The sequence below is a fragment of the Bifidobacterium catulorum genome (genome assembly GCF_003129925.1).
In the GTDB taxonomy this organism is placed as follows: Bacteria; Actinomycetota; Actinomycetes; order Actinomycetales; family Bifidobacteriaceae; genus Galliscardovia; species Galliscardovia catulorum.
In genome coordinates this window covers 1-57,671 of the sequence record NZ_QFFN01000002.1, presented here as the reverse complement: position 1 = coordinate 57,671, position 57,671 = coordinate 1, and the positions used below count along the sequence as shown (strand labels likewise).

General features: G+C 63.4%; 41 protein-coding genes (1 of these 41 running past the window's edge). 12 read left to right on the top strand and 29 right to left on the bottom strand.

Annotated features, from left to right (window positions below):
* On the bottom strand, nt 1-132 hold the beginning of the coding sequence (locus tag DF200_RS01415; RefSeq protein ID WP_241520079.1) for a polyprenol monophosphomannose synthase. 606 nt of this gene lie to the left of the window's left edge; 132 of the gene's 738 nt are visible here — the first part of the coding sequence; it begins with the start codon at nt 130-132; its stop codon lies beyond the left edge, outside the window.
* Nucleotides 133-458: 326 nt separating this feature from the next.
* On the opposite strand from DF200_RS01415, the gene DF200_RS01405 reads away from it, so the two are divergent.
* The 3 genes from DF200_RS01405 to DF200_RS01395 all read left to right on the top strand — a co-directional run bounded on the left by DF200_RS01405 (nt 459) and on the right by DF200_RS01395 (nt 4,866).
* Complete coding sequence (locus DF200_RS01405) at nt 459-1,154, top strand: Crp/Fnr family transcriptional regulator (protein WP_109136602.1); 696 nt, start codon at nt 459-461, stop codon at nt 1,152-1,154.
* A gap of 174 nt (nt 1,155-1,328) precedes the next feature.
* Nucleotides 1,329-3,602 carry a transglycosylase domain-containing protein gene (locus DF200_RS01400; protein WP_193903103.1) on the top strand — a complete coding sequence of 758 codons (2,274 nt, stop codon included), beginning with the start codon at nt 1,329-1,331 and terminating at the stop codon, nt 3,600-3,602.
* A 163-nt stretch (nt 3,603-3,765) separates the two neighbouring features.
* Entirely contained in the window at nt 3,766-4,866 is a 1,101-nt protein-coding gene (locus DF200_RS01395; RefSeq protein WP_109136517.1) for an NADH:flavin oxidoreductase/NADH oxidase, read from the top strand.
* A gap of 10 nt (nt 4,867-4,876) precedes the next feature.
* On the opposite strand, the gene DF200_RS01390 is transcribed toward DF200_RS01395, so the two are convergent.
* The 11 genes from DF200_RS01390 to DF200_RS01340 form a co-directional block, all read right to left on the bottom strand.
* Nucleotides 4,877-6,028: a quinone-dependent dihydroorotate dehydrogenase gene (locus DF200_RS01390; RefSeq protein WP_109136516.1), complete on the bottom strand. Its 1,152-nt coding sequence runs from the start codon at nt 6,026-6,028 to the stop codon at nt 4,877-4,879.
* A 152-nt stretch (nt 6,029-6,180) separates the two neighbouring features.
* Nucleotides 6,181-7,551 carry a lipoate--protein ligase family protein gene (locus DF200_RS01385; RefSeq protein WP_193903092.1) on the bottom strand — a complete coding sequence of 457 codons (1,371 nt, stop codon included), beginning with the start codon at nt 7,549-7,551 and terminating at the stop codon, nt 6,181-6,183.
* A gap of 267 nt (nt 7,552-7,818) precedes the next feature.
* On the bottom strand, nt 7,819-8,859 hold the full coding sequence (locus DF200_RS01380) for a 3-isopropylmalate dehydrogenase (protein ID WP_109136515.1): 1,041 nt from the start codon (nt 8,857-8,859) through the stop codon (nt 7,819-7,821).
* Between the two features lie 440 nt (nt 8,860-9,299).
* Nucleotides 9,300-10,451 (bottom strand): hypothetical protein, encoded by a 1,152-nt coding sequence (locus DF200_RS01375; RefSeq protein WP_109136514.1) that lies wholly within the window; start codon nt 10,449-10,451, stop codon nt 9,300-9,302.
* Between the two features lie 315 nt (nt 10,452-10,766).
* Nucleotides 10,767-13,211 (bottom strand): S9 family peptidase, encoded by a 2,445-nt coding sequence (locus DF200_RS01370; protein ID WP_109136513.1) that lies wholly within the window; start codon nt 13,209-13,211, stop codon nt 10,767-10,769.
* 74 nt (nt 13,212-13,285) lie between these two features.
* Nucleotides 13,286-14,515, bottom strand: coding sequence for an App1 family protein phosphatidate phosphatase (locus DF200_RS01365; protein ID WP_109136512.1), 1,230 nt, complete (start codon nt 14,513-14,515; stop codon nt 13,286-13,288).
* A gap of 17 nt (nt 14,516-14,532) precedes the next feature.
* Nucleotides 14,533-14,934: a glycine cleavage system protein GcvH gene (gene gcvH / locus DF200_RS01360; RefSeq protein ID WP_109136511.1), complete on the bottom strand. Its 402-nt coding sequence runs from the start codon at nt 14,932-14,934 to the stop codon at nt 14,533-14,535.
* Between the two features lie 54 nt (nt 14,935-14,988).
* Nucleotides 14,989-16,575 carry a L,D-transpeptidase gene (locus DF200_RS01355; RefSeq protein ID WP_109136510.1) on the bottom strand — a complete coding sequence of 529 codons (1,587 nt, stop codon included), beginning with the start codon at nt 16,573-16,575 and terminating at the stop codon, nt 14,989-14,991.
* A 401-nt stretch (nt 16,576-16,976) separates the two neighbouring features.
* Nucleotides 16,977-18,047 (bottom strand): NAD(+) diphosphatase, encoded by a 1,071-nt coding sequence (gene nudC, locus DF200_RS01350; protein ID WP_109136509.1) that lies wholly within the window; start codon nt 18,045-18,047, stop codon nt 16,977-16,979.
* A gap of 23 nt (nt 18,048-18,070) precedes the next feature.
* Nucleotides 18,071-18,931 (bottom strand): alpha/beta fold hydrolase, encoded by an 861-nt coding sequence (locus DF200_RS01345; protein ID WP_241520078.1) that lies wholly within the window; start codon nt 18,929-18,931, stop codon nt 18,071-18,073.
* 44 nt (nt 18,932-18,975) lie between these two features.
* Nucleotides 18,976-19,599, bottom strand: coding sequence for an NUDIX hydrolase family protein (locus DF200_RS01340; RefSeq protein ID WP_109136508.1), 624 nt, complete (start codon nt 19,597-19,599; stop codon nt 18,976-18,978).
* A 218-nt stretch (nt 19,600-19,817) separates the two neighbouring features.
* Here DF200_RS01340 and trxA point away from each other — a divergent pair, with 218 nt between their 5' ends.
* The 3 genes from trxA to DF200_RS01325 all read left to right on the top strand — a co-directional run bounded on the left by trxA (nt 19,818) and on the right by DF200_RS01325 (nt 22,207).
* Nucleotides 19,818-20,153: a thioredoxin gene (trxA, locus tag DF200_RS01335; protein WP_109136507.1), complete on the top strand. Its 336-nt coding sequence runs from the start codon at nt 19,818-19,820 to the stop codon at nt 20,151-20,153.
* Between the two features lie 78 nt (nt 20,154-20,231).
* Entirely contained in the window at nt 20,232-21,317 is a 1,086-nt protein-coding gene (locus DF200_RS01330) for a resuscitation-promoting factor (RefSeq protein WP_109136506.1), read from the top strand.
* Nucleotides 21,318-21,946: 629 nt separating this feature from the next.
* Entirely contained in the window at nt 21,947-22,207 is a 261-nt protein-coding gene (locus DF200_RS01325; RefSeq protein ID WP_146191976.1) for a hypothetical protein, read from the top strand.
* Nucleotides 22,208-22,652: 445 nt separating this feature from the next.
* Here the strand turns inward: DF200_RS01325 and pstB are convergent, their stop codons facing one another.
* From pstB to DF200_RS01275, 9 genes are all read right to left on the bottom strand, one after another.
* Nucleotides 22,653-23,432, bottom strand: coding sequence for a phosphate ABC transporter ATP-binding protein PstB (gene pstB, locus DF200_RS01315; protein ID WP_109136503.1), 780 nt, complete (start codon nt 23,430-23,432; stop codon nt 22,653-22,655).
* Between the two features lie 33 nt (nt 23,433-23,465).
* The gene (gene pstA, locus DF200_RS01310; RefSeq protein WP_109136502.1) at nt 23,466-24,458 is read right to left on the bottom strand and encodes a phosphate ABC transporter permease PstA; all 993 of its coding nucleotides are present in this window, start codon (nt 24,456-24,458) and stop codon (nt 23,466-23,468) included.
* The gene (gene pstC / locus DF200_RS01305) at nt 24,458-25,417 is read right to left on the bottom strand and encodes a phosphate ABC transporter permease subunit PstC (protein WP_109136501.1); all 960 of its coding nucleotides are present in this window, start codon (nt 25,415-25,417) and stop codon (nt 24,458-24,460) included. The genes pstA and pstC overlap by 1 nt, the downstream gene beginning before the upstream one ends.
* Before the next feature lie 114 nt (nt 25,418-25,531).
* Nucleotides 25,532-26,668, bottom strand: coding sequence for a phosphate ABC transporter substrate-binding protein PstS (gene pstS / locus DF200_RS01300; RefSeq protein ID WP_109136500.1), 1,137 nt, complete (start codon nt 26,666-26,668; stop codon nt 25,532-25,534).
* 395 nt (nt 26,669-27,063) lie between these two features.
* The gene (locus tag DF200_RS01295) at nt 27,064-27,768 is read right to left on the bottom strand and encodes a response regulator transcription factor (RefSeq protein WP_109136499.1); all 705 of its coding nucleotides are present in this window, start codon (nt 27,766-27,768) and stop codon (nt 27,064-27,066) included.
* Between the two features lie 105 nt (nt 27,769-27,873).
* Entirely contained in the window at nt 27,874-29,211 is a 1,338-nt protein-coding gene (locus tag DF200_RS01290; RefSeq protein WP_439098302.1) for a sensor histidine kinase, read from the bottom strand.
* A 50-nt stretch (nt 29,212-29,261) separates the two neighbouring features.
* A complete protein-coding gene (locus DF200_RS01285; protein ID WP_170112466.1) occupies nt 29,262-30,512 on the bottom strand; it encodes an Nramp family divalent metal transporter in 1,251 nt (416 codons plus the stop codon).
* 384 nt (nt 30,513-30,896) lie between these two features.
* Nucleotides 30,897-31,628, bottom strand: a complete 732-nt coding sequence (locus DF200_RS01280; RefSeq protein ID WP_109136498.1) for an HNH endonuclease family protein — start codon at nt 31,626-31,628, stop codon at nt 30,897-30,899.
* Between the two features lie 2 nt (nt 31,629-31,630).
* Entirely contained in the window at nt 31,631-32,485 is an 855-nt protein-coding gene (locus tag DF200_RS01275; RefSeq protein WP_109136497.1) for an aldo/keto reductase, read from the bottom strand.
* A gap of 476 nt (nt 32,486-32,961) precedes the next feature.
* Here DF200_RS01275 and DF200_RS01270 point away from each other — a divergent pair, with 476 nt between their 5' ends.
* From DF200_RS01270 to DF200_RS01260, 3 genes are all read left to right on the top strand, one after another.
* Nucleotides 32,962-33,966 carry a zinc-dependent alcohol dehydrogenase family protein gene (locus DF200_RS01270; protein ID WP_109136496.1) on the top strand — a complete coding sequence of 335 codons (1,005 nt, stop codon included), beginning with the start codon at nt 32,962-32,964 and terminating at the stop codon, nt 33,964-33,966.
* 648 nt (nt 33,967-34,614) lie between these two features.
* Nucleotides 34,615-35,976 carry an MFS transporter gene (locus DF200_RS01265; RefSeq protein ID WP_109136495.1) on the top strand — a complete coding sequence of 454 codons (1,362 nt, stop codon included), beginning with the start codon at nt 34,615-34,617 and terminating at the stop codon, nt 35,974-35,976.
* A gap of 94 nt (nt 35,977-36,070) precedes the next feature.
* Complete coding sequence (locus DF200_RS01260; RefSeq protein ID WP_241520076.1) at nt 36,071-36,478, top strand: VOC family protein; 408 nt, start codon at nt 36,071-36,073, stop codon at nt 36,476-36,478.
* Between the two features lie 260 nt (nt 36,479-36,738).
* Here DF200_RS01260 and DF200_RS01255 read toward each other — a convergent pair whose 3' ends face one another.
* Nucleotides 36,739-38,052, bottom strand: a complete 1,314-nt coding sequence (locus DF200_RS01255; RefSeq protein ID WP_146191975.1) for a hypothetical protein — start codon at nt 38,050-38,052, stop codon at nt 36,739-36,741.
* 101 nt (nt 38,053-38,153) lie between these two features.
* Between DF200_RS01255 and DF200_RS01250 the strand changes: the two genes are divergently transcribed.
* Nucleotides 38,154-38,879, top strand: a complete 726-nt coding sequence (locus tag DF200_RS01250) for a gamma-glutamyl-gamma-aminobutyrate hydrolase family protein (RefSeq protein ID WP_158275740.1) — start codon at nt 38,154-38,156, stop codon at nt 38,877-38,879.
* Between the two features lie 234 nt (nt 38,880-39,113).
* Entirely contained in the window at nt 39,114-40,931 is a 1,818-nt protein-coding gene (locus DF200_RS01245; protein ID WP_109136492.1) for an AMP-dependent synthetase/ligase, read from the top strand.
* Nucleotides 40,932-41,230: 299 nt separating this feature from the next.
* Here DF200_RS01245 and DF200_RS01240 read toward each other — a convergent pair whose 3' ends face one another.
* The 6 genes from DF200_RS01240 to DF200_RS01215 all read right to left on the bottom strand — a co-directional run bounded on the left by DF200_RS01240 (nt 41,231) and on the right by DF200_RS01215 (nt 53,283).
* Nucleotides 41,231-46,006, bottom strand: a complete 4,776-nt coding sequence (locus DF200_RS01240) for a beta-L-arabinofuranosidase domain-containing protein (RefSeq protein ID WP_109136491.1) — start codon at nt 46,004-46,006, stop codon at nt 41,231-41,233.
* Between the two features lie 250 nt (nt 46,007-46,256).
* A complete protein-coding gene (locus tag DF200_RS01235) occupies nt 46,257-47,207 on the bottom strand; it encodes a 5'-nucleotidase (protein ID WP_109136490.1) in 951 nt (316 codons plus the stop codon).
* A gap of 443 nt (nt 47,208-47,650) precedes the next feature.
* Complete coding sequence (gene araA / locus DF200_RS01230; protein WP_109136489.1) at nt 47,651-49,168, bottom strand: L-arabinose isomerase; 1,518 nt, start codon at nt 49,166-49,168, stop codon at nt 47,651-47,653.
* 357 nt (nt 49,169-49,525) lie between these two features.
* Nucleotides 49,526-50,218, bottom strand: a complete 693-nt coding sequence (locus DF200_RS01225) for an L-ribulose-5-phosphate 4-epimerase (protein WP_109136488.1) — start codon at nt 50,216-50,218, stop codon at nt 49,526-49,528.
* A gap of 89 nt (nt 50,219-50,307) precedes the next feature.
* Entirely contained in the window at nt 50,308-51,939 is a 1,632-nt protein-coding gene (locus tag DF200_RS01220) for a xylulokinase (RefSeq protein WP_109136487.1), read from the bottom strand.
* 249 nt (nt 51,940-52,188) lie between these two features.
* Nucleotides 52,189-53,283 (bottom strand): LacI family DNA-binding transcriptional regulator, encoded by a 1,095-nt coding sequence (locus DF200_RS01215; RefSeq protein WP_158275739.1) that lies wholly within the window; start codon nt 53,281-53,283, stop codon nt 52,189-52,191.
* A 470-nt stretch (nt 53,284-53,753) separates the two neighbouring features.
* On the opposite strand from DF200_RS01215, the gene DF200_RS01210 reads away from it, so the two are divergent.
* Complete coding sequence (locus DF200_RS01210; RefSeq protein ID WP_109136485.1) at nt 53,754-54,695, top strand: AEC family transporter; 942 nt, start codon at nt 53,754-53,756, stop codon at nt 54,693-54,695.
* 79 nt (nt 54,696-54,774) lie between these two features.
* Here DF200_RS01210 and DF200_RS11070 read toward each other — a convergent pair whose 3' ends face one another.
* Nucleotides 54,775-57,306, bottom strand: coding sequence for an acyltransferase family protein (locus tag DF200_RS11070; RefSeq protein ID WP_241520075.1), 2,532 nt, complete (start codon nt 57,304-57,306; stop codon nt 54,775-54,777).
* Nucleotides 57,307-57,671: the final 365 nt, after the last annotated feature.

Here is a 57,671-nt window from a genome sequence, read left to right as displayed (position 1 = left end):
GTCGTCCACCACCAGCACGTGGACGTCGGGACAATGCTCGAACACGCCGCCCAACGTGACGGGGAGGTTCTCGCGCTCGTTGTACGTGGGCATCACCACCACGACCGACATGGAACCGTCGCGCCTCTGCATAGACTCCGCCATCATCACACTCCGTATATATACGTGCACGCATCCGTCCGCGCGCAATCATATGCGCGTTCCCGCCGGAACATACGATCTTCCGATATTCGCCATACCGTATTGTCGCACGACGACGCCGAACGAAACATGGGAGGCGGATGGGAACACGCCGGACGGACGCGCATCCCGCACGATGACGGCGGATGCCGACGAGACCCCGCCCCTCATTTCGCCACCCATCGAGGTAGACTACATATCCTAGGTGTCTATTCTGTCCAGACCAATGAAGCACGGAGGTGAGGACCCTAGTGATCCACGACAACGGCGAAAGTGAGATGGAACATCAACGCGATGCCCTTCTGCACACCGCCCTCTTCAAGCAGGTGAGGCCCGACGAGGCCGATTTGCTGCTCCCCCATCTTCAGCGCCGGTATTACGCCAAAGGCGACGCGGTGTTCCGCGAAGGGGATACGGATCATCGACTGTACCTGCTGGAGAACGGCAGGGTGAAGCTCATCCGCGAGTCAAGCGACCACCGCATCCATCTGCTCAGCATCCACGGACGCGGCGAGGTGCTCGGGGAGATCCCCGTGTTCGACCCTACCGGCGGCCCGCGCACCGCATCCGCCATCGTCATGACCAACGGCACCGTCGTCTCCTCGCTGGAGCGCAGCGCCATCTTCGCGTGGCTGGACGAGCATCCGCGCGTGGCCATCGACATGCTGCAGGTGATGGGCAACCGCGCCCGCCTGAACAACGAACGCATCACCGACCTCGTGTTCGCCGACGTGCCCGGACGCCTCGCCAAGACGCTCATCGACTTGGCCCAGCGATTCGGCGAGCCCAGCGAGGACGGTCTCGTGGTGCCCCACGACCTGACGCAGGAGGAGATGGCGCAGCTGGTCGGCGCCTCGCGCGAGACGGTGAACAAGGCGCTCATGGAGTTCACCCAGCGCGGCTGGATATCGCGCAAGGGCCGCACCATCATCATCTACCAGCCCGGCAAGCTCATCCGCCGCGCGCACCAGTAAGCCTTTCGGGAATCGGAATGCCGCGCATGGCCATCCCGACCGGCCGCACGTCATGGGGACTGCGGCCATCTTCAATCTCCATATCATTCCCGTCCACTCCCATGGAATGGCAGTGATGTGGAGATTGAAGACATGAAAATACCAAGGTAGGGCCGGCATTTTACAATGGGCACCATGCCCGAAAAGAAACCAAAGACAGCACGTCGTGTATTCACGCTGATCCTGGCTTACCTCCTCTTCTGCGTCGCAGGCGGCGTGGTCGCATCAGGATTCATGCTTCCCGCCGTATTCGGCGCCAACACCGTGGCCAAGAGCCTGACCGCGCAGCTCCAGGCCGAGGACATCGACTTCGAGCTCGCCGACCTGCCGCAGCAGTCGCGCATGTACGCGCGCGACGGCAAGACGGTCATCGCCACGTTCTACGAGCAGAACCGCATCATCGTCCCACTGAAGAACATCTCCGACCTCATGCAGAAGGCCGTCGTGGCCCGTGAGGACCACCGATTCTTCGAGCACACGGGCATCGACCCGCAGGGCATCGCACGAGCGTTCGTGCAGACGTACATCAAGAAGGGCGACACACAGGGCGGATCGACACTCACCCAGCAGTACGTCAAGAACATCCTCATCGACCAGGCGCTGGAGAACGACGACCCGATCGCCGCCTACCACGCGCAGGAGGAGACCATCGCACGCAAGCTGCGCGAGATGCTCATCTCCGTCGAGCTGGAGAAGACCTACAGCAAGGCGGAGATCCTGCAGGGCTACCTCAACATCGCACAGTTCGGCAAGAACGTGTACGGCGTGGAGACCGCCGCGCAACGCTACTTCTCCAAGAGCGCCAAGGACCTCAACCTCGTGGAGTCGGCCACGATCGCCGCCATCACGAAGAACCCGACCAGCTACGATCCGCTGGTCAACCCCACCGAGGCCGAGAAGCAACGCAACATCACCCTCGACCTGATGAGCGAATGGGGCTTCGTCTCCAAGGCCAAGACCGACGAGGCCAAGAAGATCCCGCTGTCGAAGACGCTGCACAAGAAGAGCGTGGCGGTGGGCTGCCAGGCCGCGGGCAACGCCGCGTACTTCTGCGACTACACGCTGCACCAGATCGAGAACTCCCCGCTGTACGGCAAGACGCTCAAGGAACGCAAGCGCCTCGTCAAGCAGGGCGGCCTCAATATCTACACCACGATGGACGTCAACGCGCAGAACGCCGCATGGAAGGCCGTGACCAACAACCTCCCGATCGACGACCCCAGCGGATACGAGAACATCATCGCGGCCATCAAGCCCGGCACCGGCGAGGTGCTGGCCCTTTCGCAGAACCGCATCTACGACGTGGCGGGCTCCCCGGGAACCACCAAGACATCGATGAACTACGCGGTGGACCAGAAGGACGGCGGCGGCACTGGCTTCCAGATCGGTTCGACGTGGAAGCCCATCAACTTCGCGGCATGGGTCAAGTCCGGCCACTCGATCAACGAGCCGCTGGCCACGTACACCAGCTATCCGGTCTCCTCGTTCCCAGGCGCGGGACGCGCCACCGACGTGTGGGAGCTGCAGAACTCGGGCGGCGGCACCGTGAGCCCCGAGACCCCTTTGCAGGCACTGAACCAGTCGCATAACACCACGCAGGCGTCCATGGCCCAGATCATCGGCCTCAAGCCCATCGCCGACATGGCGCAGACGCTCGGCTACCATCGTCCCGACGGGCAGGCGATCACGAAGCTCTCGCCGTCCATGGTCATCGGCACCATGCCGGCGTCACCGCTGACCATGGCGAACGTGTACGCCACGATCGCGGCCAACGGCAAGGAGTGCACGCCCATCGCCATCACGAAGATGACGAGCTCTTCCGGCAAGACGTTCAAGGTGCCGAGCGCGAACTGCCATCAGGCCGTCTCCTCGGCCGTGGCTCAGACCACCGCCTACGCGATGAACCTCAACGTCACGCAGGGCATCGCCGGGGCCGCACAGCTCAGCGGAGGACGCAAGACCTACGCCAAGACCGGTACGAGCGAGCAGAACGCACTGGCCACGTCCGGCTTCGTGCCTCAGGTGGCGGCCTTCGCCATCATCACGAACGCCGAGAACTCCGGCACGTCGCTGTACGGCACCATCAACGGCGTCTACCGTTCGTCCTGGTACGGCTCCGACATCGCGTTGCCGACGTGGAAGGAGTTCATGGAGACGTATCTCTCCACGGCCAAGATCCCCGTGGACAACAGCTACGGCAACCCTGACTCGGCCGCGCTCGGCGGCGGATCCAGCTCGGGCTCGTCCTCCGGCGACACCGGCAATACAGGCGGCACAACGGGCAGCGATACCGGTAACACGGGCAACACCACCGGAAACACAGGCAACACCGGCAACACATCGGGCACGACCTCAGGCACCACGTCCGGAACCACCAGCGGCACCACGTCGGGCACGACCAGACAGTAACCGCGAGGCATACGGCCATCGGCCCACCGCCGACGGCATGTGGTAGAACAGGCGTAGGGGAATACTACTACGCCTGTTTTTCATATCCACCGTCGTATGCGAGATACGGCCGACATCATCGGCCGACCCAGGCATACGGCATTCGTCGTGAAGGAGACGATACATGGCCGAGAAGCCAAGGAAACCGCATCTGTTCGACCCGTTGGCATTGCGCGGCGTCGAAATCCGCAACCGCATCTGGCTGCCGCCGATGGACACGTATTCCGTCTACGCGCAGGACGGCAAGCCCACACCGTTCCACTACCAGCATTACGTTTCGCGGGCGCTCGGCGGCTTCGGCATGGTGATCGCCGAAGCCACGGCCGTCAGCCCGGAGGGACGCATCTCCCCCAACGACGTCGGCCTGTGGAACGACGACCAGATCGCCGCATGGAAGTGGATCGTCGACGACATCCGCAACGCCGGCGCCGTCCCCGCCATCCAGCTCAACCATTCCGGACGCAAGGGCTCGACCGGCGCGTTCTCCATCGGATACCAGGGCCAGACCGTGCCAGAGGAGGCCGGCGGCTGGAGCACCGTGGCACCGTCCGCGATTCCGTTCGGCGGCTATGCCACGCCCCGCGAGCTCACCGTCGACGAGATCCACGGCATCGTGGACCAGTTCCGTTCCGCGGCGGAACGCGCGATCCGGGCCGGATTCCAGGCCATCGAGATCCACGCCGCGCACGGCTATCTGCTCAGTGAATTCCTCGACCCGTTGACCAACGAACGCACGGACGAGTACGGCGGCAATCTCGATGGCCGCATGCGTCTGCTGATCGAGGTGACGGATGCGGTACGCAGCGTCATGCCCGACACGCTTCCGCTGCTGGTGCGCGTCTCCGCCACCGACTGGGCGGCCGGCGGATGGGATCTCGACCAGACCGTGGAGACGGCCCGTGTGCTGCGTGGCCACGGCGTCGACCTCATCGACGTCTCGACGGGCGGCATCGTCCCCGGCGTCACCATCCCCGCGGAACCGGGGTACCAGGTGCCGTTCGCCCAGCAGATCCGCAGGCGCGCCGACATACGCACCACGGCCGTGGGGCTGATCACCAAGGCCAAGCAGGCCGATAAGATCGTCCACCGCCGCGACGCCGACGCCGTGGAGATCGGCCGTGCGGCGCTGCGCAACCCGTATTGGCCGCTACGCGCCGCCTACAAGCTCGGCATCGCCACCGAGCAGGCACCCTACCCCGACCAGTACGTCCGCGGCGCATTCTGACGCCGCGTCCCTACCTCACGTCCACGCCGACGGCTTCGGCGACGTTGTCGAAGCCGTCCTCGTGGAGCAGCTCGACCAGTCCGCGCTTCAGGGTCGTGATGTTCTGCGGCCCGACGTACATGAGCGACGAGATGAACATGACCAGCGACGCGCCGGCGCGAATCTTCAGATACGCCTGCCGCGGGGTGAACACGCCGCCGATGCCGGCGATGGCGAATCGGTCGCCGTATTCGCGATAGGTCTGCGCCACCAAAGCATCGCTGCGCCTGCGGCACGGCAGTCCGGACAACCCACCCTTCCAGTCGGCGGGCACATCGTCCATGCCGGTGCGGTCCTTCTGCAGGTTCGCGATGGAGACGCCCTGCACGTTGTGGTCAGCCAGCACGTCGAGCAGCTCCCTGAACTCGGGCCACGGCTTGTTGAGCGGCATCTTGACGAGCACCGGCTGCGGACGGTCCACCTTGTCGAGTTCGGCGAACAACCGGTCGAGGTTGTCAGGATCGTCGGTGAACGGCTCCCCCGCCCGGGTATTCGGGCAGGAGACGTTGATCTCGATCATGTTCGTGCGCCCCACCGCGCGTTCGAACGACGTGCGGTAGTCGGCGATGCCCTCGTCCAGATCACCGACCAGGTCGTCATTGGTCCTGGCGATCGAAACGGACATCCGCATGGTCCTCACGTTCGTATAGGCCTTCTCCGCCCGCGCGATCACCTTCTCCGAACCGTCGTTGGCCAGACCCGCGTGCACGACCATCGAACCGTAGTCGGGCAGACGATGGAACCACGGCCGCGGATTGCCGGCGCAGGGGCGTGCGGTCGTCGATCCGACGGTCTCGAACCCGAATCCGGCCGCGTCCAGCACGGTCGGCAGCTGGCAGTCCTTGTCGAGGCCGGCGGAAAGCCCGAACGGGTTATGGAACCGGACGCCCATGACCTCGGTCTCCAACGCCGGGTCCGTGTAGTCGAGCATCCCTCGCAGCATCCACATCAGCGGCGGCACATGGCCGGCGGCCTCGCATCCGGCGATCATCGTCTCGTGGGCCTTGTCCGGCGGCATGGCGAAGAACGCCTTCTTCGCCACGTTTTTGTAGGCGAACGAGAACAAATCGGTGCTGGCCTTATTGATGGCGTCATGCAATGGCGACTGCGACACGTAATTCATACGTTCCTTTTTACACGCATCCGACGTCCGCCGCCATAATACTTGGTCAATCCGGTCACGAAAATCCCCTACTTGGTCGTTCCGGTCATAAGGACCCCCAAATCACGGTCCTTATGACCGAATCAACCAAATTTCATGCATATGCGCCCGAATCAGGGAATACGATACGTCCATTCCGTGGTCGCGTATTTTCCGGCGGCCAGGGATCTCGCCTCGTCGATGACGTCGGCGGACAGATCTGCCGCCCGGGCCGACGGGATATCGGCGAGCGCGAACGCACGCATCGATTCGACGATCCTCTCCCGACTCAACGGGGTGAGCGTCCTGAGCGGCGTCACGCGTTTCTTCGCCGACGATACGGCCTTGTCGACGAGTTTTTCCTTGGAGATGCGCAGCACGCGGGTCATGAGTCCGGCATCGATGTCGTAGGCCATGGTGACGTGGTGGAGGATGCAGCCGGGGCCACGCGACCCGTCGGCACCGCGTCCGGCGGGGAACCGTCGTTGGGCGGCGCCACCGATCTTGCCACCGTCCGTCGTGGCGATATCGTTGAGCGGCTGCGGGACCGCGGGGATGCCGATGTCATGCAACGCGTCGAACGCCCACATGTCGCAAAGTCGATAGGATTCCACGACGGGCAATCCGTCGGTGAAGGCGGCGGGAACGTATAACGAATACGTGATGGTGTCGGCGGGGCGCACGAACATCGCTCCGCCGCCGGTCATACGGCGGACCACGGCGAATCCGTGCTCCGCAGCCGCGGTCATATCGACCTCGTTGCGCACCGACTGGTAGGCGCCGATGACGACGGCGGGGCTCCCCCATCGCCAGAATCTGAGTGTCGGCGGCATCCTGCCTGAGGCTACGCGTCGCGCGATGACCTCGTCGAGCGCCATCTGCATGGCCGGGAAGTATGGCTCGGCGTCGATGACGATGGCGACTCGTGAAGCGAATGTGGACCATCGTCCGGCAAAATCCTCCGGGGCGGTCGGGGCGGGGGCCACGTTTTCGACGACGCCGGTCGTGGCGGACGACGATTCGGCCACCGAATCCATGACGACCGGTTCCCTCATAGCCGACGCATCGGCGATGGCACGGCCCGTGGCGGTGACGATGGCCTCGACCGTGGTTCCGACAAGTCGTGTATTTGGATGAGCGGCGATCACGGCTTCGATAGCGGCGGGCAACGCACGGAGATCATCGATGGATGCGTCATTCGAGACGATGGCACGTTCGATGTCCGCAAGCAGCGCCGTATCCGCAGTGTCGGCACCGAACTTCGCAGTGTCATCGAATTTCGCAGTGTCATCAAACTTCGCAGTGTCATCAAACGTCGCAGTGTCATCAAACTTCGGCGCCGGCGTGATACCGTCTTCCGGCGCGCCATCGGCAGGGACGATGCGGTCGATGAGGAAATCCCCGTCGATATGGGCTTCGATGACGGCGCCCCCATCCAGACGGACGGACACCGCCACCAGTTTGCCACCGGTCGTCTTGCATTCCCCGCGACCGACGGTTGCCACGGTTCGGGATTCAACGTTGCGTTTGACCATACCGCCACCGTATCCGTTCCCGTCTACGTCCGTTTCGTCGCTTATACACGACGGACGGGAACCGAGCGGCCTCTCCGAGTCCGGTCCGTTGCAGCGCACGCGACGGACGGGAACCGTACCTCATCCCCGCGTCCTGTTTGTCGCAGTCATACGACAAATACATACGACAAAACCGCCCCGTGGATGATGCACGGGGCGGTTTTGCGATGTCGTGATATGCCGGATAGCGGCCAATCGCTACAGGCGGGCGAGGATGTCGTTGCCGACCTGCTCGGTGCCACGCTTGGTGGAGCCGAGCTCTGCGATGTCGGCCTCCACTGCGGCGTCGATGCGGGCGGCGATGTCGTCGTAGCCGAAGTGGCGCAGCAGCATGGCGGTGGAGAGCACGGCGGCCGTGGGGTTGGCGATGCCCTTGCCGGCGATGTCGGGGGCGGAACCGTGGATTGGCTCGAACATAGACGGGTATTCGTTGCTGGCATTGATGCAGCCGGAGGCGGAGTATCCCACGCCGCCGACCACGGCACCGGCCTCGTCGGTGATGATGTCGCCGAAGAGGTTGTCGGTGAGAATCACGTCGAAGCGGCTCGGGTTGGAGACCAGGAAGATGGTGGTCGCGTCGATATGCAGGTAGTCGTGCGTGACCTCCGGGTATTCCTCGCCCACCTTGTCGACGATGCGCTGCCACATGTCACCGGCGTTGACGAGCACGTTCTTCTTGTGTACGAGGGTCACATGCTTCTTGCGCTTCATGGCCAGCTCGAAGGCGTAGCGGACCACGCGCTCGACGCCGTAGGCCGTGTTGATGGAGACCTCGGTGGCCACCTCGTTCGGGGTACCGACGCGCACGGCCCCGCCGGCGCCGCAGTAGAGGCCTTCGGTGCCTTCGCGCACGACGACGAAATCGATGTCGCCGGGGTTGGCGAGCGGCGAGGTGACGCCCTTGTACAGCTTGGTCGGGCGGAGGTTCACGTACTGGTCGAGGGCGAAACGCAGCTTGAGCAGCAGGCCGCGTTCGAGGATGCCGGCCTTGATGCGCGGGTCGCCGACGGCGCCGAGCAGGATGGCGTCCTGCTTCTTGATCTCCTCCAGCTCCTCGTCGGGAAGGATGGCCCCGTCGCGCAGATAGCGTTCGGCGCCGAGTTCGAAGTTGGTGTAGTTGAAGTCGATGACGCCTTCGGAGGCCTTCTCCAATACGGCCTGGGCGACGGGCGTGACTTCCTTGCCGATGCCATCGCCGGGAATGACCGCGATGTTCAATGTCTTCTTGTCATGTGCCATACCCAACAGGGTAGGTGGCACCGTCCGAAAACAGCATCACCGTTCCGTCTGGTGGACAGGCGACGGTCGTCATGCTGTCGGAAAGCGAGTTGTGGGTGTTGCCCCGGAGGAGTCGGATTCCGGCATGACGTGATTGCAACGATTTCGAGGGATGAATGCTGTCGCGAAGGCAGCGTTCCGCGAATCAGACACCCACAACTCGGATTTGCGGCTTCTGTTTTTTAGGGAGGGGCTCGCTTCGCTCCGATCGGATCCTCTCTCCGAGGGGAGATGGGAGTTCAAGGTGTCACTCCCCTCAGTCGGCTGACGCCGACAGCTCCCCTCAGAGAGGGGAGCCAAGGTGGGGAGACGGCCGAGCTCCGAAGTGCGTCAAGCCATTGGTCCTTATGGCAGGCCAATGATCGGAGGATTGTTGCTTGGTTGTTCCCCGGGGTCGGAGGTTATTGCTGCATCGCCGTGCGTGCAAGTTGCAGCAGCGTCTTGGTGTTGCCCGGCTTTGCGGTGTCGAGGTAGGTCTGATAGTCGAATCCCACGGTATCCATCGCCTCGCAAAGCGTGGCGCCGGTCTCATACACGAGATCCGAGGAGAGGAAGCTGGCGTCCATCTTACCGGACTGTATCCTCGGGACGACATACGAAAACGGCACATTGTCCTTGTTGGAGAAGTGCATGATCCTCAGCGTCGTTCCCGTGGACCGCACGGCCTTGTCGCGCACGTATTGCGCGGTTCCCTCATAGGTCTCCTCACCGGCATATTTGCGCACGAACTCGGGGTCGAGCTTATTGAGCCGGTCCATGGCATCAAGGTATCCCGTTACGCCCTTCCGCACCTGCTGTACGTCCGGTGTCTTCTTTCCCAGCTCCTGTTGGGCGATCGTCAGCGATTCATATCCCTCGCCGAGAATTTCGAGCTTCTTCCCCTTAAGCGTATCGGTGAAGAACCTTCCGGTATCGCCCTCGCTGCCGTCCCAGTTCCACTGCTCCTGCTTGAGCTTATGGAAACTTTCATGGCTCACCAACGCCAAGAAGGTCTGGGCCGGATCCTGCGAGGCCTTCTTGCTGCTGTATCGCTGCCAGAACACCGTGTTTCCCGCAACGGTAGGCAACGGTTTATTTCCCTGCGGGAAATTCCCGCTCAGCGGATTGCGAAGAATGGGCTGCATTCCGGGAGTGAGCGAGGAAAGCCGGTATACCTTCAACGGGGAATCCTGCGGCATCGTGATGCGAGCGGCGAACAGCCAGCCAGGTTCGTGCTCGGGATTGATGAGGTACATCGAGTGCGTGTCCGTGTCTATCGACACGACGGGCTGACGATACAGCGGAAAGTCACGCCAGACCCCCTTATGTTCCGTCGCCGCAGCAAACTTCGCGTACTGCGACAGCGTCTGCTGGTCCGCTTCGTCGAGCTGCTCGAACCGTGTTGCCAGATGCGTCTTGACGGTGAGGAACACCGCCATCGCCATCAACACCACCACTATTGCAAGAAGCACCATGCGAAATCGCGGCAGGCGCCTCTTCGGCTTCCCGTGTTTTCTCTTGTCGCCGTCCTGCTGGCCACTGTCGGCCAGTGTTTGCTGCTGTACTGATTCCATATTCGTTCCCCCCTCGTCACTTTTCACGAGTTCTTCAATGAAGACTGTACCCGGGGGGGTGAGATGTTCGCGATGGCCATGGGAGATCCGTTTATGGCGACAGGAAGAGCACTTCGGTGATGGACTAGGATGCAATATCGTCGTTGTGTGCCCTAGTCCGTGGAAACCATTGATAGCCATGATGAAGAACCGCATGATTGCAAGGTTTCGGACATCCGCAGGATTCTCCGGCGGTGGACCAGCACATATTCTTGCCATTATGCGCGCTAGTCCACCGCCGTGACTCGCCAACGATGGGCGGCAACCAGGAAACCGCTACTCCTTGATGCCCATGACGGCAAGGCACCAGGCGTTCTCGTAGGCGATCTCCTGCCAGCGCTTGTATCGTCCGGTTACGCCGCCGTGACCTGCCTCGACCTCGATCTTCGCCACGGCGTCGACCTCGGCCTCGGGCTCCTGCAGCCGGGCCAGCCATTTGAGCGGTTCCACGTAGAGCACGCGCGTGTCGTTCATCGACGTGGTGATGAAGATGGAGGGGAAGTGCCGCGTGCCGTACTCCTGCTCGCGGTCGTCGGCGTCCTGCACGTTCTCGTACGGGGAGTACTGCTTCATGTAGCGGTAGACCTCGGCGCTGTGCAGCGGGTCGCCCCATTCGTCCCATTCGGTGACGGTGAGCGGCAACGACGTGTCGAGGATGGAGGTGAGCGCATCCACGAACGGCACGTCCGCCTCGATGCCCGCATACAGCTGCGGCGCCATGTTGGCCACCGCGCCCATGAGCAGGCCGCCGGCCGAACCGCCGTTGGCCACGGTGCGTTTCGGGTCGGCGATGCCGTTGCGCTGCAGGGCCGCGGTGACGTCGATGAAGTCGATGAACGTGTTCATCTTGTTGAGCTTGCGCCCCTGCTCATACCAGCCGCGGCCGAGCTCGCCGCCGCCGCGCGTGTGCGCCACCGCGTACAGCACACCGCGGTCGAGCATACTCAGACGGGGCACGGAGAAGCCCGGGTCGGAGCTGATCTCATAGGCACCGTAGCCGGTGATGAACATCGGGGCCTCACGCCGGTCGTAGCGGGCCGACATGTCCTCGTAGGAGAGGATCAGCTCGCGAGGCACCTCGATGACCTCGTCGGTCAGCCCCTCCTTCGCGCCCCGGAGCGCGGGGATGCGTCCGCGGCGCCACACCAGCGAGACTGGCACATGCTCGCCGTCGCGCACGCGCACCCACATGCGCTTCTCCGCGTAGTCGGCGGGGTCGAAGTCCCCGAGCACGGTGGCGCGCTTGAGCAGCACGTCGGTGTCGGTCTCGGGATCGTATTCGTGCAGCTCCCCCGGCTGCGTGTAGCTCACCGTGGTGTAGCGCATTCTTGGCGCGTCATATGATGGGTTACCGCTCATGCCGATGGAATACAGCTTGCCGTCCACGCGCGGCACGATGCCGCCGAACCCCCATGGCCGCCCGGCGAGGAAGTCCTCCTTGGCGGCGTGCTTGGGCATGACGGCCAGCTGCGGCAGGCTGTCGGCGCGGTACGACAGCACCACGAAGTTGCGGTACATGGCGATGCCCTCGATGCGCAGCCCCTGCACGTCCTGCAGAATCTCCGGATTCGCCGGGATGTCGCTGAGCGTGCTGATCGACTGGTATCGCGTCGCCCTCGTCTCGGGGGTGGGCCTGTGCCCGTGCGGCGGCTCGCATCCGGCCGGGGACCCCTGCGCCACGCACACGCCCTCGCCCAGCTCGTATGGCGGCTCGTGCGAGCGCATGTCGATCACGTCTATCTCGAAGTTCGGGTTGGTGACGTTATGGATCACCAGTGCGACGGGGATGTCGCCACCCTCGTCCTCGAACCGGGCGAAGCTCACGTCGTATTCCACGCCTTCGACGCGTTTGATGAACGGCTCGAACGTGCCTTCGGGATCCTCCACAGGCAGCATGAGCACCTCGGACGTGGTCTTGGAACTCGATTCGATGATGATGTGGCGTTCGTCGAACGACATGCCGACACCCACCCAGAAGCGCTCGTCGGAATCGCTGTAGACCTCCACGTCCTCGGAGGCGTCGGTGCCGACGCGGTGACGCCATACGCAGTACGGGCGCCATGCCTCGTTCACGCGCGTGTAGAACACCCATGCCCCGTCGGGCGTGATGCATCCGCCGCCGGCCACCTCATGGATGACCTCGGGATAGTCCTCGCCTGTGGCGAGGTCGCGGATGCGCAGATCGTAGCGTTCGTCACCCCGAACGTCCACGCTGTAGGCCATCACACGGCCGTCGTGGCTCAGGTCGAGGCCGCCGACGCTGAAGAAGTCATGTCCCTCGGCCTCGGCGTTGCAGTCGAAGACGATCTCCTCGCCGTCCAATGGCTGCGAGACCCCGGCGGCCGAGAAGCTTGGCGGATTCCAGTCGTCCTCGCCACGGATCGGCACACGGCATTGGATGCCGTACTGCTTGCCCTCTTCGGTGCGGGTGAAGTACCAGTATCCGTTCATGCGCGTGGGCACCGACATGTCGGTCTGCTGCACACGGCCGCGGATCTCGTCGAACAGCGTGCCGCGGAGCGTCTTCAATCCCGCCATGCGTCGTTCGCAGTAGTCGTTCTCATCGGCGACGTATTGCTGCACACGGTCGGATTCCTTGTCCCGCATCCATTCATACGGATCGACGAACGAATCGCCCTGCGCACGACGCCGATGCGGTTCCTTGACCGCCTTCGGCGGTTCGAGCCCCTGCACTGCTGACCAGCCATTCTCCAAAACCATAGAGTACAGTATCGCACCAATGGCGAAAATCAGCCAAATCAGGCACCCACGGCATCGTCCGCCGCAAGACCCCCCTACTTGAAGAGGTTCCTCAGGTAGGGCATCATCGTGTTCATGAGGTTGACGCCGTTGGGGCCATAGAACACGGGAACGTCGATTTCGGGCGACGGCGGCGCGACGCCGGCGACCCTCTGCGGCAGCGAACGCCCCATGTCGTGCGGGCTGAGCTGGCGGATGCCGATGGCGATGACGCGCCCCTTGTACCGCTGCGCGATGGTGGAGTATGTGGTCGGATCCTTCTGGCCGTCGTCGCCGAGGAGGATGAACCGCATCTCGGGGAAGTCGGCCATGAGCTGCTCCACGAATTCGAGCTTGTGCTGCACGCCGGTGGGGATGAACTTCTTCGGCCTCGGATCGAGGTCACGCAGCAGCAGCGGCCCTTCGGGGAATCCGTGGTATTCGAGAAAGTGCCGGATGGAGCCTTCGACGTTCCATGGCGACGTCGACAGATAGAAGAACGGCGCGTCGGGGAAGAACTCGCGCAACTTGGAGTAGAACACCGACATCGACGGCACAGACATGCGTTTGCGTGGATTGAGGAACAGCATGTTGAATACTGCGCGCCACAGCGTGGGCACCTGCGTGACCATGACCGTATCGTCGATGTCGGAGATGATTCCGACTTTGGCGTTGGCGGGAATCGTGTACAGCGGGGAATGGACGGGATGCCGTCCGTCGACGATGTACGACACGTCGTGCTTGCCGGGCGTCAGTCCGCGTTCGGCCACGAGGTCGAGATACCCCTGGGAGTCGGAGAGGGCGAATTCGCTGCTCTGCTCGCGGTTGGCGTCCACGGCGTCGAACTCCTCGGAGTCGCCGATCTGCACGGTGAGCAGGGGGATGTCGTCGATGCTGATACGCACCTGCGTTCCGGCGGCCGGCACCATGAACGCGGCGCGGATGCCGCGCATCACCAGGCCGGCGGTGCGTTGTACGGGCGCGTAGACGGTGCGGCAGATCAGCCGGGAGTATGCACCGGTGCCGTAGCCGACGTACGGTTCCACACGGGGGAACCACCCGAAGCGGCGTACGACCGCGGTGGCGGACATGCTCCACAGTCCGAACGCCTTGGTGACGGAATGCCGTATGACGCGGACGCCCAACGGTTTGAGGTCGATGCGTTCGCGACGGCTGGCCGTCTCGAAGTTCGATGTGGCAGGCTGCGCGATGATGGGCCGTTCGCCGTCGTGGCCCGTGTCGTCGTTCCTGTGGTCGTAATCGTGTTCCCGGGTGGTTTTTGCCATGGTCTACCTTCGAATCACTATTGCAACACCTTGGCGTATTCCTCCGCGGTGAGCAGGTCGGGTTCGTCGTCGTCAAGGGCGATCTTGACGAGCCAGCCTTCACCATACGGGTCGTTATCGACGACCGACGGATCGTCGTAGGCTTCGCGGTTCACGTATTTGACGATGCCCGCCACCGGGCTGATCATCGGGGTCACGGCCTTCGAGGATTCAAGGGAGACGATTTCGTCGCCCGCCTCGACCCGTGTGCCCGTTTCGGGGAATTCAATGAACACCAGTTCGCCGAGCTCCTGGACGGCGTGCTCGGTGACGCCGATGACCACGGGGTCGACGGAGTCGTCGACCCACACGTGGTCATCGGTGTAGCGGAGGTGTTCGGGGATGTCGACGTTGGCGGCGGCCGCCGAAGCACCGTCCATCCCGGTTTCGTAATCGTGTGCGTCTGTCATATGGACAAGCGTACCGTCAGGCGCTTACCTCACGGCCCCGCTCGGCGTGCTGCCGATGACCTGCACCATGCCGCCGATCGGCAGGAAGTCGTAGACCCACTTGGCGTCGGCCACGTTCATGTTGGTGCAGCCGTGCGACTTCGGGGTACCGCTGGCGATGCCGTCGGGATTCCACGGGGCGCCGTGGAAGCCTTCGCCGCCGTTGTAGTAGGTGACCCACGGCACGTTCGGCGTCACGTAGTCCTCGCCGACCATGGTCTGGGATTCGTACTTGACGTTGGCGAAGAAGGTGCCTGTGTCGGTGGGGGTGCTGGGCTTGCCGGTCGAGACGTTGAAAGTCCGGACCAGCGTGGTGCCCTTGTAGGCGAACGCCTGCTGCTTACTCAGGTCGATGACCATGTGCGGGTCGCCGTTGGGCACGTCGTAGCGCACCTTGCGGGACTTCGTCTCGTACTTCGTCACCTTGGTGTTGGCCTTGATGGTGCCGGAGGTGCCGTTCTGCAGGGCGGCGGCGACCTGCTTGGCGGTGTCGGAGAGGTCGCTGTTCACTTCGACGCCGTTGACGCCCTTGACGTTCGTGGTGATGACGGTGCCTTCGGTGTTGACGACGTTCTCCTCGGCGACCATCTTCTGGTTGAGCGCGCCCGGCAGGGAGCTGGAGAGATAGGAGTTGATGGCGTTCTGGTCGTAGGTCAGGGAGATGGTGCCCTTGGTGACATCCTCGTTCACCTTGATCCATTTGGCGATCTGTGCGGCGGGGATGGTGAGGGTCTTGTCGTCGCCGTTGGAGATGACGAGCTTGCTGTTGAGACGGGCGTTGGCGTCGGTGGCGGCCTTGGCGGCGGTGGCGTCGCTGATGGGGGCCTTCTCGGTGGTGGTGGCCACCTCGACCTTCCGCGCGTTGCCGGGGTTGGAGGCCAGTTCGTCGATCGTGGCGACGACCGGTTCTAGCTTCGGGGCCTCACCGTCCTTGCTCGGCGTGGTCACGTATTTGGCGCCGTCGTATTTGATGGCGGCGTTCTCCACGCGGGCGTTCTCGCCGATGAGCTTGTCGGTGAGGTAGGTGGACATGGCCAGTTTGTCGGTGGAGGTCTTCAGCGCGACGGACGTCTTGGCGAAGGGGTTGACCTTGGAGAGGAGGTCGCCCTTGTTGGCGTTGAGCAGGTCGTTGACCGTGGCGTCGACGTCGACGGTGGTGCCGAGGTCCTTGAGGGATGCCGTGGTGGACTGGCCGCCCTTGACGGAGACCTGGACCGTGGAGTTCTTCACCGCGTCGTTCACGGTGGCCTTGAGTTCGTCGGCGGTCTGGCCGGCGACGGAGATGCCGCCGAGGCTCACTCCGGGGGCGGCCTTGTCCTTGAAGTAGAACTGGCCTCCGCCGATGTAGCCGACGAGCGCGAGCAGGACGACGGCGACGAAGGAGATGACCGCGATCAGGCCGACGTTCCTCCTTTTCTTGGCGGCGTGCGAGCCTCCGTTGGCGGGGGGCATGGGCACCGCCCCCATGGCTCCGGCCGACTGCGGCAGCGGTGCCATGGTCATCGTCCTCGCGTCGTCGGGCGACGCGCCTCCCGGAAGCGGTACCGGGGCGAAGTCCTTGTCATCAGTCATTGTGGTCCCATTCTCGTTCGTTCTCAACGTTCCCCACTATACCCGCCGAAATGACAATTGCCGATGGCGGGTATTGTGATTCATCCAACAAAGAAACGGCTACTGCGACCATGCATGGACATGGTTTTCGCCGTGGGAGGATTCGCGGGCCATCGGACGTGTGGCGCAGGGGCTAACTCCCCTCAGTCAGACTCCGTCTGACAGCTCCCCTCACAATTGAGGGGAGCCAAAAACCCCACCGATCAAACAACGCCGGACGGACTGAGCAACCGGCTCCCCTCACGACTGAGGGGAGCCAACAACACCCCACCACCCAAACAACGCCAAACGGACTAAGCAACCGGCTCCCCTCACGACTGAGGGGAGCTGTCGAGCGCCAGCGAGACTGAGGGGAGCCGCCATCACTGCAACGGCCGGCCGTACCACTCCTCAAGCATGTAGCGGGCGATGGTGGCCTTGCCCGGCACCTCGATTCGGCCGGTGATCATGGCGTCGGTGAATTCGTCGCGGGTGAACCATTGCGCGGTGCCCGTCTCCTCGTGGTCCACGTGGATATCGGTGGTCAGGGCGCGGGCCTTGAACGCCATCATGAGCGAGGCGGGGAACGGCCACGGCTGCGAACCGAGGTACTTCACCTCGCCGAGCGTGATGCCGGTCTCCTCCTTGGCTTCGCGACGCGCAGCGTGTTCAAGGTTCTCCCCCGCCTCCACGAATCCGGCGGAGACGGAATACAGGTTGCCCTTCCACGCGGTGTTGTGCTGGAGCAGCAGTCGGTCGCGGCCGTCCACGATGGCGGTGATCACCGCCGGCTCGATGCGCGGGAACAGGATGCGGTTGCCGTCTCCCGCGTTGGTGCAGCGCTGCGCCCAGCCGGCGAGCGCGGGTTCCACTGGCGAGCCGCAGCAGGGGCAGAACCGCTGGCGATTGTGCCAGATGCTCACGGTGACGGCGCTGGTGGCGAGTCCGGCGTCACGCGAGCCGACGTGGGGCGCGAATCCGCGCAGGTCCACCCAGTCGAACTGGCGGGCGGCGCGGGAGACGATCGAATCGTCGGCGGCCCCGAATCCGTGGTCCACGCTGCCGAGCGCCGCGTCGGGGACCTCGGAGACGGCCCGGGTGATGTCCAATGCCACGAAGTGGGTTCTCGGTGCGGCGCCGTTGCGGTCGGTGCCGAGGAATATCGCGGTGATGTTGCGGTGGCGGGCGAGGTCGTCGCGCACATACATGCCGGGGACGAGCGCCGGACGTATCTTCGCGGCGTCGTAATCCACGGCCGCGCCCTGCCCCTTCGGCACGGCTATCAGCCCGTTGTTGACCAGCATGACCTTAGTGGCGGATTCATCGAGCACCACGTCGATGAGCCCGGGTTCGCCGCGGCGTTCGACCTCGTAGTCGATGGTGCCCTGGGCGAGCGGGAGGAACGGCAGCGCCTGGGTGAGCGCCAGCGGGGAGAATACGGTGGATTCGGTCATGCCGGTGGTTCCTTTCGTGCGCGTCACGCGCGCCGCTGGACGTCGATGATGGCCTGCGCCACGACGTCGGGCTTCTCCACGCAGGTGAAGTGGCCGGCGTCCTCGACGACGGTGAACGCGGCGTCGGTGCCGGTCATGCGTTCGGCCATGACACGCATCCGGTCGGGGGCGCTGGAGGGGTCGAGCGTGCCGGAGACGAGTCCGGCGGGCACGGTGATCCCCGCGAGCTGCGGGGTCTCGTCGGGTCGGCCGGCGGCCATGCGCTGGCGCCATGCCACGCCCTTCGGGTCCTGTTCGCCGATCCATCGGGTGAAGAGGTCCACGAACGCCGGCGAGCGTTTGAAGGCGGAGTCGCCGGGCTGTGGCTCGGCGAAGTGCATGACGGGCGCCACGGTGTCGTGCTCCTCGCATTCGGCGGCGATGCGCAGCCGGTTGGCGCGGGCCTGGGGGCCGTCGCCCTCCGATTTGGTGTCGCACAGCACCACGCCGGCCACGGCCTCGGGGTGCAGGCGGTGCACGGCGAGCGTGAGGTAGCCTCCCATGGAGATGCCGACCCATACGGCCTTGTCATAACCGGTGGCCTTCAGCGCCTCCACGAACGATTCGGCCATGCGGTCCATGGCCTCCGGGTAGGCGCCGTCGGCGGCGGTCGGTCCGGTCTGTTCGGCGTCGGGGATGGGGCAATGTCCGGCGCCCGGCATCTCCAGCGCGTACACGCCGAAGGGCTTCAGCCCCTGCTCGTCGGACAGCCGGCATATCGCGGCCGCGCAATCGTCCCATACGCGATGGTCCACGGGGAAGGCGTGGACCAGCACCACGGGCGTCGGGGCGTCGGCCGTGCTCGGCACGTCGCGGTACGCGGTCTTGAGAATCGTCATCGTCATATCAGCTGTACTCCTTCACAACGTGGTTGCGTATGACCGCCCGGTCATTCGGCCCAAGCGATCGCCTGGCGGATAATCTGGTCGTGGCCGTTGGGCATCTGCGCCAGGAAATCGGGCCTCGTCACCTCGGCGGGGCTCAGCCATTCCACGTCGAGCGTCTCATCCTGCGGCTTGCAGTCGCCCGCGATCGGCACCACGTAGCACAACGCCACCGCATGTTGGCGCGGGTCGTAGTATCGCGAGACGCCGGGCGTCGGGAAGAATTCGGCCACGCTGAACGGCTGGAGGTTCACCGGTAGCACCGGCAGGGCGATGTCGCCAAGGTCCTTGGATATGTTGCGCGCAACGGCCTCGCGCAGCGATTCGTGGAACAGCACGCGTCCGGTGATGAGCGTGCGTTCGATCGAGCTGTCGTCGCCCACGCGCAGCAGCGTGCCGACCTGGTCGATGCGCCCGAACTCGTCGGTGCGCACAGGCACGATCTCCACGTAGACGATGGGCATCTCCCTGCGGACGTGGTCGATCTCGGAGGAGTCCATCCATCCGGGCGGGTTGCCATGACCCGATCCGCGGATGAAATCGTCGGGAGTGATGTTGTCGAACTCGCCACGGCGTCGTGATGCGTCGTAGTCGCCCTCGTCGGGCACTTCGTCATTAAGAACCGGCATGGGTCCATTATCATGCCGCCGCATGACCTTTGCGTGACCATTCGCTGAAAAAATCCGAAACCGCGTGACAATGCGCCCTGAGCGTAGTCCCCGCCCCTCGTCGGCGAGCCACGTACTGTGTGAGATGCTTGATACGGCACCGTCCTGCCGCAGGCGTCGCCGGACGCCGATGCGCAGCATCCGGACACTATTTATATATATAAAAACAAGGAGCGATTATGGCAACGCATGAGCTGACCGCCGAGAATTTCGAAACGACCATCAAGGAGCACAAGCTCGTCTTCATCGACTTCTGGGCCACGTGGTGCGGTCCGTGCCGCGCATTCGGACCGATCTACGAGGAGGCGTCGAACAAGCACGACGACATCCACTTCGCCAAGGTCGACATCGACCAGCAGCAGGGTCTTGCCGAGGCCGCCGAAATCAGCGCCGTGCCCACGCTGATCGTCATCAAGGACGGCGCGGTGATCTTCAAGCAGGCCGGCGCGCTGCCCGCCTCCGCGCTCGACGAGCTCATCGCCAAGGTCAAGGAGAACGCCGAAGCGGCGCAATGACGGCATTTGCGGTGGTCATCATGGGTCGGTAAGATGTGGAAGCAGTGTGAGACTTTATAAGTCTACGTAAGGAGATTCATGACAAGCCACCGCAAGGAAAAGGCTTCCGTTTTCAAGCGCATCACCCGTCGTCAGTGGATTCGTTCCGGTGCCGTCGTCGCGGCGGCCGCGCTGCTGGTCACGGGTGGTTTCGTCTCCCGCGACTTCTACAAGACCAACGTCAACCGCACGAACACGTCGACGATCTCCGCATACTCCGCCACGAAGAGCGACGAGGTCGACCAGTTCCAGGCGGCCTCCCGCGGGGAGCTGCGCGACGACATCAAGGCCGGCCGCCGTGGGGCCGACGCCAACACCTCGTACGTGAAGGTCGTCGTCAACGGCAATTCCCGCGTGGTGCTCGGCGAGAACTTCACCGACGTCAAGTCCGTGCTCCAGCAGGGCGGCATCACCCTTGAGCCGGAGGACACCGTCTCCCCCGCTCTGAACACGAAGGTGAACGAATCCACGACCATCACCATCGAACGCGCCGGATCGACCATCGAGACGAGCGAGAAGGCCATTCCGTTCAACACCGTCGAGAAGAAGACCGACGCACTGCCCGAAGGCACCAAGAAGGTCCAGGAGGAGGGCGAGAAGGGCATCATGGAGATGACCAACCTCGTCACCAAGGCCGGCGGCAAGATCGCCGAATCCAATACGATCAGCTCCTGGGTGAAGAAGGCGCCGAAGTCCAAGGTCATCCTCATCGGCACCGGCTCCACGCAGAGCGAGAGCACCGGTTCCACGCAGAGCGAGAGCACCGGCTCCTCGAATTCCACCGGCTCGTCCGATGCGTCGAACCTGGGAACCACGGTTCCTGCCAGCGAGATGCAGAAGTGGACGCATGACTATCTGCTCGCCAACGGATACACTGAGGCCGACTTCTCCGCCACCGTGTACATCATCAACCACGAGTCCGGTTGGGATCCGACCGCCACGAACCCGTCGTCGGGCGCATACGGCCTGCCGCAGTCCCTGCCTGGCAGCAAGATGGCGTCCGCGGGCGCCGACTGGCAGACCAACTACCAGACGCAGATCAAGTGGTTCCTCAGCTACTGCAACGAGCGTTACGGCAGTGTGACGGGCGCGTACAACTACTGGCTGAGCAACCACAGCTACTGATTCGTTCAGTCCTACGACGATTACTTTCGTCCCCGAAATTCCCGGCGATTTCATTCGAGTCGCCGGGAATTTTCGTATGCGACGTGTTGTATCGGTGACGGATTCGAGGGTATCGATGACGGTCAGCGACATATTCGACGGACCACACTGCGTTTCACCCGTTTTTTGCTCGTCGTCCATCGGAAAATCACGACTCACGAAGGACGACGACGTATTTCACACGTTTTGTTAACGTCGTCCGTCGCATATCGACGTCGAAATAATCATCATCCTTGGTATTGCAACGTTGTCGAAAACACGGAATCGAATCACCGAAGGACGACGACGTATTTCACCTGTTTCCGCGTCGTCGTCCGTCGTGGCCATGGTGCAGGGCCGGTCCGACACGTATTCCACCCTATAATCCGATTGTCACTTCACCGTCCCTCGACGCCGCCACGTACGCCACCACCCAGCAGTGTCACCGTCACCACTTATCGACGCCACCACTTATCAGTACCACCACTTATCAGTGCCATCACCCAGCAACGTCACCACTACTATTGGATACATGATCGATGATGGAATGGGAGTGAATACTGATGTTCGGAGCATCGAGACGCAGAACGGCGGCCTGCTGGGGAACAATCGTGAGGAACGGGCGGCTTGGTGGCAGCGGCACGATTTCGGTGACCGTCGAATTCCAGGTCAATGGAGTCGTGTTCCGGTTCGAGGAGCCGCTGCATATGAAGTCATCGGCGATCAAAATAGGTCCCATTCCCGTCGGCCAACGATGGACGCCGGTCATGGAACACACCGACGTGGGGGATGCCGTCGTCGTCTGCTTCGACCCCGCCAATCCCCGAAACGCGGCGATGCGCGACAACGTCGGCGGCATCACCGTGGAATAACGGCCATACCGACCTTCCCCCAAAAAAACGAAACTTGGTCAAACAAGTCATGAGGAGGGCGAAAACAGGCCCTTCACGTACGGAATGACCAAGTAACCAAGTAACCAAATAATCGTGTGCCACGAAAACCGTGCATACGCAAAAACTCCTGTCTGCACGAGGCAGTACAGGAGTCTTGGTATCCCCCGCCGGAGAGAAGAAAACAGAACGCCGGGGGAAGAGTCAACCCGTTGGACGTCGCATGTTCCATGGTGACCGGCCTGCGATGGTCATCGCATCCGTCGTTGCACTCGTATTGGGATGCCGGCCCGGGAACATCGTCGCCGCCGCATTCCTTCCCGGGGCATGAACTCCACGCCGCCATGGCCGAAGACGGCCGGGACGTGGAATCCTATGCCACGGGAACGAACATCGACGACCTTCGACGATCGTCCAACGGTGAGGATCAGCCGAAGCGGCCGGAGATGTAACGCTCGGTGTCCTTTTCCTTCGGGTTCTCGAAGATGACCTTGGTCTCGTCCATCTCGACGAGGTGGCCGGGCTGGCCAATCTCCTTGAGGTTGAAGAAGCCGGTGTAGTCGGACACACGGGCAGCCTGCTGCATGTTGTGCGTCACGATGACGATGGTGTAGTCCTTCTTCAGCTCGTTGATCAGATCCTCGACGGCGAGCGTCGAGATCGGGTCGAGGGCGGAGCAAGGCTCGTCCATGAGCAGCACCTGCGGGTGCACGGCCACGGCGCGGGCGATGCACAGACGCTGCTGCTGGCCACCGGAGAGGCCGATGCCCGGGTTGTCGAGACGGTCCTTGACCTCGTCCCACAGGTTGGCGCCGCGGAGGGCCCACTCGACGAGCTCGTCGGCGTCGGACTTGCTGACGGAACGGTTGTTGAGCTTCATGCCGGCGAGCACGTTCTCACGAATGGACATCGTGGGGAACGGGTTCGGGCGCTGGAACACCATGCCGACGTCGCGACGGACGGCGACCGGGTCGACGTCCGGGCCGTAGAGGTTCTTGCCTTCGAGCAGGACCTCGCCGGTGACGTGGGCACCGGGGATGATCTCGTGCATACGGTCGAGGGTGCGCAGCACGGTCGACTTGCCGCAGCCGGAAGGTCCGATGAACGCGGTGACCTTGTTCGGCTCGATCTTCATGTTGACGTCCTCGACGGCAAGGAAGTCGCCGTAGTAGACGTTCAGATGGTTGACATCAATTCGTTGTCCCATGTTCTTTTCCTTATGTTTTCCGAATTACGGCGATTACTTCTGGGTGCCCTTGATGGCGAACACCTTGGCGACGATGCGGCCGATGATGTTCAGCAGGAGCACGATGATAATCAGCACGAGGGCGGCGGCCCAGGCGCGTTCCATACGGATGCCGGGAAGGCACGGCGGGTTCAGCGTGAGGGCCTTGGCCGAGCAGGTGGCCTGACCCTGGGAGTATTCGTTGTAGACGTACACAGGCAGGGTGGTCATTCGGCCGCTGAACAGGTTGACGTTCGTGTTCGCGATGAAGCCGGACGCGATGAGCAGCGGGGCGGTCTCGCCGATGACTCGCGCGATGGCGAGGATGGCGCCGGACACGATGCCGGGCAGGGCCGTGCGGAGCACGATCTTGGTGATGGTGCGCTGCTTGGTCACGCCGAGGGCGTAGGAGCATTCACGAAGGTCGTTGGGAACGATCTTCAGCATCTCCTCGCTGGTCTTGACCACGGTCGGGATCATCAGCAGGGAGAGGGCCACGGAACCGACGAAGCCGTTGATGGTGTCGGGGCCGAACGCCATGGTGAACAGCGAGAAGGCGAACAGACCGGCGACGATGGAAGGAATACCGCTCATCACGTCGACCAGCAGGGAGATGGTCTTGGCGAGGGCGCCCTTCTGCGCGTATTCGACGAGATACACGGCGCACATAAGGCCGATCGGGATGGAGATGACCATGGCGCCGAGCGTGATCTCCACGGTGCCGATGATGGCGTGGAGGATGCCGCCGTACGGGTACATACCGCCGATGACGCCGACCATGTTGTGGCTCAGGAAGTAGGGCGTCAGGCGCTTGTAGCCATCGGCGAGGCAGGTCCACAGGACGGAGACCAGCGGGATGAGGGCAATCAGGAACGCGATGTAGATGAGGATCCGCATGGCGAGATCCTTGTACTTGCGCATCTGGTTGTAGGAGCGGCTGGGGGCGAACTTGTCGAAGTCCGGCTGCGGGCCGCGCTTGAACTCAGGGGTTGCTGCTGCGGAAGTCATCAGGCGTCCTTCCTATCCGTGATCTTGCGTGCGGCGTAGTTCACGAGGAACGTGATGACGAACAGCACGAGACCGGTGGCGATCAGGGTGCTCACACCGAGGTTGTTGGCCTCGGGGAACTGCGCTGCGATGTTTGCTGCGATGGTCTGGCTCTGGGATGCCTGGAGCAGCTTGAAGCTGTAAAGCATACCCGGGGACAGAATCATGAGGACGGCCATCGTCTCGCCGAGTGCACGGCCGAGGCCGAGCATGGAGGCGGAGATGACGCCGGACTTGCCGAACGGGATGACGGCGAGCTTGATCATCTCCCACTTGGTGGCGCCGAGTGCAAGGGCGGCCTCCTGCTGGAGGTTCGGCGTCTGCTGGAAGATATCACGCGAAACCGAGGTGATGATCGGCAGGATCATGACGGCCAGCACCACGGCGACCGTGGCGACGGTGCGCGGCGGGTTGGAGGCCGGACCCTGGAAGATGTACGTCCATCCGAGGTACTTGGCGAACCAGGCCCACACGCCGTAGATGTGCGGCACGAGGACCAGACCGCCCCACAGACCGTAGATGACGGAGGGGATGGCGGCGAGCAGGTCGATGACGGCGCTCAGGACGGAGGAAAGCTTCGGGGATGCGTAGTGGGAAATGAACAGTGCGATGCCCACCGCGATGAAGAAGGCGATGATCAGGGCCAGCGCGGAAACCAGAATGGTTCCGAAGACCAGCGGAAGCACGTACTGCCAGAAGTTATGGGCGGCGCCACCGGAGAAGCCCTCGATGGTGGCCTGGTTGGCGGCCTTATCGCCGACGAGCAGCGGCATGGCCTTGACGAACAGGAAGATGAACACGGCCGCGAGTGCGACAAGAATCAGGATGCCGCAGGCGTAGGCCACTCCCTTGAACACTTTGTCGGCCGTTTTGCCGTCGCTGACGGGCTCCGCGGATGCCGACTTCGTTTGAGAAGTCACCTCATTCTCCTTCGATTTGTGTTACTCACATGAGAGCGTCCCGGTCACTTCCACGCGACCGCTTTGTCGCGATATTGCGTAGGAAGCGAGCGGGACGCACCACGTTCGAGTTTGTTACTTGGTCTGGATTGCGTCGATGGACTTGGTGACCTTCGCGCGCAGGGTGTCGGACATCGGGGCGGAGCCGGCGGTGTCGGCGGCGGTCTGCTGGCCGTCCTTGCTCACCACGTAGGTGAGCCACTGCTTGGCGAACTCAGCCTTGTTGGCGTCCTTGTAGGCAGGGCAGACGATGTCGTAGGAGACGAGCACGACCGGGTAGGCGCCGTCCTCGGTGGTCTTGTGGTCGAGCTTGATGACCACGCGGTTGTCGCCCTTGGCTTCCTCGTCCTGCGGGGAGGCGTCAACGACCTTGGCGGCGGCTTCGGCCGAGTACGGCACGTACTTCTCGCCGACCTTGACGGCCACGGTGCCGAGGTCGCCGGCCTGGGAAGCGTCGGCGTAGCCGATGGTGCCTTCGGCCTGGGTCACGGTGGAAATCACGCCGGAGGTGCCCTTGCCGCCCTGACCGACGTTGTTCGGCCAGTTCTCGCCGACCTCGTACTTCCAGTTGGCGTCGCCGGCGGCGTCCTTGACGTAGCTCAGGAAGTTCTTGGTGGTGCCGGACTTATCGGAGCGGTGCACGACGGTGATGTCGGTGGAAGGAAGCTTGACATCAGGGTTCTGGTCGGCGATGGCCTTGTCGTTCCACTTGGTGATCTTGCCGTCGAAGATCTTGGCGATGGTCGGGGCGTCGAGGTTGATGTGCTTGTCGGCGCCGTTGAGGCCGGCGGACTTCAGGTTGTAGACGATGGCGATCGGGGAGATGTAGACCGGCACGTCGAAGGCGGTCTTGCCTTCGCACACGCTCTTGGACTGCTCGACCTGATCGGCCTCAAGCGGGGCGTCGGAGCCGGCCCACACGGCGGCACCGTTCAGGAAGTTGGTCACACCAGCGCCGGAACCGGACGGATCGTAGGCAATCTTGGCGTTCGGCTGCTGGCCGTTGAAGCCGGCGATCCAGGCGTCGACGGCGCTCTTCTGGGAGGAGGCGCCGGCACCGGAGAACTCGCCGCTCAGCTGGGCGCCGGAGGCGTTGGAGCTGGAGCTGGAGGAGCCGTTGCTGGAGGCGTTGTCGCCGCAGGCGGCCAGAGAAACCATCATCGCCAGGCCGGAAACAACAGCCATGGAGCGAAGCAGAAGATTCTTTCGCATAACTATTTCCCTCTTATCTGTCACGTGCCCGGCAGGTCCGGACCCGCTGCACGCCTTCCTCTGAGCTGTACTGAAACCGGTACATGGCTGACGTGCTTTGTTATGACAATTTAAGATTATTGATGGTTTCGGGGTCCGGAAACCAAAATCGGTAAACAGTCAGTGAACTTGTGCTGATATCTGTTTTGTAGGTTTCGTCCACCCACGGATGTAATCGGACAAGTGCCGGCAAATCCTTGCAAACACTAAGATTCCCGACGAGCCGCATCCCTGTGATCCGATAAAAAAATACGCGCCGTGCCCTAAGGCCGGCGCGTAGTTACATCAATGGAAAAATCAAAAACTACGTACTTTGTTCATTGGTTGGAACGCCGTCTACACGACGTCCGCCAACGTCACTCCGACGGCTCGTCGATCTTGTAGCCGAGACCGCGAACCGTGGTGATGTAATGCGGGTGAGCGGGATCCTCCTCGATCTTCGACCGCACGCGCTTGATATGCACATCGAGCGTCTTCGTGTCGCCGACGTAATCGGACCCCCACACGCGGTCGATGAGCTGATGGCGGGTGAGCACGCGGCCCTTGTTCTGCATAAGGTATTCGAGCAGCTCGAACTCCTTGAGCGGGAAGAACACGGTCTCGCCGTGTACGGTGACCGAATGCTGGCCCACCTGCATGCAGATTGGCCCGCAGACCAGCGGCAGATCCTCGCTGGCGGCGTCGCCGGAGACCGCGGCGGACTGGTTGCGGCGCAGCACGGCACGCACGCGGGCCAGCAGCTCACGGAAGGAATACGGCTTGGTCACATAATCGTCGGCGCCGATCTCCAACCCCACGACCTTGTCGATCTCCGAGCTCTTGGCGGTGAGCATGATGATCGGCACGCGGCTCTGCTCACGGATGCGGCGGCACAGCGAGGTGCCGTCCAGACCGGGAAGCATGAGGTCGAGCAGCACCAGGTCCACACCACCCTTGGTGAACAGCTCCAGCCCCTCCTCGCCGGTGGCCGCGGCGATCACGTCATAGCCCTCATGCGTGAACTGATACACCAGCGGCTCACGGTAGGATTCCTCATCTTCGACGATCAGTATGCGCGTCATATGCGTTGACTTCCCCTTGCTTCTTGCTACTTACACAGGCCGGCGGATCGCACCGCCCTTACACAGACATACCCATATTAGACCCATGTCTTACGGGACGGTTAATCATGACTGATTTTTTGACGTATTCGATCGTTCCGCCTTGGGCAGGCGGATGGTGAACGTGCTGCCCTCCCCCGGCCGCGACCACACGGATATGGTGCCACCGGCCTCCTGCACGATGTGCTTGGTGATCGACAGGCCGAGACCGGTGCCGCCAGTTGCGCGCGAGCGCGCCGGGTCCACGCGGTAGAAGCGTTCGAAGATGCGGCTCTGCGCCTCGGCGGGGATGCCGATGCCCTGGTCGATCACGCGGATGCGCACATCGTCGTCGTCCTGCTTGACGCTCACGCCGACATGCGTGCCCTTGGGCGAATAATGGATGGCGTTCTCCACAAGATTCTTGACGGCCGTCTTGATGGAGTCGGCGTCGCCGTTGACCACGACCTTGGCGGCTCCCTCCGACGGGGTCGGCGCGTCGTCGGCGACGCCGTCCGTCGTGATGACGCCGACGGTGTCGTCGCCCACGTACATGCGCAGTTCGATGTTCGCCGCGTCGGCCTGCACCTTGTTCTCGTCCAGCGCCTCGCGCACGACGCGAAGCACATCGACCGGCTTTGAGTCGACGGCGGAGAGGCCGTCGTCGTCCTGCACCTTCTGCAGGGCGATGAGCTTCTGCACGAGCTCCGTCAGGCGCGCGGACTCCTTGGAAATGCGGCCGGAGAAGTAGCGTACGGCGTCGGGATCGTCGGCGGCGTCGGACACGGTCTCCGCCAGCAGGGATATGGCACCGGCAGGCGTCTTCAGCTCGTGGGAGACGTTGGTGACGAAGTCCCGTCGCATGCGTTCGAAGTTGCGTTGCTCGCTGATGTCCTCAAGGAAGACCGCGTACAGCTGGTCGGCGCCGCCCGAGGTGGACATGTCGTCCGGGTCCGAGGCGCCGAGCACGGCGATATCGGCGATGCGGCCGATGCGCGCCCGCAGGTGGACGGGCTCTCGTTCGGTGATGCGGCCCGATTCCGCCTCCATGTTCATCTCGATCTCGCGGTCGCGGACCTTGCCGTCGACGACCACCTGGTTGAGCATGTCCCGAATCTCGCTGGATTCGAGATGGCCGTCGACGACCACGTCGAGCCGTTCGGCCAGAGGGCTCACGTACCGTGTCCTGCCGAGCCCGTCGGTGAGGATGACGGCGCTGCGCATGACGTCGAGCAGGTTGTGGGCGGCCTCCTGAGCGGAGACGCCACTGCCGAACACGGTGGAGGCGTGCTTGTCGAGCGTGTCGGCGAGGCGCCGTTCGGCCTGCGCGGAACCGACGTCCACGCCGCTGCGGTAGGCGCGCCGGATGAGCAGGCCGGATATGGCCACCAGAATGACGAGGACGATGACGGATGCGTAAGACATGGACATGATGCCCACGATACAACACCGTCCGACCGCCTCCGCGGCGGGGATTATGAACGTCCCATGAACGTCAGCGCGACAAGCACCACGTTGAGGGCGATGATCAGCACGGCCACGAGGATGAAGACGACGTGCTTGACGATGCCGTCGGCCCACTCGCCCATGAGCGTGCGGTCATGCGTATAGCGCATCAGCGGGATGATGGCGAACGGTATGCCGATGGAGAGCACCACCTGGCCGATGACCAGGGCGAACGTGGGGTTGGAGCTGAACCAGAGGATGACGAGCGCGGGCACGAGCGTGATGATGCGGCATGCCCACATCGGCGCGTCGACGTGCAGCAGGCCGTGCATGATCTCCTGGCCGGCGTAGGTGCCGACCGACGTGCTCGACAGGCTGGATGCGAGCAGCCCGATGGAGAATATGGTGCCGATGACCGGCCCGAGCACATGGACCACGGCGTGCTGCGCGCCTTCGATGGTGTCGGTGTCGGGCATACCGTGCAGGGCGCTGGCGGCGAGCAGCAGCAGCGCCAGGTTCACGGTGCCGGCGAGCAGCAGCGCCCAGATGACGTCGATCTTGGCGGCGAACAGCTCGCGCTTGATGCCGGGGCGGACGGTGCTGCCGTCGAAGTGGTCGTTGACCAGCGTGGAATGCAGGTAGATGGCGTGGGGCATGACCGTGGCGCCGAGCATGGAGCTGGCCATGAGCACGGAATCGGTGGTGGTGAAGTGCGGAACGAGGCCGCCGAGGACCTGCGCCGGGTCGGGCGGTGCGACGAACAGGCCGGCGATGAAGCCGAAGGTGATGACGAGCAGCAGGGCGATGATCAGCTTCTCGAACGTACGCTGGGTGTGCCCGCCCTGGAAGCGCAACAGCACCGTCGATATGGCGCCGATGATGCAGCCGCCGACGAACAGCGGCAGCCCGAACAGCAGGTTCAGCGCGATGGAGCCGCCGATGACCTCGGCCAGATCGGTGGCGATGGCGATGACCTCGGCCTGGGCGAAGAACAGCAGACGGCCGCCCGGGTTCATGCGGTTGCCGAGCAGCGCGGGCAGCGACTGGCCGGTGACGATGCCGAGCTTGGCGGACTGGTATTGGATGAGCACGCTCATGGCGTTGGCCATGACCAGCACCCAAACGAGCAGGAAGCCGTACCGTGCGCCCGATGTGATGTTCGCGGCCACGTTGCCCGGGTCCACGTAGGCGACGGCGGCCACGAAGGCGGGGCCGAGCAGCGCGCTGAGCTTGGATTTGGCGCCGGTGTGGGGCACGGCGAGCTTCGGCACGCTGTGCATGTGCTCGGTGTGCGGATGACCACTCGCCTCCAGCGCCTGCGCCTCGTCGGGGTCGATGCGCCCCGTCTCCCCCGGATGCCGGTCATCGTGTGCGGTCCGCCTTGCAGGCGGTTCCGCGGTATGCATCGTGGTACGTGTCGTGAAATTGTCGTCGTCCATGCCATGCCTCCCGCCCATTGTTATAGCACGCCGAAATCATCCCGCGTTTCATGCGCGCCTCCCCGCCCGACCGGCTCCCCTCACCCCATCAACCACCAGCCCGACGCATAAGCGCCGACAGCACACATCCACTCGGCTCCCCTCAGGCATGAGGGGAGCTGGCCGCCACAGGCGGACTGAGGGGAGTCTCCCCCCGAGACGGCTCCCCCAAAAAACACCTCACCCCTACCGCTCGGGAATCCCCTGCCCCGGGCAGTCGTGCAGCACGCCGAGCATGGCCCGCTTCTCCGCACTGGTGACGCTCAGCCCGTATCTGGCCTTCACCCCGATCTGCCGAGCCACGTAGCCGCACCGGTATTCCGCGTTCGGCGGAAGCCATACGGAGGCGTCGGCGTCGCCCTTGTCCTCGTTGGCCGGACCGTCCACGGCGAGCAGATTGTACGGGTCGTTGCTGAATTCGTAGCGCTTTTTCGTATTCCACCGGTCCGCGCCCGACCTCCACGCATTGTTCAAGGCGACCACATGGTCGATCTGCACCTTGGCGCTGGTGCTTCTGCCCCGCACGAAGTCGATGGTCCTGCCGGTGTAGGGGTCGTGAAGCACGCCCGACTGCACCTTGCACCGTTCGGCGTTCGCATACCGCACGTTCCTCAGGTCCCGGGCGAGCACGTCGTTGCGCGAGTCGCAGCCGTTGCCGTCCGGGTCGTACTGTCGGAATCCGAACGCGTCGCGCTTGTAGACGCTCGCCGGCCGACGCCCGTCGACGACGGACAATCCACCCAGGGTCGCGGCGGCGTCACCCGTGGCCGCGTATTCCCCGGTGATCCGGCCCGCGGTCTCGCTCACCTGCGGCAGCACGAGCCCGGCGGTCACCCCGGCCACCACGGCCATCACCAGCAGCACGAGGAACCGTTCCAGCGCCGAGGCCGCGCGGAACCCCCTGCGTCGGCGTCCCATGGTCAGCTGTAGGAGAAGGTGCGGGGGTCGTGCCCGGCGCGGACGGGACCGTCAAGCGCGTCGATGGCGGCATGCTCCTCGGCGGTCAGGGCGAAGCCGAACAGCGAGGCGTTCTCGACCTGCCGTTCCCGGTGGGTGGACTTCGGGATGATGATGGTGCCGTTCTCGATGTGCCAGCGGAGGATCACCTGGGCGTGGCTCACGCCATGGGCTTCCGCGATGCGTCCGATCACGCCGTCGCCGGCGTCGAGGTCGGCGCCTCGCGCCATCGGCGAATACGCCTCGACCGCGATGCCGTGCGCCCTGCAGTAGTCGACCACCTCTCGCTGCTGCCAGGTGGGATGCAGCTCGATCTGGTTGACGGACGGGTATTCGCCGGTCTCCCCGTGCAGCCGTTCGAGGTTCTCCGGCAGGAAGTTGCAGACGCCGAGCGTGCGCACGCGCCCCTCGTCGCGCAGACGCACGAACGCGTGCCATGTCTCGTCGCTGCGCCAGTCGAACGGCGTGGGCCAGTGGATCATGTACATGTCCACGTAGTCGGTGCGCAGCAGTCCGATCTGGCGGTCGAACGCCCTGAGCGCGGAGTCATATCCCTGTTCGGAGTCGCGCAGCTTGGTGGTCACCCAGATGTCCTTGCGCCTCTCTCCGGTGGCGTAGCCACTGTGTTCGAGGGCCTTGCCCACGCCGCCCTCGTTGTTGTACCCGGCGGCGGTGTCGATGTGCCGGTATCCCGCGTCGATCGCCGATTCCACGACCGGCGTGGTCTGTTCGTCGTCGATGCGCAGCACGCCGAGGCCGATCTGCGGGATGCGGTTGCCGTCGGCGAGGGTGATGTCGGGGATGGGTCCGAACGTCATGTTGTCTCCTTCGATGTCGATGAATCCACTGGATGCACTGCCTTCAGGGTAGCCGCTCGCCTTTGCGGCGGTCCGTTAGTTGGTCGAAAACGTTGATGACACGCCGAACAACACAGTTTTAGAAATAAGATTTGCAAAAGTTTTTTCTATAAGATACACTCAAAGTCAACGACAACGCAATGAAGCAACGAATCGCCATTCGACGACGAACCGCATTCGACGACGAACCGCATTCGACACCGACAGGAGGTGAACCGCCATGATGATGTTCTTCGCCGACTCGGCCCTCGCGCAGGTGCAGTCACGCCACCGTCGCGAACGTCTGGTCGGTCGCCTCACCCACATGTAGAGACGCCTTCCACACCGGCACGCGAATCGGACCACGAAGACGGTCCTGAATCCCGCACCGCGCATAACCATCCCCTCACCGAAAACACAAATCACACGACTTTGCAAAGATGGAAGGCAACACAATCATGAAGGCTCTCGTTCTCACCGGCGTCAAGCAGTTCGAAATCCAAGACCTGCCCACCCCCGAAATCGCGCCCGACGAGGTGCTCATCAACACCGCATACGCCGGCGTATGCGGCACCGACCACGACCTGTACGCCGGACGCCCCGGCTCCGCCGCCGCAGTGCCGCCGATCGTGCTCGGCCACGAGAACTCCGGCATCGTCGAGGCCATCGGCGACCAGGTCACCAACGTCAAGCCCGGCGACCGCGTGGCCGTCGACCCGAACATCTACTGCGGCCAGTGCGAGTTCTGCCTCACCCAGCGCCCCGAGCTGTGCGACCACCTCAGCGCCGTCGGCGTGACCCGCGACGGCGGACTCGCCGAACAGTTCACCGCCCCGGCCACCGTGGTCTACAAGCTGCCCGACAACGTAAGCCTCAAGGACGCCGCCGCCATCGAACCCGTCTCCTGCGCCGTGCACGGCCTCGACCTGCTCGACCTGCGCCCCTACCAGAAGGCGCTCGTGATCGGCGACGGATTCATGGGCCATATCTTCGCCCAGCTGCTGCTGGCATACGGCGTGCACCAGGTGGACCTCGCCGGCATCTTCGACGACAAGCTCGCCCGCAACAAGGAGCTCTTCGGCGTCACCGAGACCTTCAACACCACCCGCGAGCAGATCCCCGCCGACGCCTACGACGTCGTCATCGAGGCCGTCGGACTCCCGACGACGCAGGCGCAGGCCGTCGCCGCCACCAAGAAGGGCGCCCAGGTGCTCATGTTCGGCGTCGGCCCGCAGGAGGCGCACTTCGAGATGAACACCTACGACATCTACAAGAAGCAGCTCACCATCCAGGGCTCCTTCATCAACCCGCTCACCTTCAAGGACGCCATCGCCCTCGTATCCACCGGCAAGATGAACATCGGCGCGCTCATCAGCCACGAGATCGGACTCGAACAGGTTCAGGACTTCCTCGACGGCAAGTTCACGGGCGTCTCCAAGGCCGTAGTGAAGGTCGGCGAGTAGGGTTCGCTCCTCCCCGAATCGCTGCGGGGGAGGTGCGTTTCGCGATACACTCAAGGCCGTTCGGCCGCCGTTTCGGTGTCTGCTTGGCAAAGCCTAGCAGACACCTCCACTAGCCTACGATCGCAAAACGCACCTCCCCCTCCGCTCAGTTCCGAGCAAACACCCGGCCTCACTCCGGGGGTTGTTTTGCTAAGCATAACAACCCCCTCCATTGCTTACGGTCCGGCGACACACACCCTCCCCTCCCGCCTTGGAGCAAATACCCGGCCTAAGAGGGTACAGGGCAACTCGCCCCCTGGAGTCCAGGGGGAGCTGTCAGTCGCAGGCTGACTGAGGGGGCCGGAGCGAACACCCGGCCTCAAGGGTACAGAGCAACTCGGCTCCCCCTAGAGTCCAGGGGAGCACCCCAGCAACCGGCCGACCACGCCTCCCGCATCTCGGCTCCCCCTGGGGTCCAGGGGGAGCTGTCAGCCGCAGGCTGACTGAGGGGGTCCCTTGAAAAGCAAACACCCGATCTGAGCACCCACCCCAACGAGGCCGAACGGCCTTGAGTATGTCAAGCATCATGCATCGGCCGCACATCCACGCACCATACCAAGCAATCACCATCCCGCAATGAGGCGGGCATGACAACCAAGAGAGACAACAATGATCAGGCTTTTTGAGAAATTCGGCATTCCGCGCACACTGCTGCTCGGATTCCTCGCGGTCGCCATCTTCATGACCGGCGACGGCTTCGAACTCACCTTCCTCTCCAAATACATGGTCGACCAGGGCTTCACCGCCTCGCAGGCGTCGCTGCTCGTCACCGTCTACGGCCTGTTCGCAGCGCTCGGCGGATGGACCGCCGGCGTGCTCGCCGAGATGTTCGGCGCCCGGCGAGTGATGATGTTCGGCGCATGCTGGTGGATCGGCGTGCATCTGGTATTCCTCGGACTCGCCCTGCCCAGCGGCGTCTACCCGTTCATCCTCGCCGTCTACGCGGTGCGCGGCATCGGCTACCCGCTGTTCATCTACAGCTTCGTCGTGCTCATGGCGCAGTACATCCCGCCGGCCAGGCTCGCGAGCGCCACCGGCTTCTTCTGGACGTGCTTCTCGTTGGGCATCGGCGTGTTCGGCGCCTATCTGCCGAGCTTCATCATGCCGCATTTCGGCGAATACACGACGTTCTGGTTCGCCATGCCGTTCTCCATCCTCGGCACGGTCATGTGCTTCCTGTGCGTGCCGAAGAACAAGGTGGTCAAGGGCGACGGCCTGAGCACCAGGGAGAAGCTGCGCGAACTCAGCGACGGCGCCACGATCCTGGTCACGAACCGCAAGATCCTCATCTGCGCGGTCATCCGCATCATCAACAACCTGCTGCTGTACGGCTTCCCGGTCATCATGCCGCTGTATCTGTGCACCACGAAGTACGGGGGCATCAACATCTTCAGGACCGAGGAATGGATGCGCATCTGGGGATTCGTGTTCGTGGTCACGCTGATATTCAACACGTTCTGGGGCTGGTTCATGGACCGCTACGGCTGGATCTGGCCGATGCGCTGGTTCGGCTGCGGCGTGCTGGCCGTCGGATCGGTGCTGTTCTACTACATGCCGCGCTGGTTCGGGCCGAACGCGCTGATGATGATCGTCGCCTCCATCGTGGTGGGCATCGGCACGTGCGCGTTCTCCTGCCTGCCCACGGTCATGACGCTTGAGGCGCCCGACAAGCAGGGCGCGGCCCTCTCCGCCTACAATCTCGCCGCCGGACTGACCACGTTCGTCGGTCCCGGCATCGCCACGGTGCTGCTGCCCGTCATCGGCATCGAAGGCATCTGCTGGACGTATGCGGCGCTGTATGTAGTGGCGCTGCTGCTTACGTTCACGCTGCACCCGAAGCAGCCCGGCTTCGACGACAGGGGCCGTCGCCTCCCCGGTGCCAGGACCATAGGCGACGCGCTTGAGGAGGAGTCCGGTCAGGGCATCACCCTCGTCGCCTCGGCCTCGACGCCGGCCTCCGCCAAGGCCTGACACGTCACCGCGCCCCGACCGCACCCATCGGAATCATCCAGTTCCGTATAATCCGAATCATCCCCGAATCATCCCACGCAAAGGAGCATCACCCATGACCGCATCGACCAAGCCCATGACCGCGTTCACCACCGACCTCCAGCACTCCGGCATGCCCGCCAACGACCTCGACGAAACCATCGAGTTCTACACGAAGAAGCTCGGCTTCGAACTGGCCGGCCTGTTCCACAACGGCGAGAACCGCTGCGCGTTCCTGCGCTATGGCCATCTGACCATCGAGACCTGGGAGGGCGACCCCGCCCCGATGGAGACCGGCGCCATCAACCACTGGGCGTTCGACACGCCGGACATCGAGGCCGCGTTCGCCAACGCCAAGGCGCTCAGCCTGCGTCTCAAGGACACCGAGATCCAGTCCATCCCCTCGTTCTGGAGCAACGGCATCCGCTACTTCAACGTCTATGGACCGAACAACGAGACCATCGAATTCTGCCAGATCGTGTGAGCGTGAATCCGATCCGCTCTTTTCGGCGTATTCCAATGAGCGAATCGGATTTCATGCACGAACGTGGCCCGGGGCAACACGCATTCCCCCGGGCCACGTTCCTTTTTTCAAAGAAAGCGGCCTCCGTCTGTTCCCTGTCATCTGTTCCCTGCCGCGAAGATCCGGCACGGCTCACATGGCCCGGCGCACGCCCCAAAACCGGCACAGCCCCCTCCTTCCGCCAACATCTGGAACAACGGAACGGGAGGTAGACCGAATCGCTATCGTATGACCAGATACATCAGCATGGCGACGACGATGACCACCAATCCCACCGCCATCACCGTCACTAATCCCGCGCGGATGCCGAACAGGCGACCCCGTTTCGGCGCCTTCGGATCCACGGCGCGGCCGCTTTCCAGCAACGACGAGAACGCGCCGAACGCCACCAGCAGCGACCCCATGAGAATGAGCACCATGAGGGCGCGCGTGGGGAACGCGAGTCCGTCGCCGAGCTGTATGGACGCGATGACGAACGAGATGATGCCGGCGAAGAAGCCGATGAATTCGAGCATGTCGATGCGTTCGTTGTCGAAACGCCGCCCAAGCTCGTCCATCTTGTCGTCGAGTTCGCGGGCGCGCGCCCGTTGCGCGTCCTGCGCATCGTCGATGACGGACGACAGCGAGCGCATGTTCGACAGCATGTTGCACGTGTTGCGCGCGTCGAAGATCTCGTTCATCTCGGTCACGTACGTGCTGTCCTTGATGGTCTTGCGGGCCTCGGCTGCGTTGCCGCCGTCATCGTCCCTGTTGCCGCCGCCGTTCGCCGCGTCCCGCGATTCCTGCCACGCGTTGTACCGCGCGTTCTCCAGATCGACGGCCTGCGAGAACTCGCCCTGCGCCTCGGCGTACCGTCCCAGACAGGCCAGTATGCGCCCATGGCTCACATGGAAGATGGGGTGCCAGTCCTCCCGAGGACGTTTGTCGAACGCCGCGAGCAGCCGGTTCAGCGCCGCCGTGTCGTCGTCCTCCGGCATCTGCCGGCCGGACGAAATCAGCTCGCGTTCCACGCGGTCGAGGATCTGCTCGGTGTACGTGTTGAGGAATCCGATATGGTCGGGCGCGATGTCGAGCGCCCGCCGCGACGCCTGTTCGGCTCGCGCCTCGTCGCCGCCGTAGAGGTGGAACATCGACAACGCGTACTGGTACAGCGAGAACCCGCCGAGGCATACGCGCATCAGCGGCACGAACCGCCCCCAATAGCGCAGCCGCCGCTCGGCGTCGAACTCGCAGCGATGGAACCATTCGAAGGCGATGAAGAACGGCACCAGCAGCGCGACGTCGCCCCGATGACGGGCGCTGACGTCGAGCACGGAATCACTGATGTCGATGGCGTCGGCGAGGTCGAAGACCTCGCGCTCGACGACGTCCTCGCGCAGATAGCGTTCAAAGAGGGGATCGTCGGGCGAAACGCCGGCGAGATGGCCATAGACGGCACGAAGCCTGTCGACGACGGCGTCGGACACGGGGAAATCGGAGCCGGCGAGCTCATCCAGCAACGCATCGGCACCGGGGAATGCGGATTCGTCGGCCATGTTCGGGACCTCCATTCTCGACTTCCCATGATCGCGACCCATATAATCGCAATTGTCATTCAGTGTATCGCCGCAAACGCGGCCAGGGAAAGGCGGCGACGATGAAACCGGTCGTGGCGTTGATGATGCAGTATTCGGAAACCGTGCCCGGGGCGTTCGACATCGACCCCGGATATCTGCGGCTGCTGGAGTTCGCCGGCGCGAACGTGCTGACCGTGGACCCCTCCGACGATGACGACTACCTCATGGCCATGCTCGACCGCGCGGACGGTCTGCTGATCCCCGGCGGCAACGACATCGATCCGGCGTTATACGGCGGCGTGGCGTTGCCCGGCATGGACGAGCCCGTGCCGTTGCGCGACCATGCCGAAGCGACGCTGCTGCGCGCCGCATACGAACGTCACATGCCCTATCTCGGCATCTGCCGCGGATTGCAGATGATGTGCGTGCTGGCAGGCGGCGATCTGTACCAGCAGATCTCGCATGACGTGCCCGGCGCGTTGGATCATTGGCAGAAGACGCCGTTCGCCGAGCCGTCGCATGACGTGCGCATTCTTCCCGGCACGCCCCTGCATCGCATCCTCGGCCGGGAGTCGCTGCCGGTCAACAGCGTGCATCACCAAGCCGTGCACAAGGCCGGCGATGGCGTGGAGATTCAGGCGACGGCACCGGACGGCGTCATCGAGGCCGTCTATCGGCCCGATCGCGCGTTCTTCATGGGCGTGCAATGGCATCCCGAACAGACGCCGTCCGACGAACCGAGCGGGCGTCTCGCCCGCGCGTTCGCGGCGGCATGCGACGAATACCGTCAGTCGTCGAAATCATGACGCATCGTCCGTCTTGCAGCCCCGCACGACGTTGCAGCCCATACATTGTTGTAGCCCCGTACAACGTCGTGCGGGGAAGTTGATATGGCGGGACAATGCGGCGGGGAACGCTTGACCGTACCATGGAAACGTACCAACGTACCTTGGAAACGTACCCTTGAATCGGATTATGGAGCCGGATCATGGAATCCGGCAGTGGGATCGACGCACGCATATACACAGGATCGAGGATCAATGAAGGAATATACGGAGCCCGGGACCATCGAGGTCGCCGACGACGAGACGCTGTATTCACTGCTCACCGAACGCATCGCCCGTACCGGCGAAGACACCGTGATCGCCAGCCGTAAGACGGGCCCAGGCACATGGGCGAACATCACCGCCGGCGAATTCCATCGTCTGGTATTGGCTTGCGCCAAGGGATTCATGGCCTTCGGGGTGCGCAAGGGCGACGCGGTGACGCTGTTCTCCGCAACCCGCTGGGAATGGGGCGTGCTGGACTTCGCGCTGGCCGCCATCGGCGCGGTGAACGTGCCGATCTACGACACCGACTCCGCCGCACAGGCCAAACGAATCCTCAACGACTCCGATGTGAGGATCGCCATCGCCGACGACAAGGAACGCTTCGACCGGCTGCACTCGGTCAAGGACGAATGCCCCGAACTGCAGCGCATACTCATGCTCGACGCGAACGCGCTCGGGGCGTTGGAGGGCCTTGGCGTCGCCGTGAGCGACGAGGAGCTGCAGGCGCGCATCGACTCGGTGCATGCCGACGACCTGGCGACGATCGTGTACACGTCCGGCTCGACGGGGGCGCCGAAGGGCGCGGAGCTGACGCACCGCAACTTCCTGTCGATCGTGCGCGCGGGATTCATCTGCATGAAGGAGATGATCTGCGACGGGCATCCGCGGCTGCTGCTGTTCCTGCCGCTCGCCCACTGCTTCGCCCGGTACATCCAATACTGTTCGATCGGCTCCGACGACGGCGTGGTCGGCTACCTGCCCGACACGCATTCGCTGCTGCCCGATCTGCGATCGTTCCGCCCGACGTATCTGCTGGGCGTGCCGCGCGTATTCGAGAAGGTGTACAACGCGGCCTCGCGCAAGGCCGGCATGGGTATGAAGGGGCGTCTGTTCGCCAAGGCCGCCGAGGCCGCGCGCGACTGGTCCCGCACCGCACAGGAAGGGCGGCGGCACACGCTGCGGCAGATCTCGGAGCACGCGATGTACGAGTCGGCGGTCTACCGCACGGTGCGCGGCGCATTGGGGCCGAACATCAAGTACGTGGCGTGCGGCGGCGCGCCTCTGAACCCCGATCTTGCGCACTTCTTCGCCGGCATCGGGCTGCCGATGATCCAGGGATACGGCATGACGGAGACGGCGGCACCGTTCACGGTGACGCGTGTGGACGACAACCGCATCGGCACGGTGGGACGCTGCGCACCCGGTTCCTCGGTGCGGATCTCCGACGAGGGCGAGGTGCAGGTCAAGGGCGCGAACGTGTTCCGCGGCTACCACAACCTGCCGGAGAAGACTGCGGAGGCGTTCACGGAGGACGGATGGCTGCGCACCGGCGACCTGGGTTCGCTCGACGACGACGGTACATTGACGATCACCGGCCGCGCCAAGGACATCATCATCACCGCCGGCGGCAAGAACGTCTCCCCCATCCCTATGGAGGCGACGATCAACGAATGCCCGATCGTGGACCATGCGGTGGTCGTGGGCGATGGGCGGCCGTTCATCGCGGCGTTGGTGACGCTGGATGCCGAGGGACTGGCCGCGTGGCTGCCGGCGCATGGGCTGCCGGCCTCCACGCCGATCGCCGACCTTGTGGACAACACGATGGTGCGCAACGAGATCCAGGTGTATGTGGACCGGGCGAACGCGCAGGTCTCCCGCGCCGAGTCGGTGCGCAAGTTCGTGATCCTCGACGACCGGTTCACGCAGGACAACGGCTGCATGACGCCGTCGCTCAAGGTGGTGCGGCCCAAGGTGCTGAGCGTGTTCGCCGACGTCATCGACCGCGAGGTGTACGAGGGCAAGCGGTAGGCTGCGGGCGCGGTGCGGTGCACGGACAGCGTATGAACGGCACGCTGCGTGTTGGACTTGGCTTCACGTGCTGGACTTCGCGCTACGTGCTGGACCCCGAAAACCACGATTGTTGAAATTGCAACGATTCCGTTCCCGTCACACAACGCAACATCCAACACACAGTACGAAGTACAACACACAACGCAACATCCAACACACAACGCAAAGTCCGGCACGTAGTGGGATAACCACGTGCCGGACTTGTGGCATAGGGGCTTATCGTATCGTCTGACATGTATCAGGCAATACGATGCCCGTCAGACGCGACGACGCCTGGTCAGGATGACGCCGACGCCGGCGAGGGCCAGGGCGATGAAGGCGATGACGCCCACCGCCACACCGGTCTTGCTCAACGAGCCGGACCGCTTCTGCTCATTGCCGCCATACTGGCCGTCGGTGGCAGAGGCATCTGCGTCGGAGGTTCCGTTGTCGCCCGTCGAGGCACCGCCGTTACCACCGTTGCCGTTGCCTGAATCGCTCGGTCCGGGCGTCGGCTTCGGCCGTTCGCTGGAACCGTTCGCCTTCAGAGCCTCGCGTGCGGCGGTCAGGCCGTTCAGCGCGGTCGTCACCTGCTCGGGGGTGGAGTTCGGATCGCCCAGGGTCTTCTCCGCCGTGGCGAGCGCATCGGCATACGTCTTCCACGTCTTCGCCGTGTAGTCCTTCTCAGCCAGCTTCTCGGCCTTGACCTTGTCGATGGCGTCCTTAAGCGGCTTGCGCTGCTCGTCGGTCGCGGGCTTGTTCGGTTCCGTCTTGGCGGCGACGGTGATCTCCAGTGTTCCGGAGGTCTTGGATCCGTCGTTGGCGGTGGCGGTGACCGTGGCCTTGCCTGCCTTGAGCGCCGTCACCGTGCCGTCCGCCGCCACGGAAAGCACCGATTCGTCGGAGCTGGACCATGTGACGGTCGGATCGGTGGCGTTCTCCGGCTCGACCTTCACGCCCAGTTTCGTGGTGTCGCCTACGGTCAGCTCGGTCTTGCCCGAAACCGTTACCTTGGTCACGGGCACCGTGGTCGGCTTCTCGACCGGGGTCACATTGGCCATGGCGTCCTTGAGGGCCGCAGTGGCCTCGGTGACCTTGGCCTGGGTGGCGCCAGCGTCCGCGACCAGAGCCTCCGCATCGGAGATCGCCGACTGCAGCGTCTTCCATGCGTCGTCCTGCTTGTAGTCGTCGGCCTTGTACCCCTTGGCCTCCTTCAACGAGGATTCCAGGGCGGTCTTGTCGACGGCCGCGGTTCCGGCCACCTTCGTCCAGGTGACCATGCCGGTGGAATTGCTGGCGGTCACGTAGGTCTCACCGTCGCTGCGGTTGTTGGTCGCGTAGAACGGGATGGCCTGGATGCTGATGTCCTGCGACGAAGTGCCGTCCACGTACTTGGCCTTGCCGGTGATGACCATGGTCTTGCTGGCCTCCATGCCGGAGATCAGCTCGCGGTATTCGGCCTTGAGCGTGTTCTTCTGGTCGCGCTGCAGCTGGATCTTGCGCGGGTCGAAGTTGGCGATGCCCGAGTTGAGCTGCTTGTTGCCGGCCTTCTCCATGGAGAAGACGAGCGGGCCTCGCTCGATGACGGCCTTGCCCTGCTGGTCGGCGACCTTCTCGTTGCCTTCGGTCAGCTTGATCTCCATCGGGAAGCCGAGCTTGATGACGTCGCCCTTCTTCCATTCACGGTCGATGCTCACGTAGCCCTTGACGGCCTTGGCGGAGATCTTCTGCCCGTTGACGGTGATGGTCGGCGTCTCGTCGGCCTGACCCTTGAGCCAGCTGGGGATGCGCACCTTGAAGGTGAACTGCTTGGCCTGCTCGGGGTTCACGGTCATCTCGATGTTGCCGTCGTTCGGGTAGGAGGTCTTCTGCGTGACGCCGACCTTGGTGCCGTTGACGTTGATGTTCGCCTGGCTGCCGATGTACATGTTCACGAACACGTCATCGCCGTGCGTGGTGTACATGTACTCCGACAGGCGTGCCAGCGTACGCATGAGGTTCGGCGGGCAGCAGGCGCAGGCGAACCAGCTGGAACGTCCGAGCGTGCCCCCGTTCTTGGTGGGCAGTTCGAGCCTGTTGGCGTAGTAGAAGCGGTCGCCGGTCATGTTCACGCCGTCGAGGATGGCGTTGTACATGGCGCGCTCCACCACGTCGGCATACTTGGCGTCCTCATGCACGAGGTTCATGCGCAGATTCCAGTTCGCCAGGGCGATGGAAGCGCAGATCTCCGCATAGGAGTCATTGCTGGGCAGCTCGTAGTCGGCGCCGAAGTCCTCGCCATGGCTGGCCACGCCGATCGATCCGGTGACATACATCTTGCGGTTGGCCACGGAATCCCATACGGCGTCGAGCGCGTCGAGATACTGCTTCTCCGTGTCGCCGCCGACGAGCCTGGCCACGTCGGTCGCGCCCGCGTACAGGTAGTTGGCGCGCACGGCATGGCCGACGGCGTCCTTCTCCTGGGTGAACGGCAGCTTGTCCTGCGAGTATTCGCGCTGGCCGGGCGTGTAGCCGTCGTACTGGCTGTCGCGCAGCTTCGGGTCCTCGCCTCGGCGGTCGATGAGGGTCTGGGCGGTCTTGACGTACTTGTCGCCGGCGCCGACGCCCTCATGCTGTTCCACGAGTTCGGAGAACTTGGCGAGCGCCAGTTCGATCTCCTCGTGTCCGGGCACTTCGTGACGCTTGCCGTTGGGTCCGAACAGGGTCACGATCTCGTCGGCGTAGCGCTTGGCCGCCACGTAGAGGCTGTAATCGGGCTTGCCGATGCCTTCGCGGTAGCGGGTGTATGCCACGGCCGATTCGATGAAGTGGCCGGCGTTGTACATCTCGTGGTTGTTGAAGTTCCTCCAGCGATGGGTGCCGGGGGCACGTCCGCCGGCGTAGTCGGAGGACCGCAACGTGAAGTGGGTGTTGATGTATCCGTCGGCGTACTGCACCTGCTGGATCAGTTTGACCCATTCGGCCACCTTGGCCTCAAGCTTGGCCTTTTCGGCCACCACGTCGGGATCGGTGTCGCCGTCCATGGCGGCGAGCGTGTAGCTGATGGCCTCAAGCGACTTGTAGATGTCGGAGTCCTGGAACACGTAGCCCTTGAACGCCGAGTATTCCTCGCCGTTGAGCTTCTTGACGGCGTTCTTGAAGTTCGGCTCTCCGCCGCTGGCCTCCTCGATGTGGCCGATGGAGACCTCCAGCGACTTCATCATGTTGACCTTCTGTTTGGGACTCCAGAAGTCGTCGGTGAGCTTCACGTTCTCGAACGTGACGGACTGGTTCGCCGTGGATGCCGCGGCCTTCTTGTTCACCGTCACCTTGGCTTTGGCGGGGAACGCCACGCCGCTCACCGTCACGGTGCCGTTCACCTCGAAGGTCTTGCCTACCTGGTCGGCGGCGTACTTCGCGGCGTCGACCTTGTCCCACGTTACGGGCATGAGCTTGGCGTTGAACGTCTCGCCGAAGTCGTATGAGACGGTTTTCTGGCCGGTGTTGTGCGTCGACGGTGTCGGATCGTCGAACTGGATGCCGTTGACGACGACCGTGTTCGGCAGGATCGGTGCGACGCCGGCCACGGTGGACGTCGTGTACGTGTCGACGCCGGTGACCTCCTCGACGGTGACGGGGAAGCTGGCGTGGCGCACCTCGCCGGTCTTCTTGTCGGTGATGGCCACCTTGACGGTGCCTTCGCCCTTCTTCGCGCCTGCGACGGTGACCTTCTCGGCGTCGGCGCCGGCGATGATCTTCAGGGCGTCGCCGTCAACACTCCACTGGTAGGAGAAATTGCCGTTGTAGTCGGCGGGCAACGGGGACGCGGTGTAGGCGGCGTTCTCGCCGTTGACGATCTTGCTCTTGCCGGAGATCTTGCCGGCGACGAATTCGTTGGAAACGGTGGTGCCGTACACCTCCCATTCGCCGATGCCGATGCCGGTCTTGGTGTCCGTCCCGGCCGGACGGTCGACCATCAGACGAATCTTCGTGGTCTTGATCGGGTTCTTGGCGTCGATGGCCACGCCGTTCCAGACGCGGTTGTCGCCGTTGAACTTGCCTGCGGTGGATTTCACGCCAACCGAGTCCACGGTTGCGCCGGCATCGTCGATCATGCCGGTGACATCGGTCCATTGATCGGTTTTGTGGTCGTAGTACTGGAGTTTGGCGTTTGACGGGTATTGCACGCCGCCACCGTCGGCCCACCACATGACTCGCATGCTCTGGATGTTGCGGGGCTCGTTCCATTGCAGTTCCACGGGCTGCGGATATTCGAGGTCACCGTCGTTCTTCCACGTGTTCCACGAGGTGTCGCTCTTGCCGGCGAGCGCCCGGTTGGTGATGTTGGCCGCACTGGTGCCGGAGTTCGTATAGTTCACGTTCACCGTGGCTTCGGGCGCGATGTTCTTGCCTTCCGCGATGCCGGGCTGATAGTCGGCGGACTGGGCGCCGTAAGCCTCCCATTCGCTGATGCCGATGCCGTTCTTGCCGGTGCCGTTGCGTTCGATCTGCATACGAAGGGCGGTCGTTTCGATGTCGCCGTCGAACAGCACCTCGTTCCAGTACTTGTTGGCACCGTTGAGGCCGTTGCCGTCGCTGGTGTCGTATTTGACGCCCATCTGGTCGGTGGACTTGCCGTCCTCGTCCTTCATGTTGGTGAGCTTGACCCACTGGCCATCGTCATTGAGGTATTCGATGACTACGGACTTGGGGAACGTCACGCTGTCCGCGCCCTGGATGTCGTTGCTGTCGGCCCACCAGACCACGCGGGAGCCTTCAAGTCTCTGCTTGCTGTTCCACGTGAGCTGTACTTTCGTGGGATAGTTCACCGAGCTTTGCGACCAGGTGTTCCACGACGTGGCGGCGGCACCGGCCATATATCCGTCGTTGACGTTGGACACCGGGGTGTTTTCCTTTTCGGCACTCGCCTTGGCGTAGATGGCCAGATTGGTCAGGTTCTTGCCCACCCAATCGACCGCGGCCTGCGCCGGCGTGACCGAGAACAGCATCGCCAGACTGACGACCAGCCCGACGGCCGCGCTCAGCGCACGACTGTTTCGTATGTGTTTTACCACTTTTTCTCCTTACTTCCCCATAAGAGAAAACCCGCACATCATCGTGGGATGTTGTTGCGAACGTTAACCTCCACTTATCGTTAGCGTTAACATGAAATTATAACAAAACGGCATACGCAACACGCAATATCACATGGAAAATACCGAAAAAAGAGAAAGATATGCGAAAATGTTTCGTACTGGTGCGACGAGCATGATATTTGATGGGGGCTCAACAACACCCAATGCCACCCAACGTCACCCAGCGCCCTTATGCGGCGGCATCGTCGTTGCGTATGCCGAAGGGGATATGCACGGCGGGAATCCGCAACGCCGGGTTCTCCAGATTGGCGAGCTGATCGTCGAAGAAGATGTGCGGCTGCACCTCGTTGAGGAACGGGGTCTTGTTGAGCCCGCCGAGGAAGAACGCCTCGTCGACGGCCAGCCCCTTCTCCTCCAACGTGCGAATGGCGCGTTCGTGCGCGGGCGCACTTCGGGCGGTCACGAGATACACGCGCAACGACGGCTTGTGTTCGGCGGTGCTGTCCCGCGCGGCGCTTTGCAACCGGTTCAGCCCTTTGAGCAGCTGTTCGAGCGGCCCGTTTTCGAGAGGCCGGTCGGCGTTCATCATCTCGTGTTCGCCGTATCGTTTGGTCGCATGTTCGGGGTCGGACTCCTGCACCTGCCGGAACAGCCGTTCGGAGGAGTCGCCGGCGAGCACGCCGTCGAAGTCGAACGCCACGCGCAGTTCGTCGTCGTCGGCGATATGATGCCCGTTGAACGGCAGCACAAGACCGGCTGGCAGTCCTTTCTCCACGGCGTTCTTGACCTCGTCCGCGTTGGCGGAGAGGAACAGCGCCATGTTGAATTCGCGCATCAGCGGGAACGTGGACGCTCCCCCACGGAACACGGCCCGCGTAATGGCCAGATTGTAGTGACGGATGCTGTTCATGATGCGCAATCCGGTCCGTGGACTGTTGCGCGACAATACGACGACCTCCACGCCTTCGTCGGGATCGTCGAACAGTTGGTTGAATTTCAGCAGGCGCGAGACGAACGGGAATGCGGTTCCTGGCTCAAGGGGGTCGTCGACATGGCTTTGCTGATATTGTTCGTACGGCCCGACGCCGTCACGGTCGTAGATGCCATTGGCCTCTTCGAGGTCAAACAACGCACGCGACGATACGCCGATGACCAGCGCCTTGCGTGACAGATCGGCCATGGCAATCCCCCATTCCCTATTACCGCGTATTTTCCCCTGATCGTCGATTACCGTCATTGTACGCGAAATCATGCGCGAAGGCACCGCCGCGCGATATGCACGGGCGGTGCCTTCGAAGGGTGGCGGCCGGAATCGGGGGCGCCAGGCCATCGTCACCATATTGCGTGCCGGACTTCGGCTTATATGACGGACTTCGGCTTGCGTGACGGACTTTGCCCCATGTTGCGTGTTGGACTTGGCCTTACGTGCTGGACTTACAGCTACGTGTTGGACCGCAAAAAACACAATCGTTGACATTGCAACGATTGTGTTCCCATCACACAACGAAAAGTCCAACACGCAATACGATCCGCGCGGGATATAAAAAACTTCGTGTGCGATGGAAGACGAAGACGTATCAGAGTACGTCGAGCCTCCCATCGCATACGAAGTCGTTCTGTCAATCAGTGACGGTTGTTGAGACGGTGGTACATCTCGGACAGCTCCAGCTCCTTCTCGAACTGGCGGGCGGTGGTCTTGTCGTCGATGACGGCGAGTTCGACGCCGGCGATGCGGGCGAAGTCCTCCCAAGCCTCACGACCGACGGAGGTGGTCATGCAGGTGTGGTGGGAACCGCCGGCGGTGATCCAGCACTGAACGGCGGTCTTGAGGTCGGGCTGCGGCTTCCAGACGGCGCGGGCGCACGGGAGCTCCTTGAGGGAGCCCTGCGGCTCGACGACGTCGACGACGTCCATGAGCAGGCGGAAGCGCTCGCGCTCGTCGGCCATGGAGACGACGACGGCATCCTTCTTGGGGGCGCCGGAGAAGACAAGGCGAACCGGGTCGGCCTTGCCACCGATGCCGAGCGGGTGGATTTCGAGCTTCGGCTTGGCGATGGTGCCGATGGACGGGGAAACCTCAAGCATGTGGGAGCCCATGTCGAGCTCGTTGCCTTCAGTGAAGTTGTAGGAGTAGTCCTCCATGAGGGAGGCGCCACCTTCAAGGCCGTAGCCCATGACGGCGCCGATGCGCACGAGGACGGCGGTCTTCCAGTCGCCTTCGGCGGAGAAGCCCCAGCCGTACTCGGACGGGAAGCGCTGCGGGCCGACGCCAGGCAGCTGCGGGAGGGCGCCGAGGTCTTCGAAGTTGTCGACACCGGCGGTGCAGCCGTTGGCACGCATCATGTTGACCATGGCGGCCTCTTCCTTGGCGGCGATGAAGAGGGAGTCGTACTTGGCGTCGAGGAGGGCCGGGTCGACGTCGTACTTGGCCTTGTAGTCCTCGATGATTTCCTTTACCTGGTCGTCCTTGACGGCGTCGTAGGCGGCGACGAGCTCGTTGACGGCCCAGGTGTTGATGGAGGCGCCGAAGACGCGCTCGGCTTCGGTCTTGTCGCCTTCGGTGACGGCGACGTTGCGCATGTTGTCGCCCCAGCGCATGACCTTCATGTTGTTGGAGGCGTCCCAACCGGCGCAGGCGCGGGCCCAGGTGCCGACCTTCTCGGCGACTTCCGGATCGGTGTAGTGGCCGACGACGATCTTGCGCGGGATGCCGAGACGGGAGACGATGTAGCCGAACTCACGGTCGCCGTGGGCGGCCTGGTTCAGGTTCATGAAGTCCATGTCGATGGTCTCCCACGGAATCTCCTTGTGGTGCTGGGTGGCCAGCTGCAGCAGCGGCTTGGTGAGCACTTCGAGACCGCGGATCCACATCTTGGCCGGGGAGAAGGTGTGGCACCAGGTGATCACGCCGATGACGTTGGGGTTGGCGGAGGCTTCGACCATGAATTCCTTGACGCCGTCGGAGGACTTCAGGGTGGGCTTGAGGACGATCTTGGCCGGAATCTTGCCGGTCTTGTTGAGGTAGTCGACCATTTCGCCGGAGTGGATGGCGACCTGACGGAGGGCTTCCTCACCATAGAGGTCCTGCGAGCCGACGCCGAACCAGATTTCCTTGCCCTCGAAGGGGTTTTCGAATGCCATAATTGGCTCCTTTTGTGTTGTTGATTACTTCATTGTGGAAGTATTGTTGCTGCTGCCGGTCTGACGCGCATGCCATAAGACGTACAGAGGGAAGAGACGTTGCGACCTCTCCCTCAGACCCGCCCGCGGCGGGCCAGCTCCCTCCTCAGAGGGAGCCGAGGGGCCGCGCCGAAGACGGTGCGTACCGCTGGTCTGATGCGTGTGTCATCAAGGCGCGGACAACGAAGGCGTACAAAGGTACGTCGAGTTGTCCGCAACGCATACCGCTGGTCTGATGCGTGTGTCATCAAGGCGCGGACAACGAAGGCGTACAAAAGTACGTCGAGTTGTCCGCAACGCAGATGACACTCCATCAGATCAGTGCTGGCCGTAGACGTTGGTGTAGCGGTCGTTAAGCTTCGCAATGTCCTCGTCGCTGATGGGGATGATGTCGCCGAGCTGCTTGGCGGCCCACATGGTGTGGGCGACTTCTTCGGTCATGGCAGCGGCCTTGACTGCGGCTTCAGCATCCTTGCCGATGGTGAAGGGGCCGTGGTTCTGCATGAGGACGGCCGGGGACTTCGGGTACTTCTTCAGCGTTTCGACGACGCCTTCGCCGATGGCTTCGGAACCGATGAGACGGAACGGGCCGACGGGCACGGGGCCGCCGAACTCGTCGCCCATCATGGTCAGGCCGCAGGGAATGTCCTGACCGGTGGCGGCCCATGCGGTGGCGTAGGTGGAGTGGGTGTGCACGACGCCGTACACGTCGGGCATGTGGCGGTAGATGTAGGCGTGCGAGGCGGTGTCGGAGCTGGGGGCTTCGGCACCGTCGACCACGTTGCCGTCGAGGTCGGTGACGACCATGGAGCTCGGGGTCAGGTATTCGTAGCGCAGGCCCGACGGCTTGATGACCATGAGGTCGGCGGTGTGCAGACGCTGCGACACGTTGCCGGCGGTCCAGACGACGAGGTTCCACTTGATGAGCTGCTCGTGCAGGGCGGCGACGACCTCGCGGACCTGCTTGACTTCGGCGCGGACTTCGGGACCGTAATCAGCCAACGTAGCCATGATTATTTCCTTTCGATTATTGCTGACATTTCATCGGCTTCCCCGGCGGGGAAGCCGTAAACCTGTATTCGTGTATTCGCGCTTGCGGACTATTTGCTTTCGAGGTCGATGTTGCGCACGGCGCTCTTCTCGATGGCGAGTCCGGCCTGGAAGCGGGCGAAGAAGTCCTCGAAGCCTTCGACGTCCTTCGGGTCGGGCGTCTCGGTGACGGACTGGGCATCCTTGAAGACTCGCTGGTCGAGGTATTCGTCGAGCGGCCACGGGGTGTGCCACAGGTAGTCGGCGAGCACGGCCATGCCCCAGGCGCCGCCTTCGGCCGCGGTGGTCATCACCTTGATGGGGGTGTCGAACGCGGCGGCGAGGATCTTCTGGGCGACCTTCGGGGTGGTGAAGATGCCGCCGTGGCCCACGAGGGAGTCCACCTTGACCTCTTCATCCTTGGTCATGACGTCCATGCCGATCTTGACGGGGCTGAATGCGCTGAACAGCTGGGCGCGCATGAAGTTCGCGAGGTTCATGCGGGCCTCGGGGCTACGGGCGAAGAGCGGGCGGCCTTCTTCGAGTCCGGCGAGGAATTCGCCGGAGCGGAACGGGTAGTTGAGGAGTCCGCCGGCATTGGCGTCGGCCTGATCGCTGATGGCGAGACGGAACAAGGTGCCGTAGAGGGCACCGGTGTTGACGGGCTGGTCGATGGCCTTCGCGAATTCGCCGAAGAGGCCGACCCATGCGTTGAGATCGGAGGTGAAGTTGTTGGCGTGGCTCATGCCCGCGAGGTCGCCGGCCGGGGTGGTGACGAGGTCAACCTCGGGGTGCAGCCGGGCGAGCTTCTTCTCAAGGACGACCATGGCGAAGATGGAGGTTCCGGCGGAGACGTTGCCGGTGCGCACGCGCACGGAGTTGGTGGCGACCATGCCGGTTCCGGCGTCGCCTTCCGGCGGAGCGAGCACGATGCCGGGCTGGAGCTTACCGGACGGGTCGAGCAGCTTGGCGCCTTCGGCGGTGAGTTCGCCGGCGGGCGTACCGGCGACGAGCGGCTCGGGGAGCAGGTCCTCGATCTTCCACGGCTGGGCCGCGACTTCGGGCAGTGCGGAGAACTTGGCAAGCAGTTCCTTCTCCCAGGTGTGGGTGGTGGGGTCGATTGGGAACATGCCGGAGGCGTCTCCCACGCCCAGCACCTTCTTGCCGGTGAGCTTCCAGTGCACGTAGCCGGCGAGCGTGGTGAAGTAGGCGACCTTGCCTACGTGTTCTTCCTTGTTGAGCACGGCCTGGTAAAGATGCGCGATGCTCCAGCGTTCGGGGATGTTGTACTGGAACAGGTCGGAGAGCTTGAGGTGGGCTTCGTGGGTGTTGGTGTTCTGCCAGGTGCGGAACGGCACGAGCAGTTCGCCGTCCTTGTCGAAGGCGAGGTAGCCGTGCATCATGGCGGAGAAGCCGATGTGGCCCACACGGGTCAGCTCGATGCCGTAGGCCTGGTTGACGTCCCATGCCATGGCACCGTAGGCGCTCTGCAGACCCTTCCAGATCTCTTCGATGGAATAGCTCCACAGACCGTCTTCGAGATGGCTGGCCCACTGGTAATCGCCGGAGGCGATGGTGTTGTAGTTATCGTCGATCAGCACGGCCTTGATTCGGGTCGAGCCGAATTCGATGCCCAGCGATGTCTTTCCCCCGCGAATCTTTTCGACGATTCCCGAGATGTCCATGTCAGAGGCGTCGCTCATGTATCTGCTCCTTATATTCGATCACTATGTGATTCCAACGTCGTCGTTGCTCCCACGCCATAAATCCCCGGCGGAAGGATGCCGGGAGCCTATGGATTGAGAACGCTCACATTCCATTACCTATATTACAGTCCGCCACGCCGGAGTCGCAACACAACTCGATAACAAAATCACGACATTGTCGGCGTTTCGTTGCCGAAATCCGGGAATGCGCACCTCATATGCGACATATTCCCGAGCCGGCGCGAATCATCGCCCGGGTACGGCGCTTGAATCACGCACGATGAGCGGCGCGGCGATCGAGGCCACGCCGTGCAGCTTCGGCAGGTCCACCTTGTCGGCGGGGGTGCCGAGCAGCGAGAACAGCACGTCCATGGCGGCCACGCCGAGGGCTGCGAAGTCGGGGTGGATGGTGGTCAGCGGCGGCATGAGGTTGTCGGCGCCGGACATGTCGTCGTATCCCACGAGGCTTACGTCGCCCGGCACGTCGAAGCCGTGCTCGCCGAGCGAACGCCGCACGCCGATGGCATGTAGGTCGTTGGCCGTCACGATCGCCGTAGGCAATTGCGACTTCGGGTCGTCCAACGTGGCAAGATAACGTTCGAAGCATTCGTACGCCGACTGCGCGGACCAATCATCCACGGCTATCGTCCGCGATTCGATGCCGCGCGCGGCGCTCTCCGCCTCCCAGGCGGCCCGTCGCGTCACGGCGTCGCGCCAGTCGTGCGGCCCGGACAGATACAACGCCCTGCGGTGGCCGAGACCGGCGAGATGCTCCGCGACGTCCCGCAGCGCCGACCACTGGTCGATGCCCAGACAGGCGATGGTCGGATCCTTGGCCACGATGGCCTCGATGTCGATGTCGGACGATCCATGCGAAGCGGTGAGCACGATGCGCGGCGCCTTGAGACGGGCGCTCAGCGCGGCTTCGACCATCGGCTCGGTGGGCGCGACGAACACGAACGCCTCCACGCCCTGGTCGAGGCACGAGTTCGCCACCTCCTCGAACGCCTCCTGCGTGTACTCGTGGTCGTTCATCATCGCGATGGACACATACAGGCCATGCTTGCGGGCCATGGATTCGATGGTCGAGATGGTGGAAAGGGGGCCATGATAGCTCATGCCGGCGGCGATCAGCGCGATCGTGCGCGTACGCTGCGTGGCGAGCGCGCGGGCGGCGCTCGACGGGCGGTACCCCAGCTCGTCGATGGTGGCCTGCACCTTCGCGCGAGTGGCGACGGACACGTTGGGCGAATGGTTGATCACGCGGGAGACGGTCTGATGGGAGACCCCCGCGGCACGGGCCACGTCGAAAATGGACACGCGTTTGCTGGGCATGGTCATGTAACCTCCGAAACTCGCCGCAAGCGCCACGTCCGAAACGTCCGACGATACTGCTGTCGGCCTGCCGTCCGGCATCGGATGCGCGTCGACGTGCATCGTTCTACGTCGTATGCACATCACATGGGTGAACGCTAACGGTTTCTAACGTTCCATCGTAACCGAATTATTACCGCGACGAGGCCGGCACGCGGAATCATCGCCGTGAATTTGCCGCTTTTTCATCCGACGCCCCCGATTCACACCTCGTATTCCCGCGGATGCGGCCTATAATCCGCTTTCCGCGGGAAAACACACGTCCGACGAGGAATGAGGCGACGTCGGGAAATACGCGTCGTCGGGAATACAGGCGGCGTCGCGGAATTCCGCGCCGCCGGGGAATCCTTCCACGTAACGATAACGAGGACGTCATCATACATATAGTGTGGCAGTATGGTGACGCGCGTACCGGCGCATCGAACGAAGGGAGCAGCATGCCAGGCCTGTTAAGCGCGATGGAGGGGTTCTGCGTCATCGGCATCGTCATCGCGGTGGGGTACATCGCCGCCCGGATGCATATCGGCGGCCCCCAGGGGCAGATGGTCCTCAACCGCTTCAGCTTCTTCGTCTCCAGCCCGTGCCTCATGTTCGCCATCCTGTCGAAGGAGCCGATCTTCGAGATCTTCCATTCGTCGATCATCGTGGCGTTCTTCTCGGCGGCGATCGTGGGACTGCTGTTCGTCGTGCTGAACCGCATGTTCTTTCACATGGGCGCGGCCGACACGACGATCGGCGCGCTGAATTCGCTGTATCTCAACTCCAACAACATCGGCCTGCCGATCGCCACCTATATTCTCGGCAACCCGGCGTTGGTCGCGCCGATCCTGGTGATGCAGCAGGCCATCTTCACGCCCGTGGGCCTGACCGTCCTCGACGTGACGACCAAGGGCAAGGTGTCGCTCAAGGAGATCGCGAAGCAGCCGCTGCACCAGCCGCTGCTCATCGGTTCGCTGCTGGGCATCGCGCTGTCGGCCGTGAACGCCTGGACCGGCTGGTTCCTGCCGAACTTCCTGTTCGACCCGATCAAGATGATCGGCGACTCCGCGGTGCCGATGATCCTCATGGCGTTCGGCATGTCGCTGCACGGCACCAAGCCCATGCAGCAGAAGTCGTCGAGGCCGGCGATCCTCACCGTGGCGGTCCTGAAGAACATCGTGATGCCGGTGGTCGCGTTCCTGCTCGCCTACTTCGTGATGGGCTTCCGCGGCGCCACGCTGTACGCCTGCGTGGTGCTCGCCGCCCTGCCGACCGGGCAGAACGTGTACAACTACGCGGCGCGGTACAACGTGGGCCTCACGTTCGCGCGCGACGGCATTCTGCTGTCGACGATGACGTCGCCGATCTTCATCGCCGTGATTGCCGCGCTGCTGAGCTGAGCCGGGCAAGCCGAGCCGGACCGGACTGGGCAAGCCGGACTGGGCTGGGCAAGCCGGGCCGAGCCGGGCCGAACGGATGTTATCGGCCGCAGATGGCCTGCCGCAGCATGGTCGCATACGCCTCGGCGCCGGTGATGCCGGGATGGATGCCGTCCTCGCCGAAGTATTCGCTGTGCCCCTCGCTGTAGCCATGCCAGTCGATGATGCCGACATTGGGGTTCTTCGCGGCGGCGGCGCGCAGCATCTTGTTGTTGTTCGTCTCCTGCCACGGATACGGCATGCGGATGGTCACGAAGAACGTGGGCTTGCCGCCGGTCGTGTCGATGAGCTTCTGCACCTCCTGCTCGTTTTCGATGATGCCGTTGGTGCCGAGACCGAAGATGACGACGCTGCCCTGATGCCCGGCGGCCACGTCGGTGCGGTAGATGCCCTCCGCCTCGGGCATCTGACGGTTCGGCTTGCCGTCGATGTAGCCGTTGGGGAACGTCTCGCGGATAAAGTCCGACGTGCCGGAGGTCACGGAGTCGCCGACCATCATGATGTCGGCGCTGCAGCTCTGCGTGGCCGCGTCATAGTGGTATTTGGAGATGTCGAAGTTGTTCGGCACCTTCTCGGCCTTGGACTTGACGGTCGGGGTCTTCTTCGTGGCAGCCGGCTTGGGCGTGGTCTTTTTGGGCTTGGGCTTGGGACGCGGCTTGAGCGGCGTGCCGGGCTCGGCCTCCTGGGCGAGGGCCGGGTTCAGCTGGATGGCGCGGGACCGGGCGACCTGCGCCCAATTGACCGGCGCCCAGGTGAGGGCGATGACGGTGATGACGCCGAGTACCGACATGATCCATGCACCGGGACGAAGGCCGGAGTCGCGTATGATGCGAAGAAGCGAGCGTCGGCCGGCAGCGGATGAATCATGATCCGAACCGGCTGCGGCCGCGGCGGCCCGCGCCGCCTCGCCGGGGTCTGGCCGCATGGGGTACGGCTTGTCTTCGCCCTTGGGCATGGCCACCTTGATGACGTTGAGGTCGGTGTCCTCGTCGCTTTCGAATTCGGAAAGCGCCGCGCCGAGATCCTCGGACGATCGCGCCTCCTCGAATTCCTCGACGGCGTGGAGATTGCGCTGCGGCAGTCCGTGGGCCTCGACGACGCTGGATCCGTTGCCGATGAACACGGGCGCGGCGTTCGGGTCGTCCGGCTTCCGCGGGGTAGATGCGGCATCGACGGCGACATTGACGGCGGCGGCCGAGGAGCTTTCCGCCACGCGCGGCCCGTCGCCTTGCGCGACGTTGCCGACGTCGTGACCGTCATGTCCCTGGTTGTCGCGGCCTGCGTCGGAACGACGTTTGCGTGCGGCCTCGACCAGTTGGTGGAACACCTCACCCACGACAAGGATGACGGCGATCTGTATGACCCATCCCCACCAGGGCAGCTCCTCGGTGCGGGTGGCCGGATTCATGATCTGCAGCAGCGGATAGTGCACGAGATACAGGCTGAACGACCGTGAGCCGATATAGCGCAGCGGCCGGCATCCGAGGATCTTCGCCCAGACGGCGTCGTTGTTCACGGCGCAGGCCAGCATGATCAGCGACACGATGGCGGCGACGAGATATCCGCCCTGATACATGTACGGCAGGTAGCCGTTGGCGAACCAGAATCCGGCGAGCAGCGCCGCGAGCGCCATCGCGCCGAAGACATCGGCGAGGATGACGCCGACGTTGCGTTTCGACGCCGGCCGGGCGTCGGTCGTGGAGGAAGGCATCGGCGCAGCCGGAACCGCAGGGACGTCGGCGGCCGCAGGCGAGCCGGCGCCGGGCATGGGCACGGACGGCAGACCGTCGACGGTCTTCGACGGCATCGGCACCGAAGACGGCATCGGCACCGCCGGGACGGGGACCACGGCGGAAATGGTGGTGGACGCGGCGGAGGATGCCTTCGGCGTCATCCATATGGCCAGCAACGCTCCGGCGGCGAGTTCGGCGAGACGGGTGTCGAGGCCGTAGTACACGCGTGACGTGCTCGCCGGGTCGAACATCAGATACATCGCCGTGGACGACGCGGCCATGATGGCGACGACGATCACGGAACGGACCCATTTGGATTTCACGATTTTGCCGATCGCCAGCATGATCAGCGGCCATAGGATATAGAACTGCATGGTGACGCCGAGGAACCACAGATGGGTCAGCGGGGACGGCAGACCCGCGGCCTGGAAATACGGGACCTTGCGGAAGATGTACACCCAGTTGCTGGCGAACAGGGCGCTGGGCAGGGTGTCGGAGACGACCTTCTGCAGCAGGCTCGGCGCAAACAGCCATACGAGCGCCGGCGTCACGACGAGGGTGGCGAGCACCGGGGGCCAGATTCGTTTGACGCGTTTGACCAGATACCGTCCGTATCCGAACGTGCCTGTGGAATCCACGGCGTTCAATACGGTTCGCGTGGTCAGGAACCCGGTGACGGCGAAGAACATCGTCACGCCGATGAATCCGCCCTGCAATAGGGACGGGCGCGTATGGAACGCGATCACGCCGATGATCGCCAATGCCCTGATGCCATCGATGCCGGCGAAATGCACGTGCCCCGCCGATTGCGGCGCGGTCTTCTCTCCGTTTTCACTCACAGGCTACAGCTTACCCCCGCAAGTGCGTATCCGTGCATACGAACGATGAACTTTATCCTCGTCCGTCGTCGACCCCCACCCTCCTACCAAAAACTCCCCAAGGAGAGCCAATCAAACAACCGTTCCATCCAAAAGACTCCCCTCCCCGAGGGAGCGAATCAAACGACCGTTCCATCCAATCGGCTCCCCTCCCTGAGGGGAGCTGTCGGCAAAGCCGACTGAGGGGAGAACACGTGAACGTGAACTCACCCCACACGACTCCCCTCAGACCGCCTACGGCGGCCAGCTCCCCTCGATCCCGAGGGGAGCCAACCAAATGATCCAATCGGCCCCCTCCCCAAGGAGAGCCAATCAAACAACCGGTC

Bases quoted from the DNA above. Each gene is read 5' to 3' on its own strand.
- DF200_RS01280 (WP_109136498.1), bottom strand. From the start codon at position 31,628: ATGGGACGCCGACGCAGGGGGTTCCGCGCGGCCTCGGCGCTGGAACGG.
- DF200_RS01220 (WP_109136487.1), bottom strand. From the start codon at position 51,939: ATGAGCGACGCCTCTGACATGGACATCTCGGGAATCGTCGAAAAGATT.
- DF200_RS01330 (WP_109136506.1), top strand. From the start codon at position 20,232: ATGACAAGCCACCGCAAGGAAAAGGCTTCCGTTTTCAAGCGCATCACC.
- DF200_RS01295 (WP_109136499.1), bottom strand. From the start codon at position 27,768: ATGACGCGCATACTGATCGTCGAAGATGAGGAATCCTACCGTGAGCCG.
- DF200_RS01370 (WP_109136513.1), bottom strand. From the start codon at position 13,211: ATGGTTTTGGAGAATGGCTGGTCAGCAGTGCAGGGGCTCGAACCGCCG.
- pstB (WP_109136503.1), bottom strand. From the start codon at position 23,432: ATGGGACAACGAATTGATGTCAACCATCTGAACGTCTACTACGGCGAC.
- DF200_RS01400 (WP_193903103.1), top strand. From the start codon at position 1,329: ATGCCCGAAAAGAAACCAAAGACAGCACGTCGTGTATTCACGCTGATC.
- DF200_RS01255 (WP_146191975.1), bottom strand. From the start codon at position 38,052: ATGGCCGACGAATCCGCATTCCCCGGTGCCGATGCGTTGCTGGATGAG.
- DF200_RS01235 (WP_109136490.1), bottom strand. From the start codon at position 47,207: ATGGCCGATCTGTCACGCAAGGCGCTGGTCATCGGCGTATCGTCGCGT.
- nudC (WP_109136509.1), bottom strand. From the start codon at position 18,047: ATGACCGAATCCACCGTATTCTCCCCGCTGGCGCTCACCCAGGCGCTG.
- araA (WP_109136489.1), bottom strand. From the start codon at position 49,168: ATGGCATTCGAAAACCCCTTCGAGGGCAAGGAAATCTGGTTCGGCGTC.
- gcvH (WP_109136511.1), bottom strand. From the start codon at position 14,934: ATGGACGGTGCTTCGGCGGCCGCCGCCAACGTCGACATCCCCGAACAC.
- DF200_RS01215 (WP_158275739.1), bottom strand. From the start codon at position 53,283: ATGACCATGCCCAGCAAACGCGTGTCCATTTTCGACGTGGCCCGTGCC.
- DF200_RS01340 (WP_109136508.1), bottom strand. From the start codon at position 19,599: ATGCCGGTTCTTAATGACGAAGTGCCCGACGAGGGCGACTACGACGCA.
- DF200_RS01275 (WP_109136497.1), bottom strand. From the start codon at position 32,485: ATGACGTTCGGACCCATCCCCGACATCACCCTCGCCGACGGCAACCGC.
- trxA (WP_109136507.1), top strand. From the start codon at position 19,818: ATGGCAACGCATGAGCTGACCGCCGAGAATTTCGAAACGACCATCAAG.
- DF200_RS01245 (WP_109136492.1), top strand. From the start codon at position 39,114: ATGAAGGAATATACGGAGCCCGGGACCATCGAGGTCGCCGACGACGAG.
- DF200_RS01265 (WP_109136495.1), top strand. From the start codon at position 34,615: ATGATCAGGCTTTTTGAGAAATTCGGCATTCCGCGCACACTGCTGCTC.
- DF200_RS01405 (WP_109136602.1), top strand. From the start codon at position 459: ATGGAACATCAACGCGATGCCCTTCTGCACACCGCCCTCTTCAAGCAG.
- DF200_RS01355 (WP_109136510.1), bottom strand. From the start codon at position 16,575: ATGACTGATGACAAGGACTTCGCCCCGGTACCGCTTCCGGGAGGCGCG.
- pstS (WP_109136500.1), bottom strand. From the start codon at position 26,668: ATGCGAAAGAATCTTCTGCTTCGCTCCATGGCTGTTGTTTCCGGCCTG.
- DF200_RS01395 (WP_109136517.1), top strand. From the start codon at position 3,766: ATGGCCGAGAAGCCAAGGAAACCGCATCTGTTCGACCCGTTGGCATTG.
- DF200_RS01365 (WP_109136512.1), bottom strand. From the start codon at position 14,515: ATGGCAAAAACCACCCGGGAACACGATTACGACCACAGGAACGACGAC.
- DF200_RS01270 (WP_109136496.1), top strand. From the start codon at position 32,962: ATGAAGGCTCTCGTTCTCACCGGCGTCAAGCAGTTCGAAATCCAAGAC.
- pstA (WP_109136502.1), bottom strand. From the start codon at position 24,458: ATGACTTCCGCAGCAGCAACCCCTGAGTTCAAGCGCGGCCCGCAGCCG.
- DF200_RS01225 (WP_109136488.1), bottom strand. From the start codon at position 50,218: ATGGCTACGTTGGCTGATTACGGTCCCGAAGTCCGCGCCGAAGTCAAG.
- DF200_RS01290 (WP_439098302.1), bottom strand. From the start codon at position 29,211: ATGTCTTACGCATCCGTCATCGTCCTCGTCATTCTGGTGGCCATATCC.
- DF200_RS01250 (WP_158275740.1), top strand. From the start codon at position 38,154: ATGAAACCGGTCGTGGCGTTGATGATGCAGTATTCGGAAACCGTGCCC.
- DF200_RS01380 (WP_109136515.1), bottom strand. From the start codon at position 8,859: ATGGCACATGACAAGAAGACATTGAACATCGCGGTCATTCCCGGCGAT.
- DF200_RS01390 (WP_109136516.1), bottom strand. From the start codon at position 6,028: ATGAATTACGTGTCGCAGTCGCCATTGCATGACGCCATCAATAAGGCC.
- DF200_RS01210 (WP_109136485.1), top strand. From the start codon at position 53,754: ATGCCAGGCCTGTTAAGCGCGATGGAGGGGTTCTGCGTCATCGGCATC.
- DF200_RS01260 (WP_241520076.1), top strand. From the start codon at position 36,071: ATGACCGCATCGACCAAGCCCATGACCGCGTTCACCACCGACCTCCAG.
- DF200_RS01345 (WP_241520078.1), bottom strand. From the start codon at position 18,931: ATGACGATGACGATTCTCAAGACCGCGTACCGCGACGTGCCGAGCACG.
- DF200_RS01375 (WP_109136514.1), bottom strand. From the start codon at position 10,451: ATGGAATCAGTACAGCAGCAAACACTGGCCGACAGTGGCCAGCAGGAC.
- DF200_RS01285 (WP_170112466.1), bottom strand. From the start codon at position 30,512: ATGCACAGCGTGCCGAAGCTCGCCGTGCCCCACACCGGCGCCAAATCC.